At 57.0% G+C, this 51,190-nt stretch carries 47 protein-coding genes and 1 tRNA gene; 13 read left to right on the forward strand and 35 right to left on the reverse strand.

Going from position 1 to position 51,190, the window contains the following annotated elements; genetic code table 11:
- A partial coding sequence (locus IV109_RS17580; RefSeq protein WP_296699817.1) for a PAS domain-containing protein occupies positions 1 to 2,543 on the reverse strand: 2,543 nt, incomplete at its 3' end.
- A gap of 100 nt (positions 2,544 to 2,643) precedes the next feature.
- On the reverse strand, positions 2,644 to 3,324 hold the full coding sequence (locus IV109_RS17585) for a ProQ/FINO family protein (RefSeq protein WP_296699820.1): 681 nt from the start codon (positions 3,322 to 3,324) through the stop codon (positions 2,644 to 2,646).
- Between the two features lie 112 nt (positions 3,325 to 3,436).
- Between IV109_RS17585 and IV109_RS17590 the strand changes: the two genes are divergently transcribed.
- On the forward strand, positions 3,437 to 4,594 hold the full coding sequence (locus IV109_RS17590; protein WP_296699822.1) for a carotenoid 1,2-hydratase: 1,158 nt from the start codon (positions 3,437 to 3,439) through the stop codon (positions 4,592 to 4,594).
- Positions 4,595 to 5,880: 1,286 nt separating this feature from the next.
- Here IV109_RS17590 and IV109_RS17595 read toward each other — a convergent pair.
- Together IV109_RS17595 and IV109_RS17600 are read right to left on the reverse strand one after the other, a co-directional pair.
- The gene (locus IV109_RS17595; RefSeq protein WP_296699825.1) at positions 5,881 to 6,900 is read right to left on the reverse strand and encodes a hypothetical protein; all 1,020 of its coding nucleotides are present in this window, start codon (positions 6,898 to 6,900) and stop codon (positions 5,881 to 5,883) included.
- Positions 6,901 to 7,481: 581 nt separating this feature from the next.
- On the reverse strand, positions 7,482 to 9,698 hold the full coding sequence (locus tag IV109_RS17600; protein ID WP_296699827.1) for an OsmC domain/YcaO domain-containing protein: 2,217 nt from the start codon (positions 9,696 to 9,698) through the stop codon (positions 7,482 to 7,484).
- A gap of 106 nt (positions 9,699 to 9,804) precedes the next feature.
- On the opposite strand from IV109_RS17600, the gene IV109_RS17605 reads away from it, so the two are divergent.
- The gene (locus IV109_RS17605; protein WP_296699830.1) at positions 9,805 to 10,014 is read left to right on the forward strand and encodes a hypothetical protein; all 210 of its coding nucleotides are present in this window, start codon (positions 9,805 to 9,807) and stop codon (positions 10,012 to 10,014) included.
- A 257-nt stretch (positions 10,015 to 10,271) separates the two neighbouring features.
- On the opposite strand, the gene IV109_RS17610 is transcribed toward IV109_RS17605, so the two are convergent.
- Entirely contained in the window at positions 10,272 to 11,180 is a 909-nt protein-coding gene (locus IV109_RS17610; protein ID WP_296699833.1) for a LysR family transcriptional regulator, read from the reverse strand.
- A gap of 157 nt (positions 11,181 to 11,337) precedes the next feature.
- On the opposite strand from IV109_RS17610, the gene IV109_RS17615 reads away from it, so the two are divergent.
- Genes IV109_RS17615 through IV109_RS17625 form a run of 3 tightly spaced genes read left to right on the forward strand, consistent with a single transcriptional unit; the run spans position 11,338 to position 14,114 of the window.
- Complete coding sequence (locus IV109_RS17615; RefSeq protein ID WP_296699836.1) at positions 11,338 to 12,570, forward strand: acyl-CoA dehydrogenase family protein; 1,233 nt, start codon at positions 11,338 to 11,340, stop codon at positions 12,568 to 12,570.
- A gap of 8 nt (positions 12,571 to 12,578) precedes the next feature.
- A complete protein-coding gene (locus tag IV109_RS17620; protein ID WP_296699840.1) occupies positions 12,579 to 13,340 on the forward strand; it encodes an SDR family oxidoreductase in 762 nt (253 codons plus the stop codon).
- 12 nt (positions 13,341 to 13,352) lie between these two features.
- Positions 13,353 to 14,114 carry a glucose 1-dehydrogenase gene (locus tag IV109_RS17625; protein ID WP_296699843.1) on the forward strand — a complete coding sequence of 254 codons (762 nt, stop codon included), beginning with the start codon at positions 13,353 to 13,355 and terminating at the stop codon, positions 14,112 to 14,114.
- Positions 14,115 to 14,133: 19 nt separating this feature from the next.
- Here the strand turns inward: IV109_RS17625 and IV109_RS17630 are convergent, their stop codons facing one another.
- From IV109_RS17630 to IV109_RS17645, 4 genes are read right to left on the reverse strand one after another with little or no spacing between them, the layout of a single operon-like run.
- Entirely contained in the window at positions 14,134 to 15,696 is a 1,563-nt protein-coding gene (locus IV109_RS17630; protein ID WP_296699948.1) for a DHA2 family efflux MFS transporter permease subunit, read from the reverse strand.
- A 28-nt stretch (positions 15,697 to 15,724) separates the two neighbouring features.
- Positions 15,725 to 16,945 carry an HlyD family efflux transporter periplasmic adaptor subunit gene (locus IV109_RS17635; protein WP_296699846.1) on the reverse strand — a complete coding sequence of 407 codons (1,221 nt, stop codon included), beginning with the start codon at positions 16,943 to 16,945 and terminating at the stop codon, positions 15,725 to 15,727.
- A gap of 28 nt (positions 16,946 to 16,973) precedes the next feature.
- Positions 16,974 to 18,443: an efflux transporter outer membrane subunit gene (locus IV109_RS17640; protein ID WP_296699848.1), complete on the reverse strand. Its 1,470-nt coding sequence runs from the start codon at positions 18,441 to 18,443 to the stop codon at positions 16,974 to 16,976.
- Positions 18,433 to 18,969, reverse strand: a complete 537-nt coding sequence (locus IV109_RS17645; RefSeq protein ID WP_296699851.1) for a MarR family transcriptional regulator — start codon at positions 18,967 to 18,969, stop codon at positions 18,433 to 18,435. The genes IV109_RS17640 and IV109_RS17645 overlap by 11 nt, the downstream gene beginning before the upstream one ends.
- A gap of 92 nt (positions 18,970 to 19,061) precedes the next feature.
- Between IV109_RS17645 and IV109_RS17650 the strand changes: the two genes are divergently transcribed.
- The 4 genes from IV109_RS17650 (at position 19,062) to IV109_RS17665 (ending at position 22,977) form a co-directional block, all read left to right on the forward strand.
- The gene (locus IV109_RS17650; protein ID WP_296699854.1) at positions 19,062 to 20,837 is read left to right on the forward strand and encodes an ABC transporter transmembrane domain-containing protein; all 1,776 of its coding nucleotides are present in this window, start codon (positions 19,062 to 19,064) and stop codon (positions 20,835 to 20,837) included.
- A 70-nt stretch (positions 20,838 to 20,907) separates the two neighbouring features.
- A complete protein-coding gene (locus tag IV109_RS17655) occupies positions 20,908 to 21,105 on the forward strand; it encodes a hypothetical protein (protein ID WP_296699856.1) in 198 nt (65 codons plus the stop codon).
- A gap of 28 nt (positions 21,106 to 21,133) precedes the next feature.
- Positions 21,134 to 21,538: a hypothetical protein gene (locus IV109_RS17660; RefSeq protein WP_296699857.1), complete on the forward strand. Its 405-nt coding sequence runs from the start codon at positions 21,134 to 21,136 to the stop codon at positions 21,536 to 21,538.
- Between the two features lie 113 nt (positions 21,539 to 21,651).
- On the forward strand, positions 21,652 to 22,977 hold the full coding sequence (locus tag IV109_RS17665; protein ID WP_296699859.1) for a Glu/Leu/Phe/Val dehydrogenase: 1,326 nt from the start codon (positions 21,652 to 21,654) through the stop codon (positions 22,975 to 22,977).
- A gap of 16 nt (positions 22,978 to 22,993) precedes the next feature.
- Here the strand turns inward: IV109_RS17665 and IV109_RS17670 are convergent, their stop codons facing one another.
- From IV109_RS17670 to IV109_RS17790, 25 genes are all read right to left on the reverse strand, one after another.
- On the reverse strand, positions 22,994 to 23,443 hold the full coding sequence (locus IV109_RS17670; RefSeq protein ID WP_296699862.1) for a DUF1178 family protein: 450 nt from the start codon (positions 23,441 to 23,443) through the stop codon (positions 22,994 to 22,996).
- Positions 23,444 to 23,447: 4 nt separating this feature from the next.
- Positions 23,448 to 24,056, reverse strand: coding sequence for an NUDIX hydrolase (locus tag IV109_RS17675; protein WP_296699863.1), 609 nt, complete (start codon positions 24,054 to 24,056; stop codon positions 23,448 to 23,450).
- Between the two features lie 15 nt (positions 24,057 to 24,071).
- Positions 24,072 to 24,374, reverse strand: a complete 303-nt coding sequence (locus IV109_RS17680; RefSeq protein WP_296699866.1) for a DUF2818 family protein — start codon at positions 24,372 to 24,374, stop codon at positions 24,072 to 24,074.
- Positions 24,375 to 24,399: 25 nt separating this feature from the next.
- Entirely contained in the window at positions 24,400 to 25,887 is a 1,488-nt protein-coding gene (gene nuoN, locus IV109_RS17685) for an NADH-quinone oxidoreductase subunit NuoN (protein WP_296699868.1), read from the reverse strand.
- A gap of 38 nt (positions 25,888 to 25,925) precedes the next feature.
- A complete protein-coding gene (locus tag IV109_RS17690) occupies positions 25,926 to 27,401 on the reverse strand; it encodes an NADH-quinone oxidoreductase subunit M (protein WP_296699872.1) in 1,476 nt (491 codons plus the stop codon).
- A gap of 13 nt (positions 27,402 to 27,414) precedes the next feature.
- Entirely contained in the window at positions 27,415 to 29,463 is a 2,049-nt protein-coding gene (nuoL, locus tag IV109_RS17695; protein ID WP_296699873.1) for an NADH-quinone oxidoreductase subunit L, read from the reverse strand.
- Between the two features lie 6 nt (positions 29,464 to 29,469).
- Positions 29,470 to 29,778, reverse strand: coding sequence for an NADH-quinone oxidoreductase subunit NuoK (gene nuoK, locus IV109_RS17700; RefSeq protein WP_296699876.1), 309 nt, complete (start codon positions 29,776 to 29,778; stop codon positions 29,470 to 29,472).
- Positions 29,775 to 30,434 carry an NADH-quinone oxidoreductase subunit J gene (locus IV109_RS17705; protein WP_296699883.1) on the reverse strand — a complete coding sequence of 220 codons (660 nt, stop codon included), beginning with the start codon at positions 30,432 to 30,434 and terminating at the stop codon, positions 29,775 to 29,777. Before IV109_RS17705 ends, nuoK begins: the two co-directional genes overlap by 4 nt.
- Before the next feature lie 26 nt (positions 30,435 to 30,460).
- Entirely contained in the window at positions 30,461 to 30,982 is a 522-nt protein-coding gene (nuoI, locus tag IV109_RS17710; RefSeq protein WP_296699885.1) for an NADH-quinone oxidoreductase subunit NuoI, read from the reverse strand.
- A gap of 12 nt (positions 30,983 to 30,994) precedes the next feature.
- Positions 30,995 to 32,077 (reverse strand): NADH-quinone oxidoreductase subunit NuoH, encoded by a 1,083-nt coding sequence (nuoH, locus tag IV109_RS17715; RefSeq protein WP_296699888.1) that lies wholly within the window; start codon positions 32,075 to 32,077, stop codon positions 30,995 to 30,997.
- Positions 32,074 to 34,221, reverse strand: a complete 2,148-nt coding sequence (nuoG, locus tag IV109_RS17720; RefSeq protein ID WP_296699890.1) for an NADH-quinone oxidoreductase subunit NuoG — start codon at positions 34,219 to 34,221, stop codon at positions 32,074 to 32,076. Before nuoG ends, nuoH begins: the two co-directional genes overlap by 4 nt.
- A gap of 26 nt (positions 34,222 to 34,247) precedes the next feature.
- A complete protein-coding gene (gene nuoF, locus IV109_RS17725; protein ID WP_296699891.1) occupies positions 34,248 to 35,603 on the reverse strand; it encodes an NADH-quinone oxidoreductase subunit NuoF in 1,356 nt (451 codons plus the stop codon).
- Positions 35,600 to 36,112, reverse strand: coding sequence for an NADH-quinone oxidoreductase subunit NuoE (gene nuoE, locus IV109_RS17730; RefSeq protein WP_296699894.1), 513 nt, complete (start codon positions 36,110 to 36,112; stop codon positions 35,600 to 35,602). The genes nuoF and nuoE overlap by 4 nt, the downstream gene beginning before the upstream one ends.
- A complete protein-coding gene (locus IV109_RS17735; protein WP_296699897.1) occupies positions 36,109 to 37,362 on the reverse strand; it encodes an NADH-quinone oxidoreductase subunit D in 1,254 nt (417 codons plus the stop codon). The genes nuoE and IV109_RS17735 overlap by 4 nt, the downstream gene beginning before the upstream one ends.
- A gap of 12 nt (positions 37,363 to 37,374) precedes the next feature.
- Positions 37,375 to 37,983, reverse strand: a complete 609-nt coding sequence (locus tag IV109_RS17740) for an NADH-quinone oxidoreductase subunit C (protein ID WP_296699899.1) — start codon at positions 37,981 to 37,983, stop codon at positions 37,375 to 37,377.
- A gap of 9 nt (positions 37,984 to 37,992) precedes the next feature.
- Positions 37,993 to 38,472 (reverse strand): NADH-quinone oxidoreductase subunit B family protein, encoded by a 480-nt coding sequence (locus IV109_RS17745; RefSeq protein ID WP_296699902.1) that lies wholly within the window; start codon positions 38,470 to 38,472, stop codon positions 37,993 to 37,995.
- A 4-nt stretch (positions 38,473 to 38,476) separates the two neighbouring features.
- Positions 38,477 to 38,836 carry an NADH-quinone oxidoreductase subunit A gene (locus IV109_RS17750; protein ID WP_296699904.1) on the reverse strand — a complete coding sequence of 120 codons (360 nt, stop codon included), beginning with the start codon at positions 38,834 to 38,836 and terminating at the stop codon, positions 38,477 to 38,479.
- Between the two features lie 59 nt (positions 38,837 to 38,895).
- Positions 38,896 to 38,980: transfer RNA gene (locus IV109_RS17755), tRNA-Leu, on the reverse strand.
- A 117-nt stretch (positions 38,981 to 39,097) separates the two neighbouring features.
- Positions 39,098 to 39,451: a preprotein translocase subunit SecG gene (gene secG / locus IV109_RS17760; RefSeq protein WP_296699907.1), complete on the reverse strand. Its 354-nt coding sequence runs from the start codon at positions 39,449 to 39,451 to the stop codon at positions 39,098 to 39,100.
- Positions 39,452 to 39,488: 37 nt separating this feature from the next.
- Entirely contained in the window at positions 39,489 to 40,244 is a 756-nt protein-coding gene (gene tpiA / locus IV109_RS17765) for a triose-phosphate isomerase (RefSeq protein WP_296699912.1), read from the reverse strand.
- Positions 40,229 to 41,224, reverse strand: coding sequence for an NAD(P)H-quinone oxidoreductase (locus IV109_RS17770; RefSeq protein ID WP_296699915.1), 996 nt, complete (start codon positions 41,222 to 41,224; stop codon positions 40,229 to 40,231). The genes tpiA and IV109_RS17770 overlap by 16 nt, the downstream gene beginning before the upstream one ends.
- A gap of 71 nt (positions 41,225 to 41,295) precedes the next feature.
- Complete coding sequence (pnp, locus tag IV109_RS17775; RefSeq protein WP_296699919.1) at positions 41,296 to 43,419, reverse strand: polyribonucleotide nucleotidyltransferase; 2,124 nt, start codon at positions 43,417 to 43,419, stop codon at positions 41,296 to 41,298.
- Positions 43,420 to 43,621: 202 nt separating this feature from the next.
- Positions 43,622 to 43,888 (reverse strand): 30S ribosomal protein S15, encoded by a 267-nt coding sequence (gene rpsO / locus IV109_RS17780; RefSeq protein WP_296699924.1) that lies wholly within the window; start codon positions 43,886 to 43,888, stop codon positions 43,622 to 43,624.
- Between the two features lie 102 nt (positions 43,889 to 43,990).
- On the reverse strand, positions 43,991 to 45,145 hold the full coding sequence (locus tag IV109_RS17785; protein ID WP_296699927.1) for a pyridoxal phosphate-dependent aminotransferase: 1,155 nt from the start codon (positions 45,143 to 45,145) through the stop codon (positions 43,991 to 43,993).
- A 23-nt stretch (positions 45,146 to 45,168) separates the two neighbouring features.
- On the reverse strand, positions 45,169 to 46,422 hold the full coding sequence (locus IV109_RS17790) for a branched-chain amino acid ABC transporter substrate-binding protein (RefSeq protein WP_296699951.1): 1,254 nt from the start codon (positions 46,420 to 46,422) through the stop codon (positions 45,169 to 45,171).
- Positions 46,423 to 46,555: 133 nt separating this feature from the next.
- Here IV109_RS17790 and IV109_RS17795 point away from each other — a divergent pair, with 133 nt between their 5' ends.
- Positions 46,556 to 46,936, forward strand: a complete 381-nt coding sequence (locus IV109_RS17795) for an Hsp20/alpha crystallin family protein (protein ID WP_296699932.1) — start codon at positions 46,556 to 46,558, stop codon at positions 46,934 to 46,936.
- Here IV109_RS17795 and tsaD read toward each other — a convergent pair whose 3' ends face one another.
- On the reverse strand, positions 46,937 to 47,989 hold the full coding sequence (gene tsaD / locus IV109_RS17800; RefSeq protein ID WP_296699936.1) for a tRNA (adenosine(37)-N6)-threonylcarbamoyltransferase complex transferase subunit TsaD: 1,053 nt from the start codon (positions 47,987 to 47,989) through the stop codon (positions 46,937 to 46,939).
- 126 nt (positions 47,990 to 48,115) lie between these two features.
- Here tsaD and IV109_RS17805 point away from each other — a divergent pair, with 126 nt between their 5' ends.
- From IV109_RS17805 to ntrB, 3 genes are all read left to right on the forward strand, one after another.
- Positions 48,116 to 48,763: an ANTAR domain-containing protein gene (locus tag IV109_RS17805; RefSeq protein ID WP_296699940.1), complete on the forward strand. Its 648-nt coding sequence runs from the start codon at positions 48,116 to 48,118 to the stop codon at positions 48,761 to 48,763.
- A gap of 355 nt (positions 48,764 to 49,118) precedes the next feature.
- Positions 49,119 to 50,363 carry a CmpA/NrtA family ABC transporter substrate-binding protein gene (locus IV109_RS17810; RefSeq protein WP_296699943.1) on the forward strand — a complete coding sequence of 415 codons (1,245 nt, stop codon included), beginning with the start codon at positions 49,119 to 49,121 and terminating at the stop codon, positions 50,361 to 50,363.
- A 10-nt stretch (positions 50,364 to 50,373) separates the two neighbouring features.
- The coding region (gene ntrB, locus IV109_RS17815) for a nitrate ABC transporter permease (protein ID WP_296699945.1) at positions 50,374 to 51,190 on the forward strand (817 nt) is incomplete at its 3' end.

Here is a 51,190-nt window from a genome sequence, read left to right on the forward strand (position 1 = left end):
AGGATGGCGTTCATGGGCGTGCGGATCTCGTGGCTCATGTTGGCAAGGAACTGGCCTTTGGAGCGGGAGGCCTCTTCGGCAGCCTCTCGCGCACTGACCAGTTCAGTTACATCGGCGTACGTCGTTACAAAGCCACCATCGGGCATGGGTGCGCCGCGAATTTCAAGCGTCCGGCCATCGTTGCGTCGCCGCTGAAAATGGTGCGCCTGCGCCTGCCGGGCCCGCTCCACGATGGCCTTGACGAGGCTCTCCGGGTCACCCTCTCCATACTCTCCGCGCTCGGCATTGAAGCGAATGATCGATTCAAACTTGGTTATCGGGCCAGCAAACAATGAATCCGGAAAATCAAGCAGGGTCCTGAAAAGCCGGTTCTCCGCAACCAGATTGAGCTTGCCATCCATCACACTCAAGCCAACGGGAACGTTGGCAAGAATGTTTTTCATCATCTCGTTCTTTTGCAGTACTTCCTCTTCCAGTTGATGCCGCTGCGTGACGTCCTGAAAAATACCCACCAGCCTGATCCGCTTGCCGTCCAGGTACTCGGCCTCACCCGCACTGCGCACCCATACCCTGCGCCCCATGGCCGTAATCAGCGGCAACTCAAGATCCCATGGTTTCCCGGTCTGGATGACTGCGTCAATGGCGGCTCGAATCGCGGGCATGGCCTCCGGCGCATAGAAGGCAATGGCCTCATCGCGTGTGGGCTTGTAGCCCGGCGCCACATCATGGATATGGCATGTTTGATCTGACCAATCCACTTCGCCAGTAAGCAAGTCGAGCTGCCAGCGCCCAAACCCGGCGATACGACCTGCGCGATCCAGAAAGGACGCGTTATTGCGCAGGCTCACCTCGGACTGCTTGAGCTGCGCCTCTGACGCCTTGCTCTTGGTGATGTCCAGATCGGTCCCGTACATCCACTCCGGCGTGCCGTCGGGTGTGCGCGTGAACAGCTTGCCACGGGATTGGCGCCAGACCCAGTGTCCGTCCTTATGGCGAAATCGAATTTCACATTCGTGATAATCATTCTGCCCCGAGAAATGCTCGGCCAGCTTACGGCGAATCATGATCACATCCTCAGGATGCATCAGCGACTGCAAGCGCTTCTGAGTCATGGGCCTCAGCTCTTGCGGGGTATATCCGATTAACGCAGCCCAACGCTCATTGAAAATCAGTTCATCAGCGACCAGGTTCCATTCCCAAGTGCCCGCACGCGTACCCTCAATGATGTTGTTCAGGCGGGAGCGTTCAGCCGCCAAGGCAAGTTGAGTATTCCTGGCCGCAGTGATATCCGTTCGAATGGAAATGTATTTTTCAATGCTGCCCGCATGATCGAAAAATGGCGCAATAACCGTGTCAACCCAATAAGATGAACCATCTTTGGCACGGTTGCAAACCAAACCACGCCAGGGATAACCACTGGAGATGGTCTTCCACATCGCGGTCCAGAATTCATCCGACTGGACGTCTGATTTGACGATACGGTGGTTTTGCCCCGACAACTCTTCCCGGCTATAACCGCTGATGCGGCTGAACATGTCATTGGTGTAGGTGATACGGCCCGCCGGATCCGTGATGGATACGATGGAATGGTGCTCAATGGCCTCCATCAGGGTCTTCGATTCACGCAACGATTCTTCAAGGGCCGCCTGCACCCGCTGGCGATCATGGTCGATCCTGCTCAGATTGGCCTGTGTTTGGGCCAAACGCCCCAGCACACTGTTCTGCATGCTATCTGCCCGCGCAATCGGCATCGAGAAATTCCCGTTGCCAATTCTGGTGATGTGTTCATAAACCTCGTCAACCGAGCCGCCCATGGTGGCGCGCAGAATCTTGTTGATACGCCACAACATGAAAACCAGTCCGAGACCCAGGAGCACAAAAAGCAACTTCAAGACACGAGCCTTGGCCTGCGCGGTCTCAACGGCCGCCAGTGTGCGCTGATCCACCAGCGAATAGACCTCATCAATGGGCGTCATGATCGCCGCCTTGGCCTGGTGATATTTCGGGTCATGCATCATCTGGCGCGCCGTCGCATGCAGAGTTTCAGCCTGCGGACCCTGGTCCTCGATCAGCTTCATGGCTTCGACTTCCAACGCGCTCAACGCATCTGAATTCGCTTTGGCCCTGGCCAAACGACCGAACTCCTGTTCGGTAAAGCCCGCGCGACGCATCAACTCCAGGAGTGCAATGGCCTGCTGGCTGTCGGTTCTGGGCGTCTGGCCCTCGGCCAGGACCAGATCCCAATAGATCCGTTCATAGCTCTCGGGGCGAGCCTTCTTGCCATTACGGATGTCCAGGATGTCCTGGTAGTGCTTTTTGTAGATCGGGTCGCCCGTGACCACATAGGTACGAGCCATCTTCGTCAAGTCATCGGAAGACTGACGCAACTCAGCAGCAAGCAAACCTGACTGATGGCGCACGGCATTGGCGCGATCAACCTGTTTTTCCAACAACGTGTACAGGCCAAAAATACCAGCCAGAACAACAAGCAAGCCGGTGGTCAACCAGACGCTTCGGGAGAATGGCGACATTCTGTTGTTCATTGCACCTCAAGTTTGGAATTGGTCCGATCGCTCAGCTTGCCCGGTCAAAGTACAAGCATAGTGCATCTTTCCATGCCAATGTGCAGATATTCAGACCCGCTTATTGATCAGTCTCGGCAAGCCCCTGCTTTTTCGCCAGTGCCCGGGCCACGTCCCGCGGATCCAGACCGTACATGTCGGCGAATTCCTCCACCGTCTTGCCACTGTTGCCAAATGCGCTCAGCAGTGCTTCCTGTTTGGCGAGCTGCTGATCATGCTCAGCAAGCGCTTCTTCGAGCAAGGCATTGGCATGTAGATCGTGGGTCTGGGCCATGGTCAGGTAATCCTGGCGGGACAGTCCGGAGGCCTCAAATGCGGCCACCAGCTGAGCACGGAATTTCGGCCGCAAGTCTTCCCTGGAGCGACCCTGCCGACGCCGAAACAGCTCCAGCATGGCCAGATAAATGTGCTGCGCCGATACGTCTTCCACCGCAGCGCCCTGAAGATCGTGCCGCTTATGGCCTGCAGCAACGCTTTGCAGGTAACGGGTGGAGCGGGTGTGCACGCCCAGGGCCGCTTTGAGGCTATCACGCGTGAAATACTCGGGGTGTGTCGCCAGCAATTCCTGAAAAATCCCGAGCTTGAGCGGCAGAAACTGCGCGCCAAAAAGATGGGGATAGAGTTCAAACAATTTTTCGAGCACCGGCTGAACCGATTGCGAACGTGCCGGCTTGGCACTTGCATCCACAGGCGACGTGGGCTCAGGGGCTGGAACGGATGCTTCTGATGAGGTACTGGTCATAGGATTAAATGGGGGTCAACCCGCGATTGTCGACGAAGTGGCCGAAACATGGATACTGCAGGCTAGACAGCCCGAATGCCAACACCCACCCCGACCGTTGCCGCGCCCCCTCATGCCAATTTTCATCAAGCCCAGCCAGATACGGCGACTGGTTCTGGCCGCCGGATTGACCGCACCGCTGTGGTCTCTTCAAGCAGATGCCAAATCGAAAAACCCCGACGTGGCACTGACACCCGGCGCACTGAAATTCCCCCGCGACCTGGGCAGCCACCCGGACTTCTCCATTGAATGGTGGTACCTGACCGGCCACCTGGTTGCGAGCACTGGTGCAGGACCTTCCCGCGACAAGCGGGAATTTGGTTTCCAGCTGACTTTCTTCCGCTCGCGCATTTCCGCCACGCAGGACATGCGTTCGGCATTTGCCGCCAAACAACTGATCTTTGCCCATGCTGCGGTAACGGATGTACCGGGCAAAAAGCTTTGGCATGACCAGCGCATTGCGCGAGAAAGCTTTGAATTGGCACAGGCCAGCCAGAAGGACACAGCCATCACCCTGCGTGATTGGTCACTGCAACGCGACGCCACGGGGTACAAGGCCGTTGCAGCAGGCGCAGGCTTTCGCTTTCAACTTGCTTTGCAGGAAACGCAACCACTGCTACTGCAAGGCGATCGGGGCGTATCGCGCAAAGGGCCCCAAGCGCAACAGGCCAGCTACTACTACAGCCTGCCTCAGCTTCAAGTCACAGGCACACTGGGCCTGCACGATCAAACCACGCAGGTACAAGGCACTGCCTGGCTGGATCACGAATGGAGTCGGGAGTTGCTGCACCCACAGGCAGTCGGCTGGGACTGGATCGGCATGAACCTGCTGGACGGCAGCGCCCTCACCGCCTTTCGTCTTCGTGATCAGGCCGGCCATACACACTGGGACGGCGGCTCGTTTCGCCACCCCGGCATGGGGCCAACACCCTACGTGTTTGCTCCGGGCACCGTCAAGTTCCAGACACTTCGCAACTGGACCAGCCCCCTGACTCAGGCAAGTTACCCGGTGGAATGGATGGTGCGCATCAACAGCCCGGGCGCGCCCACTGCGCTGGCAAGCGTCTACATCGTCAAAGCCATCGTCGACAACCAGGAGCTGGACAGCCGCAACTCCACCGGGGCAGTTTACTGGGAAGGCTTGAGCGAAATTTTTGATGCAGACGGCAGGCTCCTGGGTCGCGGCTACCTGGAGATGACGGGCTATGCCAGCCCGCTCAAGTTATCCTGACTTTTCCCGACGCCTGGATCACGACCTTGCTGCGACGTAGCCCTGGCCGCACCTCGGCCGTGTGCGAAATGGTGACGCCGCATTCTGGATAAAAGCACATTTTCAGCCAGCGGCCACTCTCATCAGAGTGGTACTCCTTCTCAGATAGTTTGCCCTGCAAAATTTCGACCGCCTCGCTGCTGTCGATTCCAGGAGCTGCATTTTGGGTGCTGAACCTGACCCAGTTCAGAACCTGTTTGCATTTTGCTTTTCGGCCGACTGATCAAGATTTGGGGATTATGAATTTCTGTGACTGTCAACTTATATGACCGGGACTGGTGTTCACTTTAGATGGACCAGTATCAGTTTTAGCCCCTCAAGAGTCATTGGGCTTTCGGTGGCTACCGGCAGGTCCCGACCCAAAGCGGTCTTCTGTGGCGTCAAAATCATTGCTGGATAGCAGGTATTCAGGACTAGCCCGTCAGGTGGGTACGATCAATAGCCGAATGCGGCAGATTTATACATAACACACAGATTGATTTGAGACTTTCAAGTGCCTCACCAAGATTCACCGTTTTGAGCTAGGAAACAGCAACTCGCCTTATCAACACTCACTAGCCCCTTGAGTGGCAGCAAAGGGCAGCACCTATCAAGAGTGTGCTGACGAAGGACTGGTGGCCTTCGCTTTAGCTTCGTCCTCAAGATCCCATCGGACACTTGTCACCACGACTTGGTATACGTTGTAGATGAAAGATTTAAGCAACATAACTAGGTACCACGTCCAGCATGCGAAAGCGACGGCACATGCTGAAACCATAGTGCTGTAGGCGACGCTTGCGTTGCACGTAACCAAGGAAGCTAGCCACTGTGTAATTTGAGTAAGCGGCCCATTCGGTTGACCGAAGTAGATCAGAAGTACGCATGCTCCCAGATATGCAACGTAATGCGCAAATGCGAGCATGAATGCCGAAAGGTTGTATTTAAGATAGCTCTGCCCACTTTTCGCGAACTCTTTTTTTGCCATCGCAGAAAATACTCCGGGCTTTGTAACCGTAACGAAGACGGTGAAACCAGCAATTAGAAAACCCAATATAGATGGCACCAAAGAGATACCAAGCTTTAAGGTTTCTTTAAGCAGTACCCCCGCTTCGCTTCCCCCAGGCCGGACCCAGGACAAATACGCCGCACAACAAATGCCAACCAAAACCGTCGATATGACATTAAAACGACTAATAGGAAAACGGTACGTTAGCCTGTACAACTGCAGAAGACTTTTCTCCTCCGTGAGTTGGGCAGGAGTAATTTGATCAACTGTCATTTTTAAGGCTTTCGAGCTTGGCTAGATTTCTCTCTGAGTTGACGACTTTTCCTACCTGAAGGACCTTCTGAAAGATAAGTCCTTTAAATGCACTGAACATAGCCACTGAGCCCTTCGATACAGAAGGGGGCACGTCCATGGGCTCTCTCACGGACATCTCTTCGTTAGTTCCAACGAGCTTTGCATCAGTTGGTCCTGTCCCTCGTAGGGTAACCAAAGCATTGCCTTGCATGGCTGGGGCAATTTGCTTGATTGACTGAGCTTTGTTAAGGCCCTCAGAATTTCGATGAATTAGGCTGGTGGCGTCTGCATTCACCTGCGATCGAGCTGCCTCAACGGTAGTAAATAATCCATCGTTATTTATCTCCGCATTTGGACGCACCACTTTGATGGTAATTTCTTTCAGCACTTTGAACTGATTGACGAAGTTGGTGAGGTTTCGACTTCCTGCAAGGGGCACGATTTCAAGGCGGGGAGCTTGTATCGACTCGACTAGAGCGCGCTTGGTAATCTTTGGTATTTTGCCGTCCGCTTCCCTGGCAGCCTTATTCTTTTCCACGAGTTCATTTATGTATTCCCTCCAGCGCCATTTGAGTATCAGTTCCGCCGTAGTTCGAAATGCGGATAGCCCTGGCGCGCCGGAAACCTGTTTGGAGTAAATCAGCTTGTGATTGTCTAGCAGCAGCACAAATAGCGAAGACGGTGCGCTTTTGAGTTTCTGTGTGTCAGGAACGATCTTGTTGTCTACCAAAATTTGGTCACGCTGCAACTCAGTATCCATAACGAACCTACCAACAAGAGCGGGTGTTAGAGCACCTGGCTCCGAATCCGATTTCAAGTTCACCAGTTTCACGTCAAGGAACAAGTACTTCGAGTTTCCGTACATGCGTACGCGTTGGCCACTCAGGAATGCGGGAAGTACGATCTCACTCAAATAGTCAAGCAACACATCGTTGCCGAAATGGCAAATAAAATTGGCGAACTCGACCACCTGACGGTATTTGCGCATATTTTCTCCCTATTTTGTTAAAACGAAATGTACGCTAAGTGTGGCGCATTTGGAGCCTGTAGTTCGAGCTAGGCCGTTTGCCAGCATCTGATTAGCAGGTCGGCAGACGCTGCAGTGCAGTAGTCCAAATCTTCCCCCGACAACAGTCATTGCCTAATGACTGCTGCTGGCCCGATCCGGTGGTCGCTTCAGACGCTTTGCCGTCCTTGGCGCTTCGGACATAGTCGGCGGGTGCCACCCATAGCAGCCATCCGACATGATCTCAATTGGTGTGTAACGCGATAACTCAGGAAAACGAAGTCCTATCTGCCGCAGCTCGCTGGCAGTGGAATCTTACGTGTAGACGGAACCATCTCCTTCAGTGCGAAAGCCCCCGACACGCAGGAAAAACCGTCCCAAAATGTTAGGAATCCACTCGGCGCGTGCACTCATATTGAGAGCCCTCCATCTGTTCTTCGTATCTGACTATCAACGCTGGCGACATTAGAACTGATACACGCTGGCATAGATGGTCCTTCTGGTATCAAACATACGTTTGTACCTTGGGATGAACGGCTTCATCGCCGCGAAGACTCGTAACGCTAGCTGGCTTTAGCCGCTACATGGGCCCGCGCCATATGCATTTTTTTATAGCTGTCGATCAGACGGCGGTGCCTGTCGAGCCCCTCCAGTTCCATGCTGGTTGGCGTCAAGCCAAAGAAGCGCACGCTGCCGTCCACTGAGCCCAGCACCGCGTCCATCCGCGGATTGCCATACATCCGGCGGAAATTGACCACGTAATCGTCCAGTTCCAGGTCGTCATCGAGCCGCACCTCCAGCACCACGTTCAAGGCTTGATAAAACAATCCGCGCTCGGCCGTGTTGTCGTTGTACTGCAAGAAGGCGCCCACCAGCTCTTGCGCCGCCTCAAATTGCTGCAAGGCGAGATGGATGAGCAGCTTCAACTCCAGAACGGTCAGCTGACCCCAGGTCGTGTTCTCGTCAAATTCGATGCCGATCAATGTAGCGATGTCGCCGTAATCATCCAGCTCGTTGTTCTCTAAACGCTCCAGCAGTGCTTGCAGGCTGGCGTCGTCTAGGGCGTGCAGGTTCAAGATATCGGCGCGGAACAACAAGGCCTTGTTGGTGTTGTCCCAGATCAAATCGTCTACCGGATAGATTTCCGAATAGCCGGGCACCAAAATCCGGCAAGCCATGGCGCCTAGCTGGTCATGGACCGCCATGTACACCTCTTTGCCCATGTCTTCAAGAATGCCGAGCAAGGTTGCGGCTTCCTGCGCATTGGAACTCATCTTGTCATTCTGGCCCTGACCAGAAAAATCCCACTCGACAAAATCGAAATCTGCTTTGGCGCTGAAAAAGCGCCACGACACAATGCCGCTGGAATCAATGAAGTGTTCAACAAAGTTGTTGGGCTCGGTCACGGCTTCACTGGCAAAGGTGGGCCGAGGCAAATCGTTCAGACCTTCAAAACTGCGGCCCTGCAGCAACTCGGTCAGACTGCGTTCCAGCGCCACCTCGAAGCTTGGGTGCGCGCCAAACGAGGCAAAGACGCCGCCGGTGCGCGGGTTCATCAGGGTGACGCACATCACCGGGTAGGTCCCGCCCAGCGATGCATCCTTCACCAGCACCGGAAAGCCCTGCTCTTCCAGGCCCTGAATGCCAGCCAGAATGCCCGGGTATTTCGCCAGCACGTCGGGCGGCACATCTGGCAAGGCGATTTCACCTTCCAGAATTTCGCGCTTCACCGCCCGCTCGAAAATCTCCGACAGGCATTGCACTTGCGCCTCGGCCCGCGTATTACCGGCACTCATGCCATTGCTCACAAAGAGGTTCTCGACCAGGTTGGACGGGAAATACACCTCTTCGCCGTCGGATTGGCGCACAAAGGGGAGCGCACAGATACCACGCTGCACATTGCCGGAGTTGGTGTCGATCAGATGCGAGCCACGCAACTCGCCATCGGGGTTGTAAATTTGCAGGCAGTACGCATCCAGAATGCCCGACGGCAATGCATCTTTCTTGCCCGGCTTGAACCAGCGCTCGTTCGGGTAATGGACAAAGGCCGCGTTGGCGATGTCTTCACCCCAGAACGAGCCGGCGTAGAAGTGGTTGTTATTGAGGCGCTCGATATATTCGCCCAACGCCGACGCCAACGCGCTTTCCTTGGTTGCGCCCTTGCCGTTGGTGAAACACATCGGCGAGTGCGCATCGCGGATATGCAGCGACCACACATTGGGAATGATGTTGCGCCACGAAGCGATTTCAATCTTGATGCCCAAGGCCGCCAGAACGCCCGACATATTGGCGATGGTCTGCTCCAGTGGCAGATCCTTGCCCGCAATATAGGTGCTGGCGTCAGAAGCCGGCTTCAAGCTCAGCAAGGCCTGCGCATCGGCATCCAGGTTCTCCACCGCTTCAATCACAAACTCAGGCCCGGCTTGCACTACTTTTTTGACCGTGCAACGCTCAATGGAGCGCAAAATGCCCTGCCGGTCTTTATCGGAGAGTTCCGCCGGCAACTCAACCTGAATCTTGAATATTTGCTGGTAGCGGTTTTCCGGATCAACAATATTGTTCTGCGACAGGCGGATGTTGTCGGTCGGAATATGGCGCGTGTCGCAGTACAACTTCACAAAGTAAGCCGCACACAAGGCCGATGAAGCCAGAAAGTAATCGAACGGCCCCGGCGCCGAGCCATCGCCCTTGTAGCGAATAGGCTGATCGGCCACCACCGTGAAATCATCAAACTTGGCTTCAAGACGAAGCTTATCGAGAAAATTAACTTTGATTTCCATGGGAGAGTTTCAAAAATGGTGCTCAAAGTAAGGTGGCCGCTATTATCCGTCGCCACGCCGGCGCCTTGTGATGCATCATCAATGCTTTCTGGATAGTGAGGCCCTTGTGAATCAATCCCTTGCCCATGCCGAACTCATTGCCGCTTTCAAGCGGGCGGAGGCAGATGCTGCTCACAAGTTCGGATTGATCAAAACTGCTGAAAAAAAGGGGCCCAAGGCCATCCAGGCGGCTGTCGAAACAGCTGCAAAGGCAGCAAAACGCAGGGATTCGTATGCAAAGAAGCTGGACGTCCTGGGGGTGGGCCTCAAGGATTGAGCGGGCTCAGCCCAAGTAGCTTGTTTGCCCAAATGACCACTTCCGCTCGCGCGTTGCTTTTGGAAGGTGGATCTGAATTTAACTCAGCCTACTTCCCGATACCGGTCATTCCCGAGTGACCGTAACTGGTCCAGACCTGTCCGCCGAGCATCAACCGCAACTGACTGTTCCCGCCACATTGGAGTCGGTCGCAAATCATTCTTGACCCTGTGTTTGCGACTCCGATTGCACAAAGCGACAGGCGACGATTGTCGACGTCAAGCCACCTGGAACGAGGCCATGATTTTTTCGCGCAACCATCGGTTGGCCTGATCATTCTCAGCGCTGGCGTGCCAATACAGGAATATGTCGTTGGCGCTGACCGGAATCGGAAACGCAATCAACTGGTTGGCCAGTGGCTCGTTGATGGAACGGGCGTAGCGCTCTGGCATGGTCAGCAGCAAGTCTGATGTACTGACAAGCTTGCAGGCGGTCCAATAGTTCTGGCACCGCAGCTTGATGCGCCGCTGAAAACCCAGGCGGGACAGTTCCATGTCTTCAATGCCTGGCCCGGTCTTTCTTGAACTGGCAAGAACATGTTCTTGCGCCAGATACGTCGCCACGCTGATGCGCCCCTGAACGACCGGATGGTCCTTGCGGGCGACAACGACCATGGGGCCGCCCGCCAAACGCTGGTTGTGAACGTTGTGGCCCAGTGGCAGCAGAATGTCGATGACAGCGGCCAGCGCGCCCGATGTCAGATCGGACTGCACATCAGAACGGATGTGATGCACGGACGAGACTTGAATACCGGGTGCCGCATCGCTGATCCGGCGCATCAGTTCGGGAATTGCGGTGGCTTCCACAATGGAGCGCATGCCGATTTTGAATTCCCGCTGGGATGTCGCGGGATCAAAAGCCGTCAACTGGCGCAGAGAACCATCAATTTCGCCAATAGCCCGTCGGATCGGATCAATCAACTCCCGCGCAATCGGGGTGGGCGCCATGGTGTGGCCCTTGCGCACAAACAGGGGGTCCTTCACCAGATCACGCAAGCGGCCCAGCGCGTGGCTGACCGCTGGTTGGCTCAGTGTGAGCGCTTCACTGGCACGCGTGATACTGCCTTCTGTGTAGATGGCATCAAAGACCACGAACAGGTTCAAATCGATGCGGCTGATATTTTTCATGAACGGGATTGCGATGCAAGGACACACAAAAAAGGAGGGGAAACCAGCCCCTACTATGCACCAAATGAATAGATGTACTGAAAACAAAGCATTGGTCAGACCGCGACTGCCCCGATAAGCTTCCCCTCATCTACCAAGCACATCAAAAGGAAGCACCATGCAAATCGATTTTTCACCCAAAGTGCAGGAGCTTCACGGCCGCGTCAAAACCTTCCTGGAAGAAAACGTCTTCCCGAACTACGAACGTCGCGAGAAGGAAATCGCCGCCAATGCCAAAGAGGGAAATGCCTACCGCACCTACCCGGTTCTTGAAGAACTCAAGGCCAAAGCAAAAGCCGAAGGCTTGTGGAACCTGTTTCTGCCCGAGTCCGGGCACGGTTACGGCCTGAGCAATCTGGAATATTCACCGATTGCAGAAATGATGGGGCGCCAGTACTGGTCGGCTGAAGTCTTCAACTGCTCGGCACCGGACACCGGCAACATGGAAGTGCTGGAGCGCTATGGCACGGAAGAACAAAAGGAAAAATGGCTCAAGCCCCTGCTGGCGGGTGAAATCCGTTCATCGTTTGCGATGACCGAGCCGGCCGTGGCCTCTTCGGATGCCACCAATATTGAGTGCCGCATTGTGCGCGACGGGGACGACTACGTCATCAATGGCCGCAAGTGGTACATCACCGGTGCGGCCGCAGAGAACTGCAAGGTCTTCATCCTGATGGGCAAGACCGACCCCGACAACGCCAACCGGCATCGCCAGCAATCCATGATTCTGGTGCCCAAGAACACCCCTGGCGTGACCATCGTGCGCGATATGGCGCTGTATGGCTTCATGGACCCCCCGGCGGGGCACCCCGAAGTGCTGTTTGAAAACGTGCGCGTACCGGTGAGCAACATCCTGCTGGGTGAAGGTCGCGGTTTCGAGATTGCACAAGGACGCCTTGGGCCTGGACGCATTCACCACTGCATGCGGGTCGTCGGCATGGCCGAAGCCGCCCTGGAGCTGATGTGCCGCCGCGTGGTGTCTCGGGTCGCGTTTCACAAACCACTGTCTGACCAGAGCTTGTGGCGCGAGCGCATTGCCAAATCCCGCACACTGATTGACCAGACCCGTTTGCTGGTGTTGCACGCGGCACAGCGCATGGATCTGGTTGGCAACAAGGTTGCAGCCAAAGAAATTGCGATGATCAAAGTGGCCGCGCCCAACAACTGCTGCAAGGTGATTGACTGGGCGATCCAGGCGCACGGCGCCGCCGGTTACAGCCAGGATTTCCTGCTCACGTCCTACTACGCCTATGCGCGCCATCTGCGAACAGCCGACGGCCCGGACGAAGTGCACAACAATGCCATCGCCAAGCTGGAGCTGGCGCCCTACCAATTGAAACATCCGAAATGAACATACGAATGAAAAAAACACACTCCGGGCAAGTTGCCCTGGTCACCGGTGCCGGCAATGGTATTGGCCGTGCCACAGCCCTGGCATTCGCCGCCAACGGATTGAAGGTCATCGTCTCCGACATTGACATACCCGGCGGTGAAGATACCGTGGCCCAGATCAAGGCGGCAGGCGGCGAGGCAAGCTTTGTGCAATGCAATGTTGCCCGCGAGGAGGAAGTCAAAGCACTGATCGCCAGGACCGTCGCCACCTATGGCCGCCTCGACTATGCCTTCAACAACGCTGGCATCGACATCGAGAAAGGCCGATTGGCCGATAGCAGCGAGGCCGAGTTCGACGCCATCATGGACGTGAACGTCAAGGGGGTCTGGCTGTGCATGAAACACCAGATTCCCCTCATGCTGGCGCAGGGTGGCGGCTCGATCGTCAACACAGCCTCCGTGGCCGGCCTCATTGCGGCGCCGAAGATGGGCATCTACTCCGCATCCAAGCATGCCGTGATCGGCATGACCAAATCGGCGGCCGTCGAGTACGGAAAAAAGAATATCCGGATCAACGCAGTATGTCCGGCCGTTATCGACACCGAGATGTTCCGCCGCGCCAAGGAAGGAGACCCCAAGAAAGCAGAGTTGGCAGTTCTCATGCATCCTGTCGGGCGCATCGGTAAAGCGGAGGAAATTGCCGCCGCTGTGCTTTACCTGAGCAGCGATTTGGCTGGCTTCACCACCGGTGTCGCTCTGCCGGTCGATGGTGGCCTTACCGCAATCTGAAAGGAAAAAATCATGCGTTTATTTGATCTGACTGGCAAAGTTGCCATCATCACGGGTTCGAGCCGCGGTATCGGCCGTGCCATTGCAGAAAACATGGCCGCCTGCGGCGCCAAGGTGGTCATTTCCAGCCGCAAGGCCGAACCCTGCGAAGCAGTGGCCGCCAGCATCCGCGCCAGTGGTGGGCAGGCGATTGCAATCCCGGCGAATATTTCGGACAAGGCCCAGATGGAGCAACTGGTGGCGCAAACCCGCAGTCAGCTTGGCCCCATCGACATCCTGGTCTGCAACGCCGCGAGCAACCCCTACTATGGCCCCAGCACCGGCATGGGCGACGAAGTGTTTGAGAAGATCATGCGCAACAACGTGCTGTCCAATCACTGGCTGTGTCAGATGGTGCGCCCCGACATGGCGGCAAAGAAAAACGGCGCGATCATCATCATCTCGTCAATCGGTGGACTGCAGGGCTCCTCCACCATTGGCATGTACTGCGTCTCCAAGGCCGCCGACATGCAGGTTGCCCGCAACCTCGCCGTGGAATGGGGTCCGGACAATATCCGGGTCAATTGCATCGCGCCCGGTGTGATCCAGACCGACTTTGCCAAGGCGATCCACGAAGACCAGCGTGTTCTGGATGTGGTCGAAAGCCAGTTGCCACTGCGCCGCATCGGTCAGCCTGATGACATCGCCGGTATCGCCGTGATGCTGGCAGGCGCTGCCGGCAACTACATCACTGGCCAGACCATCGTCGCCGATGGCGGCATGGTGATTCGCTAATTGGGTTCAGCGGGCCGGACTAATGGGCACCCGCATCCACGGTGCCCGCACCCGGTCCGCCATTCAATGGCCGCGACATCCAGACAAATGGAATCAGCAGCAGAAACATCAGGGCCGAGGCATAAAACACGTCGTTGGCAGCCAGCATGTAAGCCTGCTGATCCACCAAGCGGTTAATCTGTGCCAGGGATTGTTCGGGGCTTAGCCCGGCGCTCCCCAATCCCGCCAGAACCTGCGTTGCGGCAAAGTTACCTTTTTCAACCGACTCTGCCAGTTGCGCATGGTGCATGGCAGCGCGATCCTGCCACACCGTGGTGGCAATCGACGTGCCGAATGAGCCCGCCACAATGCGCGCAAAGCTGGACAAGCCAGAAGCCGCGGGGATCTTGTCTGGCGTGATGCCGGACAAAGTGATGAAAGACAGGGGGATAAAGAAGAACGCCATGGCAATGCCCTGCACGATGGTGGGCAGCATGATGGTGCCAAAGTCAGCCTGCGTGTTGAAATGCGAGCGCATCAGCAGCACCGCAGCAAAAATCACAAAAGCAAAACTGGCCAGATAACGCGGATCGACCCGGGTGATGTTCTTCCCCACGATCGGGGACAGGATAATGGCAAAAATGCCCACCGGTGCCAGCAGCATGCCGGCATCGGTTGACGGATAACCCATGAATTGCTGAAGCCACAAAGGCAACAGAACGACATTGCCAAAGAACAATCCGTAACCGACCGCCACGGCCACCGTGCCCGACCAGAAATTACGCCGCTTGAACAGGCGCAAATCGACCACCGGGTGTTCTTCGGTGAGTTCCCAGGCCAGGAAGAATGCAAAACCCACCAGCGCCACCACGCCCAGGGTGACCACCTCGGAGGAGTGGAACCAGTCCAGCTCCTTGCCTTTGTCCAGCATGATCTGCAAGGCCCCCACCCACAGCACCAGCAGGCCCAAGCCAACCGAATCGATGGGCAATTTTTGCGTCACACTTTCCCGCTTGTGGTAGATCGTCCATACCATGAAGGCCGACAACAGCCCCAGGGGAATATTGATATAAAAAATCCAGGACCAGTAGATGTTGTCAGTGATCCAGCCCCCAAGCAGCGGCCCCATGACAGGCGCCACCAGTGTCGTCATGGCCCACAAGGCCATCGCCAGTCCCGCCAGTGCAGGCGGGTAACTCGACAAAAGCAAACCCTGCGACAAGGGAATCATCGGACCTGCTACAAAGCCTTGCAGGGCACGAAATGCAATCAGCGAATTCATGTTGGGTGCAAGACCGCATAACCAGGAGGTCAGCACAAACAAGAGCACGCTGGTGACAAACAGACGCACCTGCCCGAAACGCTGGGACAGCCATCCGGTGAGTGGCAAGGCAATAGCGTTGGCCACCCCAAAGCTGGTGATCACCCAGGTGCCCTGGTTGGCACTGACGCCCAGATCGCCCGCGATAGCCGGTAACGACACGTTGGCAATGGACGAGTCCAGCACGTTCATGAAGGTGGCCAGCGACAGCGCGATGGTGCCCCACATGCGGGCCGCCCCCTGCAGCGGCGGCAGCGGATTGAATTGAGGTGCGCTGGCCATGTCGGGCTTGCCTGGGCTAAGGTTCAAATCAGCGATGCGCGAGGTTGGCGGCAACGATTTTGCGAACCTCCTCAGCCGCACCACTGTCCAGCGACTCGTAAACGGCCGTTTGCACCATCGCAGAGGCGCGCGGCGCATCGGCCAGCATCTTGCCGTCCTTGTTGCTCACATCAACCGTCGCTTCCATCGACAAACCCACACGCAAAGGGCTTTGTGCCAATTGGGCCGCATCCAGCGCTACGCGCACCGGTACGCGCTGCACCACCTTGATCCAGTTGCCAGTCGCGTTTTGTGCTGGCAGCAGCGCAAAGGCTGCGCCCGTGCCCATGCCCAGGCCGGCCACCGTGCCCTTGTACTCAACCTTTTTGCCATACAGATCAGCCGTCAATTTAACGGACTGGCCAATGCGGATATTGCGCAACTGCACTTCCTTGAAATTGGCATCCACCCACAACTGGTTCAAGGGAATGATGGACATCAGGGGTGTGCCGGCTGCCACGCGCTGCCCAAGTTGCACGGTACGCTTGGCGACGAAGCCATCCACCGGTGCGGGCAAGGCGGCACGCTGGCTGGCCAGCCAGGCCTCACGAACCTTGGTTGCAGCCACCAGCACCGTGGGATGTTTTTCGATACTGGTGCCATCCGTCATCGCCTGATTGCTGAGCAACTGTTCCTTCGCTGCTGCCACGCCGGCCTGAGCGGAGGCCAGGGCGCTCTTGCCGTTGGCAAGCTGGGTTTGCGCGTGGCTCAACTCCTCCTTGGAGACAGCACCGTTTTGAATCAGCGACTGACGGCGATTCAGGTCTTCGGTGGCACGGGCAATTTCGGTTTGCGCCTTGGCCACATCCGACTCGCGCAGCACAACCTGCGCGCTCAAACTACCGTTGTTGGCATACAGGGTACGCGCCTGGCGCACCGCTTGGGCCAGGTTAGCCCGGGCTTGATCCAAGGCCACGTTGGCGTCGGCCGGGTCGAGCTTGACGAGGGGTTGGCCCGCTTTGACGTAATCGGTGTCATCTGCCAGGATGGCCATGACAGTGCCACCAATCTGCGGAGTGATCTGGATCACATTGCCCTGCACATAGGCGTTGTCGGTGGACTCGTAATGGCTGGCCACCAAATATTCGTAAGCGGCCCAGCCGGCACCGATCACCGCCACGATGCCGATCAGCGCCAACAGCGCCCTCTTGCGTGCTGGGTTGCCTGCGGCATGCGGCGCTTTGACGATGGGGGCTTGCGTTGCTGTCATGTTGTTGGCTCAAAAAAATAATATTGACCTATTTCTGGGCCATGGGCACGGAGAAATCGGTGCGATAGCCACCACCCAGAGCGCGTATCAGTGCCACTTGCGTATCGAGTGCGCGAGCCGTCAGATCGACGCCTTGGCGACGCTGGTTCAGCACAGCGGTTTCGGCAATGAGCACACTCAGGTAGTTGCCCAGTCCTGCGTCATAGCGTTGCACCGCAATCTCGTAGGCGTTTTCTGCAAACGCCAATGCCGAACGCTGCTCAAGCAGTTGGCGCTGAATGGCCTGAGTGGATGCAAGTTGGTCAGCGACTTCGCGCACCGCTTCAATCACAGCGGCGTTGTAGCTTTCAATTGCGGCGTCGAGGTCGGCCGTCTTGCCGCGTAAATTGGCGCGCAGGCGCCCCCCGTCAAACAGGGGTAAACGCAAGGCCGGACCCAGACCCCATTGCTCGCTGCCGGCACTCAGCAGCCGGTCAAGGCCAATGCTGGAGAAACCGGCAAAGGCCATCAAATTGATGTTGGGATAAAACTGGGACTTGGCGTTGCCGACTTCCTGAGTGGCGGCCTCGACGCGCCAGCGTGCGGCGGTGATGTCAGCCCGACGACCCAGCAAGTCAGATGGAATTGCGGAGGTAAATGCTATGTTTTTAATAGCATTAGAAGAGGGTATGACAAGGGCCTGATCCAGTTTCTTGCTCCCTACCAACGCATGAAGCGCATGCTGGTTCAGGGTCAGCTGCTCCTGCAGGAATTCAATTTGCAGGCGGGCATCGGGCAAGGTGCCTTCGCTTTGACGCAGTTCCAGGCGCGTATCCAAACCGGCGTTGACCCGGTCTTGCACCAGGCGCAGTGCCTGTTCTCTCTGGGCCAGAACACGACGCGCCACATCGAGGTGCTCATTCAGCCGCACCAACTGAAAGTAAGTTCGCGCCACATTGCTGGCAAGCAGCATGCGAGCCGCCTGGGCATCGGCCTGGGCGGCACGGGCATTGCCCAGCGCCGCATCCAGCGCAGCGCGATTTTTGCCAAAGAAATCCAGTTCCCAACCGGCCGTCAGTTGTGCTGTGCCACTTTCGCGAATGGTCCCCGCCAGAGGGGGAGGAACCGCACCATTGTTGGTGTACTTTTGTCGTGTTGCATCAAGCGCCGCATTGACTTGCGGCCGGGTCGCGGCCTCAGCCAGTTCGCCGCCCGCCTGGGCGCGTGCAACCCGGGCCTGCACCAACTTGAGACTGGGGCTGCCAATCAGTGCGTCGTCCATCAGACGGTTGAGCTGCTCATCACCAAACTCGCGCCACCACTGGGCCTCCACCATCACCGGTGCACCGGCTGGCGGCGTTGCCCCCGCCGAGGGAGCTTCACGCAGCAAGGCTTGGGGCAGGATGCCTTTCATGCTGGCGCAGCCCGTCAAGCCCACGATGACAGCGCCGAGCAGCGCCAATTGAAGCCAGCGGGGATTGCCCACAGCCTGGAGCGGGCGCAGAAATTCAAGCCTCATTCGGGCCTCCGGAAACTGAGTTATTCAGGGCTTGCGCGTTGTCAAGAATGCGGCGCAAAAACCCCATCAAGGCCTGGTATTCATCCACTGAAAATCCCGCAAGATGCGCGTTTTGAATCTGGCACAGAACCACCGGAATGCCTCGGGCAGCCTCGCGGCCTGCGTCGGTCAACTCGATGTTGACAACACGCCGGTCTTCAAGGGAGCGGACCCGGCGACAGAGACCCTTGGCCTCCAGCCGATCCAGCAGACGGGTCATAGCACCGGCGTCCAGATGGCATTCACGTGCCAACTCGGCCACCGTCGACGCCTGGCCGGTAAACAGCTTGAGCAAGGGTACCCACTGGGCATTGGTCAGGTCACTGGCGCCCAGTTGTCGTTCGACCTCGTGCGATCCCAATGCCAGTACACGCCGGATCAGATACCCCAGACTTTCCTCGGGCACATAGCTGGCCGCCCGATAAAACTCGATGGCAGAGCACTCTGCCTTAACCGGCTTGGAACTGGGACAAGAAGACTTGCGCATAGGGGATTGTCATATTAATTGCCTAGGCAATAGATGTCAAGGCTTTGTTTGGTGCGGCAACGTTTTCTGCAGTTTTTGACTACACTCAGTCCATGTCTACACCTGCCCCATCCAAAGCATCGCCGCGCTCCCTTTCCGGCCTGCTGCCGTTTTTGCGTCCTTACCGTGGTCGAATCGGATTGGCCATTGTTTTCCTGGTCATGGCGGCAGTAGCCACACTGGCTTTTCCGCTGGCCCTGCGCAGCCTGATTGACGGCGGTCTGGTTCAGCCGGACAAAGGCGCACAGGTCATGGCGCTGCGAGAACACTTTGCGGCCCTCTTCGGTGTCGCTGTCGCCTTGGGACTTTTCTCCGCGGGTCGCTTCTATATGGTGAGCTGGCTGGGTGAGCGCGTCACCGCCGATTTGCGCAATGCGGTGTATGGGCACGTTCTGCAACAAAGCCCCGAGTTCTTTGAAACCACGCAAACCGGCGAGGTGCTGTCGCGCCTCACGGCCGACACCACGCTGGTGCAGACTGTCGTGGGCTCTTCGCTCTCCATGGGACTGAGGAACATGGTGATGGGCATTGGCGCCCTGGGCATGCTGATCTGGACCAACCCCTATGTGATGTTTCAGGTGCTGCTTGTGCTGGTGTTGATCGTGGTACCCAGCCTGTGGTTTGGCCGCCGGGTTCGAAAGCTGTCCCGCGCCAGCCAGGACCGGGTGGCAGATTCAAGCGCCATTGCAGCAGAAGTACTGAACGCCATTCCCGTGGTGCAGAGCTACACCGCCGAGGGCCGCGAGTCAGCACGTTTTACGGCCTCGACAGACAGCGCTTTCCACACGGCTGTGCGCCGTACCAGGGCGCGCTCGGTGCTGGTGGCCTTCATCATCATCGCCACCTCTGCTGCGCTGTTGTGGGGCTTGTACCAGGGAACACAGGCGGTGATGGCCGGGCGCATCAGTGCCGGCCATCTGGGGCAGACCGTGGTCTATGTGATCATTCTGGCCAGCGCCTTTGCCATTTTGGGCGAGGTCTATGGCGACCTGCTGCGCGCCGCAGGCGCAACCGAACGGCTGATGGAGTTGCTAAGCAGCCGCTCACCCATCACTTCGCCGCAAAATCCGACGCCAGCCCCCGTGCAACTTGCCGGAAGCGCTATCAAATTTGAAGCCATCAATTTTCATTATCCTTCGCGCCCGAATCAGGCCGCCCTGAGCAATTTCTCCCTCACCGTACAACCAGGCCAGACGGTGGCCATCGTAGGACCCAGCGGAGCGGGAAAAAGCACCGTCTTTCAATTGCTGCTGCGCTACTACGACCCCGCCTCGGGTCAGATTGTTCTGGACGGCGTGGCCACCCGCGATATGGCCTTGCATGACTTGCGCCAACGCATCGGCATCGTGCCGCAGGACGCAGTCATCTTCTCCAGCAGTGCACTGGAAAACATTCGCTACGGCAAGCCCGATGCCACCGACGTCGAGGTCAAGGCTGCCGCCCAGGCTGCCTTCGCCCATGAATTCATCAGCACCTTGCCAGAAGGCTATGACACATTTCTTGGCGAGCGCGGCGTACGCCTCTCCGGCGGACAACGCCAACGCATTGCGATTGCCCGCGCCATGTTGAAAAATCCGCCCCTGCTGTTGCTGGACGAGGCCACCAGCGCACTGGATGCCGAGAGCGAACGCATGGTGCAGGCGGCACTGGAGTCCGCCATGCGCGACCGCACCACCCTGGTGATTGCGCACCGGCTGGCCACTGTGCAAAAAGCGGATCACATTGTGGTGCTGGACCACGGCCACTTGGTAGAACAGGGAACCCACGCAGAGCTGGTTGCCCGGGGCGGCGTTTATGCCGGCCTGGCGGCGCTGCAATTCAACGCCTGAGCATGCAATCTGACATTGCAAGTGCAGCACTTCACTTGTAAGATTGACATCTCAACGATTGGAGCCACTCATGGATATCTCCTCAGTGAAGTCCCCGCCCGTCCAGCCACCTCAACAGCCCAAGCGCTCGGAAGAGGCCCAGCAGGCTCAAAACCGCGACAACAAACCCCAAGAGACTGAGGTCAAGAAAACGGCCGAAGCCAAACCACCACCGGTCATCAATACCCAGGGCCAAACGACCGGACGCATTCTCAACACCACAGCCTGAGGTCAGGCTGCGTCAAAAGTCTGAAGCCATGGTTGCGATCTCGGCAACGAACAGCACAACGCCCTCGCTGCAGGCCGTATTGGCAAGAACACGCTTGGAACAGGCCCGGCGTGAAGCGGATCAGGCCGAGGCCAATGCTCAAAACCTGCGTGCGCAGGCGGATCAGGCAGAACGCTTGGCCGACAATAAAAACAACAAGGTTCAGCAGCTTGCCTCACGCGATCCCCAGCCCGATCCCACCTACCCGGCACCCGCGCGGGTCAGCAGCGCTGAGGACTCAAAAAATACCCGGAACATCTATGTCGAGCGGTACAAAGTGGCCACTCAGACGCTTGCCGAAAACCGCGACACACTTCATACCATCCTGAATGCCACACCGGTGCGCTACACCGAGAGTCAGGCCAAGGGGCAAATCGTCAATCTAACGGCTTGACCCAAACACGGTTGGTTATTACTTTTTTGCATAGTTCAAGAATAACTTGGCCTTGGACGTGCTCACCCGACCCACCTACAGTCGGTCACTTGACCATGACCACAAGGTAACGCATGTCCCACCCCATCGCCCACACGCCCGGTCGAATTGCCGAATCTCCCACGGAACACGCCCTGCCCTCCTATTTGCAGTCGGACAACCTGGGTCCCTGGGGCATTTACCTGCAGCAAGTTGACCGCGTCATCCCCTATCTTGGCCATCTCTCGCGATGGGCGGAAACGCTCAAGCGCCCCAAGCGGGCGCTCATTGTGGATGTTCCCATCCAGCTGGACAACGGCACGGTAGCGCACTTTGAAGGCTACCGGGTACAGCACAACACATCACGCGGCCCCGGCAAGGGCGGCGTGCGCTTTCATCAGGACGTAACGCTGTCTGAAGTCATGGCCTTGTCAGCCTGGATGTCAATCAAGAATGCTGCCGTGAATGTGCCCTATGGCGGCGCCAAAGGGGGCATCCGCGTGGACCCCAAGAAGCTGTCGCTCGGCGAGTTGGAACGCATGACGCGTCGCTACACCAGTGAAATCGGCATCATCATCGGTCCGACCAAGGACATCCCCGCACCCGATGTGAACACCAATGAGCAGATCATGGCCTGGATGATGGACACCTATTCCATGAACGAAGGGGCTACCGCAACCGGTGTCGTCACAGGCAAGCCTGTGGACCTTGGCGGCTCCCTGGGACGGCGCGATGCCACTGGCAGGGGCGTTTTCACAGTGGGGGTGGAGGCGGCCCAACACATCGGTCTGGACATTGCCAGTTCACGTGTGGCCGTACAAGGCTTTGGCAACGTGGGCAGTGTCGCGGCCCGTCTGTTTGCGCAGGCAGGCGCGCGCATCGTGGCGGTTCAGGACCATGGCGGCACGATCTTCAGGGAAGCCGGCCTGGATATCCCGGCACTGCTGGCGCATGTGGCCGCCTCCGGTAGTGTTGCCGGCTTTGCCCAGGCCGAAAGCCTCGCCAATGACCAGTTTTGGGATGTCGACTGTGACATCCTCATTCCTGCCGCACTGGAGCAGCAGATCACCGCCCTCAACGCGGGGCGTATCAAGGCGCGCATGGTGATCGAGGGGGCCAATGGGCCGACAACGCCTGCCGCAGACGACATCCTGCAGGATCGCAACGTACTGGTACTGCCGGATGTGATTGCCAATGCCGGCGGCGTCACCGTGAGCTATTTCGAGTGGGTTCAGGACTTTTCCAGCTATTTCTGGAGCGAAGACGAAATCAACGCCCGCCTGGTGCGCATCATGAAAGAAGCTTTTGCCAGCGTCTGGGAAGTGGCTCGGGACAAGAAGGTCAGCTTGCGCACCGCCACCTTCATTGTCGGCTGCACCCGTATCCTGCACGCCCGCGAATTGCGTGGCCTGTACCCCTGAAAAGCCAGGAAACCGGTTATTGCAAAGGCCCTTTGAGGGCTTCGGGCAAAAGCAAGGGCATCACCGCAATACCCTCCTCAAGCAGGGACTCGGTTTCTGACCGGGACGCCTGACCACGAATACCACGCTCCTCGGTCTCGCCGTAGTGAATCTTGCGCGCTTCTTCGGCGAAACGGTCACCGACATCATCGGTATTGGCGACGATGCGGCGGGTCAGCGCCATCCAGGCGGCCTGCAACGACTGTTCAGTGTCGGGGACCGTGGCAAGTTCCTGGCTCGGCACGGCCTCATCACGAGGTCCACCCAAATTGAGGCGGGGGGCACTCAACATCTTGGAAACCGAGGCATCACCGCACACGGGACAGCTCACCAATCCGCGATCGCGCTGGCTCAGATAATCCTCCTCGGAAGCAAACCAGCCTTCAAAAACATGCTGCTGGGTGCACCTGAGATCCAGAACTTTCATGGCCTCATTGTCCTTTGACATCCGCCACAAGAGGCGCCTGCCACTGCAATTGCCAAGCGCCCGACAAGACATTTTGCAACCACAGGGCTGCCGTCAAGGTCTTGGCATCGGTCACGCGCCCATCGCGGCACCACTGCAACAACTCGGCTGGCGTGGCAGTGATGACGTCCAAAAACTCTCCTGCATCCAATTGACGCTCACCCAGGCTCAAGCCGCGGGCAAACCAGATCTCAATAAACTCGGTGGAGTAGGAAATGACCGGATGCAACAGCCCTGCACGCGCCCATTCAGATGCGGCAAAGCCCGTTTCTTCGAGCAACTCGCGCTGTGCACAACGCTGAAGAGCCTCCCCGGGATCGAGCTTGCCCGCAGGAAACTCAATCATGACCTGACCCACGGGATAGCGAAATTGACGCTCCAGGACCACCCGGGTTTCCCCATTTGCGTCCACGATCAAGGGAACAATCATCACAGCCCCGGGGTGCACCACGTACTCACGCGAGGTGGTGGCACCATCAGGGAGACTGACCATGTCGCGAAAGACATGCAGCAACCGGCCTTTGAGCAACTCTTCGCTCGAGAGCCTTGTTTCGATCAAATGACGATCGTCCATATCGGTCAGGAATGGCTAGTCGCGATGTTTGAGCAGGTAGCGGTAAACAAAACCGGGAAATGCAAAGGTCACGAATAAAGTTGCCGTAATCGCATAAAACTCCCAGGTCTGAGGCGCAATTTGACCTACCCTTTTTTCCAGCAGCAGACCCACGCCTCCAGCCAGAAAATACAGCACCAGAAGTTCAAGCAGCCGAATGCCCAACGTCTTTGGCTGGGCCGGCCTCACCAGAGCCAGTATCCGATGACTGACAAAAGGTAAATTGGCCGCACAGAATGCGGCCAACACAACAAACCAGACTGAAACCGATTGAGACATGTATGCCCGCGCTACGCCAACGCGCTCAGGTTCCCAGCATCTGCAAGATGGCATTGGCACACAGTGCCATCAACCCGCCGGGTAGCAGACCCAGAAGCAGCACCAATGCGCCGTTGATCGACAAAACTGCGCGAACATCCAGTGGTGCCGAAACCGTGCTGGCAGTGATGGGCTCATCAAAGTACATGACCTTGACAACGCGAAGGTAGTAGAACGCACCGATCAGCGACATCAATACGGCAAACACAGCCAAACCGATATGGAAGGCCTGACCAGAGGCCACCAGCGCCTGCAGAACCGACAGCTTGGCGTAAAAGCCCACCATCGGCGGAATACCGGCCAAAGAGAAAAGACATATGGCCATCACCGCGGCATACAGCGGGCTGCGTTGATTCAGTCCGGCAAAATCCGAAATTTCTTCACTTTCAAAACCATCACGAGCAAGCAACAGGATCACGCCAAAGCTTGCCAGAGTGGTCAAGACATAAGTGATGACATAGAACATGGAAGAGCTGTAGGCATTGGCCGCCGAATGGACATTGCCATTCACGACGCCCGACATCAAGCCCAGCAAAACAAAGCCCATTTGGGAAATGGTCGAGAACGCCAGCATGCGCTTGAGATTGGTCTGAGCAATAGCCGCCAAGTTTCCGATCAGCAGTGAACCAACGGACAAAATCATCAACATCGATTGCCAATCCAGTGCCAAAGGCAACATCCCCTCAACCAGCAGGCGAATCACAATAGCGAATGCTGCAAGCTTGGGCGCACCGCCAATGAGCAAGGTCACGGCCGTCGGGGCGCCTTGGTACACATCGGGAATCCACATGTGAAACGGCACCACCCCCAGCTTGAAAGCCAGACCCGCCACCACAAACACCAGGCCAAACACGAGCACGGGGTGTTTGATGTGTCCTGAATTAATGGCCTTGAACACGGCATTGACATCCAATGAACCCGTAGCGCCATACATCATCGACAGGCCATACAAGAGGAAACCGGAAGCCAGGGCACCCAGCACGAAGTACTTCATCGCCGCTTCGGTAGCCGTTGCATTGTCACGGCGCAAGGCCACCAAGGCGTAACTCGACAGTGTCAGGAGTTCAAGCCCCATGTAGATCACGAGGAAATTGTTACCCGAGATCATGACAAACATGCCCAGGAGCGCAAAAATGCTCAACGTAAACAGTTCACCACCGCGCAACATGCCTCGATCCGCCGCGTAGGGACGGCCATACACCAGCGTGACCATCATGGCCACAGTCGCAAAGCATTTAAGCCAGTTGCCCATCTGATCGCTCACGACCATGTTGCCGAAGCCGTACAAAGTGACACCGCCACTGGCGTAAGCGGCCTGCAACACCGCTACGACAGCGAGAGTCAGCAAAGTCAGCCCATAAGTAGCGGTCCGGCGCGGGCTCTTGACACCAAGATCAGCCAGCGCAATCACGCAAGCCATAACGAGCAGGATGATTTCGGGGTAAACCGCAATCCAACTGAGTTTGTCGATCATTTTCTGTTTCTCAATTCAATGTGATCAATTCAATCTGATCAGTTCAGCTTGGACAGCGCAACGTGTTTGAGCAACTCTGCAACCGACGTGTCCATCACATCGGTAAATGGCTTCGGATAGAGGCCCATGTACAGCACCGCAATGGCCAGCAGGCTCATCACGAGGAACTCGCGGCTGTTGATATCGGTCAGGGCTTTGACATGCTGGTTGGCAACCGGGCCCAGATAGACCCGTTTGAACATCCACAGCGTATAAGCAGCCCCAAAAATCAGGGCACTGGCGGCGGCAAATCCAAGCCAGAAGTTCGCTTTGACCGCCCCCAGAATCACCATCCACTCACCCACAAAACCGGCAGTGCCTGGCAAGCCGCAATTGCCCATGGCAAACAGCAGTGCAAAGGCTGTGAATTTGGGCATGGTATTCACGACACCACCATAACTGGCAATTTCACGAGAGTGAACACGGTCGTACAACACACCAATGGACAGGAACATGGCAGCCGACACAAAACCGTGGGCGATCATCTGAACCAAACCACCGGACACGCCGAGGTCATTGAAAATAAAAAAGCCCAGCGTCACAAATCCCATGTGTGCAACGGATGAATAAGCCACCAGCTTCTTCATATCCTTTTGCACCATCGCCACAAGCCCCACATAGACAACTGCAATCAAGGACAAGGCGATCATCAGCCAAGCCCACTCCCGGGCGGCGTCTGGCGCAATGGGCATGGAAAAGCGAAGGAAGCCATATGCGCCCAGCTTCAACATGATCGCAGCCAGAACGGCAGAGCCACCGGTAGGCGCTTCAACGTGCACATCCGGCAACCAAGTGTGTACAGGCCACATAGGCACCTTCACCGAGAAGGCCGCAAAGAAGGCAAAGAACAACAATGTCTGTGTGGTGCTGCCAAGTGGCAACTTGTGCCACAGCATCAGATCAAAACTCCCACCGGATTTGGTGTACAGAAAAATCAATGCAATCAGCATCAACAGCGAACCCAGCAAGGTATAGAGGAAAAACTTGAAGGCTGCGTAAATCTTGTTCGGCCCACCCCAGATACCAATGATCAAGTACATCGGGATCAAGGTCGCCTCAAAGAACACGTAAAACAGCATGCCATCAAGCGCGCTGAAAACACCGATCATCAGGCCACTCAAAATAAGGAAAGCACCCATGTACTGGTTGACGCGACGGGTAATCACCTCCCAGCCCGCAATCACCACAACCACGTTAATGAAAGCGGTCAGCAACACAAACCACACGGAAATACCGTCCACACCCAGGTGATAGTTGACATTGAAGCGTTCGATCCAGACGAATTTTTCAACGAACTGCATGGCCGCAGTGCCAAGTTTGAACCCGCCATACAAAGGCAGGGTAATCAGGAAACTGGCGATGGCACCGATCAGCGCAACCCAGCGCACGGTGCGCGCTTGATCATCACGACCGAGCGCCAGCAGAACGACACCAAAAACAATCGGCGTCCAGATAGCCAGGCTCAACAATCCCATCTTGTTCTTCTCCTTATTTTCCGAGCCATTCGGCAATCATCGGCATGGTCACGAAATAAGTCATCAGCACAAATATGCCGAGAATCATGGCCAGCGCATAGTGGTACAGATAACCCGTCTGGAACCAGCGAACAAGTCCAGATACCCAGGCCACCAGTTTCCAGGATCCATTGACCAGGGTTCCGTCAATCAAGGTCTGATCACCACCCTTCCACAAGGCTGTACCCAGTGCGCGGGCTCCGCGAGCCAAGATGTTCTCGTTGATCCAGTCCAGGTAATACTTGTTCTCAAGCAAGGTATAGATCGGCTGAACGCGGGCCTTGATCGCAGTTGGCAAAGCCGGATTGATCATGTACATGTAATAGGAAGTCGCGACACCAGCCACCGCAAGCCAGAACGGCAGGGTTGTCAAGGCATGCCAGGCCATCTGAGCGGGACCATGAAATGCCTTGGCCAACTCCTCCATCACGGCATGTTTCTCTGCATTGACAAAGATGGCATCCTTGAAAAAGTCGCCGAACAGCATGGGCTGAATCGTCATGAAACCGATCACGACCGATGGAATCGCCAGCAAAATCAGTGGCACCGTCACCACCCATGGTGACTCGTGGGGCGCATGGTGTTCTGCGTGGTGATCGTCATGCCCGTGGTGTGCATCATGATGAGCGTCAGGATTCTGATCAAAACGCTCCTTGCCATGGAACACCAGGAAGTACATTCGGAACGAGTAAAAAGCTGTCACAAAAACACCCGCAAGCACCGCAAAGGAGGCAAAACCGGCGCCCGGCAAATGGCTCTCATGCACCGCTTCAATAATGCTGTCCTTGGAATAGAAGCCCGCAAACAAAGGAGTTCCGATCAAGGCCAGCGAACCCAGCAAGGAGGTGATCCAGGTAATGGGCATGTATTTGCGCAATCCACCCATCCAGCGAATGTCCTGATTGTGATGAACGCCCATGATCACCGAACCCGCGGCAAGGAACAACAAGGCCTTGAAGAAAGCGTGGGTCATCAGGTGAAACACCGCCACGGAGTAGGCCGAGGCACCCAGCGCCACCGTCATGTACCCCAACTGGGACAAGGTGGAATAGGCAACCACCCGCTTGATGTCATTCTGGATAATGCCCAGAAAGCCCATGAACAAAGCCGTGATGGCACCAATCACCAAGATGAAGTTCAAGGCCGTGTCGCTGAGCTCAAACAGCGGCGACATGCGGGCCACCATGAAGATTCCGGCTGTCACCATGGTCGCGGCATGAATCAAAGCCGATATGGGCGTAGGGCCCTCCATGGAATCCGGCAGCCAGACGTGCAGCGGAAACTGTGCTGACTTGCCCATGGCCCCAATGAACAGGCAGATACAGATAACTGTCACCAGCATCCAGTCAGTTCCAGGGAAAGCCAGTTTCGCCAGCTCAGGAGCCTTGGCAAACGCTTCCGTGTAATTCAGGGTACCGGCGAAGGCAACAATCAGACCAATCCCCAGGATGAAACCGAAGTCACCCACGCGGTTGACCAGAAAGGCTTTCATGTTGGCGAAGATGGCGCTTGGCTTGTTGAACCAGAAACCGATCAACAGGTACGACACCAGGCCCACGGCCTCCCAGCCAAAGAACAACTGAAGCATGTTGTTGCTCATGACCAGCATCAGCATGGAGAACGTGAACAGCGAGATATAGGCGAAGAACCGGTTGTAGCCCTCATCCTCTTCCATATAGCCGATGGTGTAGATGTGCACCATCAGGGACACGAAAGTCACCACACACATCATCATGGCGGTCAGGCCATCCACAAGAAAGCCGATCTCCATCTTGAGACCACCCACCACCATCCAGGTATAGAGGGTCTCATTCAAGCGGGCACCGTCGAGCGCGACACTCTTGAGCGTCATGGCCGACAGCACAAAAGACACCAGCACACCCAGAATGGTGAGCGAGTGCGACATGCGCCGACCCATCCAGTTGCCACCAAACTTGGTTCCAAGGATACCGGCCAGCACAGCTCCCACCAGCGGCGCCATCGGCACCACGAGAAGCGTTGAAGCGGAAAGGGTTTGACTCATCTTTTTTTAACCCTTGAGCGTATTGAGTTCATCCACGTTGATGCTGGACTTGTTACGGAACAGCAGCACCAGGATAGCCAAGCCGATGGCGGATTCGGCGGCAGCAACAGTCAGAATAAAAAACACAAAAATCTGCCCGTGCATGTCGTCAAGGTAATAGGAAAACGCAACAAAATTCGTATTCACGGCCAGCAGCATCAACTCGATGGCCATCAAGAGAACGATCAGGTTCTTGCGATTGAGGAAAATGCCGATCACAGACAAGGCAAACAGCATTGCGCCCAGTGAAAGAAAGTGCCCGAGAGTCAAAGTCATTTTTTGTTCTCCTCTGGCGTCGCCGCGCCAGCTTCATTGACGGCCGCCGCCTGAGTCGCCTCCATCTTGACCACGACCATCCGGTCTTTGGCCTTCACCCGAACCTGATCGGAAGGACTCACATATTTGCTGTCCTTGCGCTGACGCAGCGTCAGCGCGATAGCCGCAATCATGGCGACCAGCAGGATCGCTGCGGCAATTTCAAGCGGGTATATGTACTGGGTAAAGAGAACCTTGCCCAGTTCGCGGCTATTGGAAAACTCCCGCCCGGCCTGATCCAAGACCGCAGCAGCGCGCGGCTCCTCAGTAAGTCGGAAACCGCCCATCAGCACAGCAGCCATCTCCAGCGCAATCAGCACGCCAATCACCGCAGCCAGAGGGAAATGCTTCCAGAAACCCTGGCGAATGCTGTCGACGTTGATATCCATCATCATCACAACAAAGAGGAACAGCACCATGACGGCCCCTACATAGACCAACACCAATGTGATCGACAGGAACTCTGCCTTGAGCAACATCCAGATCATCGCCGCTTCGAAAAATGCCAGCACAAGGAACAAGACCGCATGAACCGGGTTGCGAGCCGTGATGACTCGAAACGCGGCAAACAGCAAGACCGCGGAAAACACATAAAACAGACCAGTTTTGACATCCATGACTTCGATTTCTTTCTTGCGACTGGTCAGCGGTATTTGGCGTCGGCCGCCCGGTTAGCGGCAATTTCGCGCTCATAGCGATCGCCCACCGCCAGCAGCATGTCCTTTGTGAAGTACAGATCACCCCGCTTTTCACCGTGATACTCAAGAATGTGAGTTTCAACGATCGAATCGACAGGACAACTTTCCTCACAAAAACCGCAAAAAATGCACTTCGTCAGATCAATGTCATAGCGACTGGTGCGGCGAGAACCGTCGGCCCGAACTTCGGACTCGATCGTGATGGCCATGGCGGGACATACCGCCTCACACAATTTGCAGGCGATGCAGCGCTCTTCTCCGTTTTCATAGCGGCGCAATGCATGCAACCCCCGAAATCGTGGCGAAAGCGGTGTTTTCTCTTCGGGAAACTGAATCGTGACCTTGCGGCGAAAGGCGTAGCGCCCCGTCAGCACAAGGCCTTTGATCAACTCCAGCAATAAAAAGCTGGTGAGAAAATCCTTGAGAGAAAAGGTCGACGATAGAGAGCTTGACGTAGCGGTAGACATGATTAACTCCGGTCACTTCCAGATATTGAAGGAAGTCTGCATCCAGGCACCCACGACCAGCAGCCACACCAGTGTTACCGGTATGAAAATCTTCCAGCCCAATCGCATGATCTGGTCATAGCGGAAACGAGGGAAAGTCGCACGAACCCAAATGAACAGGCTGACCACCACACAGGTCTTGAGTCCCAGCCAAATCCAGCCGGGAATCCAGTTGAACAAGGCACTGTCAACAGGCGACAGCCATCCGCCCAAGAACATGATGGCGGCCAGAATGGACACCAGCCACATGTTCGCGTATTCAGCCAGATAGAACATGGCATAAGACATGCCCGAATACTCCACCATGTGACCGGCCACGATTTCAGCTTCGCCTTCCACCACGTCAAATGGATGACGATTGGTTTCAGCGAGACCCGAAATGACATACACCACAAAAATCGGCAACAAAGGCAACCAGTTCCAGGACAGGAAATTCAGTCCCATGTGCGCAAAGTAACCCTTACCCTGCCCGGTGACGATGTCGGTCATGTTCATGCTGGCGGACACCATCAGGACCACAACCAGGCAGAAACCCATCGCAATTTCATAACTGACCATCTGGGCAGAGGCACGCATCGCACCAAGAAAGGAGTATTTTGAGTTGGACGCCCAACCGGCAATCACCACCCCATAGACTTCCATCGAGGTAATGGCCATCACGAACAAGAGACCTGCATTGATATTGGCCAATGCCACATCCGGACCAAACGGAATGACAACCCATGCGGCCATCGCGGGCATGATTGTCAAAATGGGGCCGATGAAAAACAGCCCTTTGCTGGCGGCGGTTGGAACCAACACCTCTTTGCCGAGCAATTTCAGCGCATCCGCAATGGGTTGCAGCAAGCCCATGGGACCTACACGGTTCGGACCAATCCGCACCTGCATCCAGCCCAGAAACTTGCGCTCCCACAAGGTCAGGTAAGCAACGGCCCCCATGAGCGGCAATACAACCACCACAATCTTGATCAGCGTCCAGATCACCGGCCACGCAATGGCGGACCACCAGGATGCGTCCAGCAAGCCCTGACCGAAGGCAAAGATGGCGTCAATCATGCTGCAATCTCCTTCGCCGCTTGCTGACCCACCTTCGCAGATCGCGCATCTGCGGTGAGCTGCAAACTGGTCGCACGGCGCACTGTCCCATCCAGCGCATAAATGCTGGCGACGACGGGTGCACTTGTCGCAGGCGTCAGATCGATGGCCGCCTTGGTGGCGTTGTTCAACATCTCAGCCGACAAATGCGTTTGCTCAGCTGTCGGCAATCCACACACCTTGTTCAGAACCTCCTGCGAAGATTCAAAATCAAAACCTGGAACTTCCATCAGATTGGCCAAAACCCGCAAGACTTTCCAAGCAGGACGGGTTTCGCCCAGCGGTTTGACCACGGCATGGAAGCTCTGCACACGACCTTCTGCGTTGACAAACGTGCCAGAGGTTTCCGTGAACGGCGCAATGGGCAGAAGCACATCGCTGAAAGTCATATTGGATTTGAACGGACTCAGCGTTACAACCATTTGCGCCTTCGACAAGCCAGCCTTCGAAGCCGCACCCGCAGCCGAATCAAATTCGGGTTCGTTGTTCAACAGCAAAACCGCTTTCAGCGCGCCGCCCAGCATCTGGGCAGCATTCAGGCCACCCTGCCCTGGCAGCGCACCTGCCAATTGCGCACCCACCGTATTGGCAGCTTCCGTGAGATAACCCACGCTTGCACCGGTTTGAGCACCGATCCAATTGGCAAGCGCCAGCAAGCTGGATGCCTTCGGGTGATGCGCCGCCGCGTTCCCCAGCAAAATCGCCTTGCGCTCGCCACCCAGCAAAGATTGGGCAATGGATTTGGCCAAGTCAGTGGCATTGCCTTTTGCTGGCGACGCAACGCCCTTCTCTGAAGCTACTGCAGCAGCAATATCAGCCAGCGCTTGCGGCCATGTCGACGAGTCACAGACCATGTCCCTGGACAAAGGCATCGCCCAGTCTTCTGCTATTGAATGAATAGCAGAAACCGCACACCCTTTGCGGGTGGCCTGGCGAATTCGCTGTGCAAAAAGAGGATGATCCTTGCGCAGACTGGAGCCCACCACCAACACACGCTGGAGATCGGTCAAGGACGCCACCGAGGTACCCAGGTAAAGCACGCCTTCAACGGCCGGAAATTCAGCGTTGCGCAAGCGGTAATCAATATTGGAACTGCCCAGTCCACGCATCAAAGCACTGGCCAGAGTCAGCTCTTCGAGCGTGCTATGCGGACTGACCAAGGCGCCCAGAGCCCCGGCGCCGTGGTCTGCCTTGATCTGTTTCAGACCATTGGCGACATATTCCAGCGCGGTCTGCCAATCAACACTTTTCCAGACACCGCCCTGTTTGAGCATGGGGGCAGTCAGCCTTTCGTCACCGTTCAACGCCTCATAGGAAAAACGGTCACGATCGGCAATCCAGCACTCGTTGACGTCTTCGTTTTCCAGCGGCACAACACGCATGACCTTGTTGTTTTTGACCTGCACAATCAAATTGGCACCGGTCGAGTCGTGAGGACTGACAGACTTGCGACGCGACAATTCCCAAGTGCGGGCGCTGTAACGGAAGGGTTTGCTGGTGAGAGCGCCAACCGGGCAGATGTCAATCATGTTGCCCGAGAGCTCAGAGTCAACCGAATTGCCGACAAAGGTTTCGATCTCTGCATGCTCGCCACGATGCGACATGCCCAGTTCCATCACGCCAGCCACCTCTTGGCCGAATCGAACACAGCGCGTGCAGTGGATGCAACGGCTCATTTCCTGCATGGAAATCAGGGGCCCAACGTCCTTGATCGCCACAACCCGCTTCTCTTCCTCGTAACGTGACGAGGATGCGCCGTAGCCCACGGCCAGATCCTGCAGCTGGCACTCGCCGCCCTGATCGCAAATCGGGCAATCCAGTGGATGGTTGATCAGCAGGAACTCCATGACCGACTTCTGCGCCTTGATCGCCTTGTCGCTCTTGGTGCGAACAATCATGCCTTGTGTCACGGGGGTGGCGCAGGCCGGCATCGGCTTGGGCATCTTTTCAACATCCACCAGGCACATGCGGCAGTTGGCCGCAATGCTGAGTTTCTTGTGATAGCAGAAATGCGGGATGTAGGTGCCAGCCTTGTCAGCGGCATGCATGATCATGCTGCCTTCAACAATGTCCACCTTCTTGCCGTCGAGTTCAATTTCAACCATGTTTTTGTGCTCGCTCAGACGCCTGTTCAGACGTAGGCCGGGACCATGCAGGTCTTGTGCTCTACGTGGTATTCAAATTCATGACGGAAATGCTTGATCATGGCCCGTACCGGCATGGCCGCTGCATCTCCCAATGCACAAATCGTGCGACCCATGATGTTCTCCGAGACCGAGTTCAGCAGATCCATGTCGCTCGGACGTCCCTGGCCATTTTCGATACGATCCACCACGCGCGACAGCCAGCCCGTGCCTTCGCGACACGGCGTGCACTGACCGCAGGATTCGTGCATGTAGAAGTAACTCAAACGCTGCAGGCTCTTGACCATGCATCGGCTGTCGTCCAGCACGATCACCGCGCCCGAACCCAGCATGGAACCTGCTTTGGCGATGGAGTCGTAGTCCATCGTGCAATCCATCATGATGCTGGCCGGCAGAATGGGTGACGACGAGCCACCAGGAATCACTGCTTTGAGCTGGCGACCGCTGCGCACACCACCCGCCAGTTCAAGCAGCTTCGAGAAGGGCGTGCCCATCGGAATTTCGTAGTTGCCAGGCAACTCGACATCACCACTGATTGAATAAATCTTGGTACCACCATTATTGGGTTTACCGCACTCCAGATAGGCTTGCCCACCATTGCGGATGATCCACGGCACAGCCGCAAACGTTTCCGTATTGTTGATGGTGGTCGGCTTGCCATAGAGGCCAAAGCTGGCAGGAAATGGTGGCTTGAATCGGGGCTGCCCCTTCTTGCCTTCCAGTGACTCCAGCAAGGCGGTTTCTTCACCGCAAATATAAGCACCAAAACCGTGCGCAGCATGCAACTGGAACGTAAAACTGCTACCCAGTATGTTGTTACCCAACAGACCGGCAGCACGAGCCTCTTCCAGAGCTTCTTCAAAACGGTCGTAGCTTTTGAAAATCTCGCCGTGGATATAGTTGTAGCCCACCGAGATGCCCATGGCATAGGCAGCGATGATCATGCCTTCAATCACAATGTGTGGATTGAACTGAAGAATGTCGCGGTCTTTGCAGGTACCGGGCTCACCCTCATCGGAGTTGCACACCAGGTACTTCTGGCCCGGGAACTGGCGTGGCATGAAACTCCACTTGAGTCCGGTCGGGAAACCGGCACCACCACGACCACGCAAAGAAGATTCTTTCACGGTCGCAATGACCTGGTCTTGCGTCAAGCCTTCTCCGCCGTCCTTGGCAAGAATCTTGCGCAGCGCCTGATAGCCGCCACGCGCCTCATAGTCTTTAAGACGCCAATTCGTGCCATTCAAGCCCGCATAGATCTGGGGATTGATGTGCCGGTCATGGAAACAGGTTTGCACACCCGTGGCCTGAAACTGAGCCAGAATTTTTTCAGCTGTCATCATTTGCCCTCCGCAGCGCGCAGGCCGTCGACCAGCTGGTCCAGTTTGTCATTGCTCATGAAGCTGCACATGGTGCGGTCATTGACGAGCAGCACGGGCGAATCCGCACAGGCACCCAGGCACTCACATTGCTGCAAGGTGAACAAGCCATCGGAAGTGGTCTCGCCCATGCTGACGCCAAGCTTGTGCTCAAGGTGGTTGAGAGCCCGACCACCATCACGCAACTGGCATGGCAAATTGGTGCAAACGTTCAGCTTGTACTTGCCAACCGGCTGCTGGTTGTACATGTTGTAGAACGTGGTGACCTCGTGCACGGCAATTGGCGCCATACCCAGGTAGTCGGCTATGACCTTTTCACTCTCGGTGCTTACGTAGCCAAGTTCTTGCTGAACAATGGCCAGACATGCCATGACAGCAGACTGCTTTTGATCCGCCGGATACTTCGCGACTTCCTTGGCAAAACGCGCCTTGGTTGCATCGGAAATCGTATGGGAAACAACTTCTGAGATCATCGGTCAATCTCTCCAAACACAATATCCATGGTTCCAATAACGGCCACAACGTCGGCAATCATGTGCCCGCCAGACATCTCATTGAGGGCGGCCAGGTGCACAAATCCCGGAGGTCGAATCTTCAGCCGATAGGGCTTGTTGGCGCCATCGCTGATGAGGTAGATGCCAAACTCGCCCTTGGGGTGCTCTACCGCCGCATAGGCTTCACCTTCGGGCACATGAAAGCCTTCGGTGAACAATTTGAAATGGTGAATCAACTCTTCCATGTTGGTCTTCATGGACTCGCGACTCGGCGCAGCCACCTTGTGGTTATCCGTGATGACCGGCCCCGGGTTGGCACGCAACCAGTCCACACATTGCTTGATGATGTGATTGGACTGCTTCATTTCTTCCATGCGAACGAGATAGCGGTCATAGCAATCGCCCGTCTTGCCCACAGGAATGTCAAAGTCGAGCCGATCGTAGGCATCGTAAGGCTGCTTCTTGCGCAAGTCCCACGCCACACCCGAACCACGCAGCATGGCGCCGGTGAATCCCATATTGAGGGCTCGCTCGGGGGTCACCACCCCAATGCCAACCGTACGCTGCTTCCAGATGCGATTCTCCGTGAGCAGCGTGTGGTATTCACCCAGGTAAGTTGGGAAGCGTTTCGTGAAATCTTCGATGAAGTCCAGCAATGACCCCTGCCGGTTGCTGTTGAGCTCTGCAATACCCTTGGCATTGCGAACCTTGTTCGCCTTGTACTGGGGCATCGTGTCCGGCAAATCCCGGTACACGCCGCCCGGACGAAAGTACGCCGCATGCATGCGGGCACCACTGACGGCTTCATACATGTCAAACAAATCCTCACGCTCACGAAACGTGTAGATCAGGATCGTCGAACTGCCGCAATCATTGCCATGAGAACCCAGCCACATCAAGTGATTGAGCAGACGCGTGATCTCGGCAAACATCACACGGATGTACTGGGCGCGCACAGGCACTTCGATACCCAGCAACTTTTCGATCGCCAGACAGTAAGCATGTTCGTTGCACATCATCGACACGTAATCGAGTCGATCCATGTAAGGCAGGCTTTGAATGAAGGTCTTGCTTTCGGCCAGCTTTTCGGTTGCCCGATGCAACAAGCCGATGTGCGGATCGGCGCGTTGAACTACCTCGCCGTCGAGTTCGAGCACCAGACGCAGTACGCCATGCGCAGCCGGATGCTGCGGCCCGAAGTTGAGTGTGTAATTTTTTATTTCAGCCATGACACGAACCGCCTAGTGCAGGCCTCCATAGTTGTCTTCACGGATGATGCGCGGCGTAATTTCGCGTGGCTCAATCGTGACAGGCTGGTAAACGACGCGCTTGCTCTCTTCGTCATAACGCATTTCGACATGCCCGGTCGTTGGAAAGTCTTTGCGAAACGGGTGACCTATAAAACCATAATCCGTCAAGATGCGGCGCAAATCGCTGTGACCATCGAACACGATGCCAAACAAGTCAAAGGCTTCACGCTCGAACCAGTTGGCAGAATTCCAGATGTCCGTCACCGAGGACAACACCGGAAAATCATCATCCGATGCAAACACCTTGAGTCGAACGCGCTGATTCAGGCTGATCGACAGCAGGTGCAAGACAACACAAAAACGCGAACCTTCGTAAGCACCTGCCTTGTAGTCGGAATAGTCAACACCACAGAGGTCCATCAGTTGCTCAAAACGGCAACCCGGCGCATCGCGCAAAGTGACGGCCACACCAAGATAGTCGGCAGCAGCAACCACCAGGGTCACCTCGCCCAAAGCTACCGAGATGTGCTTGACCTTGTCACCCAATGCTTCAGCAATGGTGTCCTTGAGAGCCTCGGGATTTACGGCAAAAACAGTCATTTCAGATCCTCAGGCACGGGCAATGGTTTGCGTGCGGCGAATTTTCTGCTGCAACTGCATGATGCCGTACAAGAGCGCTTCAGCGGTTGGCGGGCAGCCGGGCACATAGACATCAACCGGCACAATCCGGTCGCAACCCCGCACCACCGAATAACTATAGTGGTAATAGCCACCGCCATTGGCGCAGGAGCCCATGCTGATCACCCAACGCGGCTCGGACATCTGGTCGTAGACCTTGCGAAGCGCAGGCGCCATCTTGTTGCACAAGGTGCCGGCAACAATCATCAAATCCGACTGACGCGGACTGGCACGAAACACCTCGGCGCCGAAACGACTGATGTCATAACGTGCGGCGGCGGCATGCATCATTTCAACAGCGCAACAAGCCAGCCCAAAGGTCATAGGCCAGACAGAACCCGTCTTGGCCCAGTTCATCACCGAGTCATAACTGGTCGTGACAAAGCCCTCTTTTAAAACACCTTCAATCATGCCGTTACTCCCAGTCCAGCGCGCCTTTTTGCCACATGTAAACAAATCCAATGGCAAGGACAATCACAAACTCTGCGCCAATCAAAAACCCTACAAACCCGGTGTCCTTGAGCGACACCGCCCAAGGAAACAAAAAGGCGGTTTCCAGATCAAACAAAATAAACAGGATCGCCACGAGGTAGTAGCGGACATCAAATTTCATGCGTGCGTCTTCGAAGGCCTCGAAGCCGCATTCGTACGGGGAATTTTTGGCGGGATCGGGCCGATTCGGCCCCAGGATGTAGCCAAGAACCTGCGGGACAACACCCACAGCAAGGCCAACCAAGATGAACAAGAGGACTGGCAGGTACTGGTCTAGGTTCATCTGGAGATTCTGATCAAATTCTTTGCTTGCTGCATTGACCCACAGCAAACTTGTTTATTTGGTGCCGTCGGCGAGACTCGAACTCGCACAGCTTTCGCCACTACCCCCTCAAGATAGCGTGTCTACCAATTTCACCACGACGGCGGCTTTCAGGAGTCTGGATTGCATGAGGCACCTTGCGGTTTTGGCTTTCCAGACAGACCTAGAGTTTACCCTGAAATCACCCACTTTCTCGATTGAGGCGAGTGATTTCAGCAGCAATTATTTGGACGGTATTTGAGCGGCACCCGAAGCGGGCACTGCGGGCACAGCCACTGCCGGCACGGGCACATTCACCACCGCACTTTCAAGCACACTGCCCGAACTTGCCGCTGGACGCACATTGCCAAAATAGGCAAGCAGCAGCGTACAGACGAAAAACACGGTTGCCAGCACGGCGGTCGTGCGTGACAGGAAATTCGCACTGCCACTGGCACCAAACAGGCTGCCCGAGCCACCGCTGCCGAAGGCAGCACCCATATCAGCACCCTTGCCGTGTTGAACCAGGATCAGACCCATCATGGCCACTGCAGAAATCATCTGGACAGCCAGAAGAACGGTTAGAAAAATGCTCACAAAAAACTCCTAGGGATGTAGCAACTAACGCCCCGAATCAGGGGGCGGAAGCAATGATTGATAAAAAGTCAGGCGCTTTCAGTGAAGCCCCGCCGACCAGACCGCCATCAATGTCGGGCTGAGCCAGCAACTGCGCCGCATTGGCAGCATTCATGCTGCCGCCGTACAGAATGTGGATGCGATCCGCCTGGTTGGTGGCCGCTTTCAACTGAGCCCGCAACACGGCATGTACCTGCTGCGCCTGCTCGGTCGTGGCGGTTTTGCCGGTGCCAATGGCCCATACAGGCTCATATGCCACCACGATCTCGCTGATGCAATGACCGTTGGCATGAATCACCGCAGCGAGTTGACGCTTGACAACTTCTTCGGTCTTGCCCGCTTCACGCTCAGCCAAGGTCTCCCCCACACACACAATCGGTGTGATACCACTGGCAAGTGCCCGCTGGGTTTTGGCCGCGACCAGTGCATCCGTCTCACCATGGTACTGGCGACGTTCGGAATGCCCCACGATGCAATAGCGCACCCCAAACTCTTTCAGCATGGCGCCGGAAATTTCGCCAGTGAAAGCACCCGCCTCGTGCTGGGACAGATCCTGCGCACCCAGATCAATGGCAGTGCCGGCCATCAGCGCCTGGCATTGCGCCAGGTAAACCGACGGCACACACAATGCCACATGACACGTCGAAGCAGCCATTCCAGCGACAAGCGCCTTGACCAGCGCGTCATTGGCAGCCAGGCTGCCATTCATCTTCCAGTTGCCTGCGATCAGTTTCTTTTTCACGCGGCACCCCATGTCAACACAATCTTGCCAATATGCTGATTGGATTCCATGAGCGTGTGCGCCTTGACGGCATCTGCTGCCGCAAAGGTGCTGTGGATCACGGGCTTGACGGCTCCGCTTTCAATCAGGGGCCAGACATTTTTCAGACATGCCTGCGCAATCGCCGTCTTGAAGGCAATCGGACGTGGTCGCAGGGTTGATCCTGTGACCGTGAGCCGACGCACCAGCACCAAAGCGGCATTGATTTCGCTTTTGATGCCACCCTGCACGGCAATGATGACCAGACGACCATCTTCACTCAAGCACTCGACCTCTTTGGCCACATAGCTGCCCGCAACCATGTCCAGAATGACATTGACACCCTTGCCACCCGTCAGACGCTTGGCTTCCTCTGCGAAATCCTGCGTCTTGTAGTTGATGGCGTGGTCTGCACCAAGGGCCAGACAAGCGGCACATTTTTCATCACTGCCCGCTGTTGCGATCACGGTCGCGCCCATGGCTTTGGCCAGTTGAATGGCGGTGACGCCAATACCGCTGGTGCCACCCTGGATCAACAGGGTTTCACCCTTTTGCAGGCGACCCCGGTCAAACACATTGCTCCATACCGTGAAAAAGGTCTCGGGCAACGAGGCCGCCTCGATGTCGCTGAGTCCCTGGGGTACTGGCAGGCACTGTCCGATCGGCGCAACGCAATATTCCGCATAGCCACCGCCGGTAACCAGTGCGCACACACGATCCCCAAGCTTGAAACCCGCACTTGCGAGTGCTTGTGCATCGCCTTGCTCAACCACTCCAGCCACTTCCAGACCCGGAATATCCGAGGCGCCGGGCGGCAACGGGTAGTTGCCTGTGCGCTGCAGGACGTCCGGACGGTTCACGCCACTGGCCGTCACGCGGATGAGCAACTCACCGACACCCGGCACAGGCATCGGTCGTTCACCCATGCGCAGGACATCCGGGGCGCCAAAAGAGGTTATTTCAACAGCTTTCATAGTCAATTCAGGCAATTGCCCCCGTGTGATACGCACCAATCGCTATAAATTTCATAGCACTCGAAAAATCATCAAGCGTGATGATCAGAACCGTTCTGGGCCGGGCGATCCAGCAAAGCCTTCATGGACAGCTTGATACGGCCTTTTTCGTCTGTTTCCATGACCTTGACCTTGACGATCTGGCCTTCCGACAGGTAGTCGGTGACCTTCTCGACACGCTCGTGAGCGATCTGGCTGATGTGCAGCAGGCCGTCCTTGCCGGGCAACAGGTTGACCAGGGCGCCGAAGTCCAGGATCTTGGTGATCGGACCTTCGTAGACCTTGCCAATTTCGACCTCAGCCGTGATCTGCTCAATGCGGCGTTTGGCTTCTTCGGCCTTGGCGGGATCAGCCGATGCGATGGTGATGGTGCCGTCTTCGTCGATGTTGATCTGCGTACCAGTTTCTTCGGTCAGCGCACGAATAACGGCGCCACCCTTGCCGATCACATCACGGATCTTCTCCGGATTGATCTTCATGGTGAACAGGCGGGGTGCGAAGCTGGACACTTCGGTCTTGGCTTCAGCCATCGCCTCTTGCATCTTGCCCAGAATGTGCATACGGGCTTCCTTGGCCTGCGCCAGCGCCACTTGCATGATTTCCTTGGTGATGCCCTGGATCTTGATGTCCATCTGCAGCGCAGTGATACCGTTGGTGGTACCAGCCACTTTGAAGTCCATATCGCCCAGATGATCTTCGTCACCCAGGATGTCGGTCAGCACGGCAAAGCGGTTGTCTTCCTTGATCAGACCCATGGCAATACCGGCTACATGGGCTTTCATGGGCACGCCAGCGTCCATCAGGGACAGGCAACCGCCGCACACTGAAGCCATCGAAGAGGAACCATTGGACTCGGTGATTTCCGACACGACACGCATGGTGTAGGGGAAGTCTTCCTTGTTGGGCAACACGGCGATCAGAGCGCGCTTGGCAAGGCGGCCGTGGCCGATTTCGCGGCGTTTGGGCGTACCGACACGTCCGGTTTCGCCGGTGGCGAACGGAGGCATGTTGTAGTGCAGCATGAAGTTGTCCTGATAGTCACCGGACAAGGCGTCGATGCGCTGCGCGTCGCGCTCGGTGCCCAAGGTGGTGACCACCAGAGCCTGGGTTTCGCCGCGCGTGAACAGGGCCGAGCCGTGGGTGCGGGGCAATACGCCATTGCGGATTTCGATGGCACGCACAGTGCGCGTGTCACGGCCGTCAATGCGGGGCTCGCCGGCCAGAATCTGGCTGCGAACGATTTTGGCTTCGATGTCAAACAGCATGCCTTCGACTGCAACGCTGTCAAACGGGACACCGTCGAGCTTCAGGTCGGCCATCACCACGGCGTAGGCTTCACGGCAAGCACGGGTGCGAGCTTGCTTGTTACGGATTTGGTAAGCGGCAACCAGTTTGTCCTTGGCCAGTGCATTCACCTTGGCGATCAGGGCCTCATCCTTGGCGGGGGCTTTCCAGTCCCACGCAGGCTTGCCGGCTTCACGGACCAGCTCATGGATCGCGTTGATGGCGATGTTGCCCTGCTCATGGCCAAACACCACGGCGCCCAACATGATCTCTTCGGACAGTTGCTGCGCTTCGGACTCAACCATCAGCACAGCCGCTTCGGTACCGGCCACAACGAGGTCCATGATGGAGTCTTTGCGTGCGGTCTGTCCAGGGTTCAGCACATACTGACCATTGACGTAACCCACGCGGGCTGCACCGATGGGGCCGCTGAATGGAATGCCGCTGACAGACAACGCGGCGCTGGTCGCGATCAAAGCAGCGATATCGGCATCGACTTCGGGGTTCAGTGACAGCGTATGCACAACGACATGCACTTCGTTGAAAAAGCCTTCCGGGAACAGAGGGCGAATCGGACGATCGATCAGGCGACTGGTCAGGGTTTCGAACTCGCTGGGGCGGCCTTCGCGCTTGAAGAAACTGCCGGGGATCTTGCCAGCGGCGTAGCTCTTTTCGAGGTAATCAACGGTCAGGGGGAAGAAATCCTGACCGGCCTTGCCTTCAGTCTTGGCGACCACGGTAGCCAGTACCACGGTTCCATCCATATCCAGCAGCACAGCGCCGGTGGACTGACGTGCGATCTCACCGGTTTCCATGGTGACTGTGTTTTGTCCCCATTGGAACGTCTTTGTAACTTTTTTAAACATGCTCATATTTTTTTCTCCTGGTCAATTTGGGAAGTGCAGGCCACCTCGCCCGAGCCCGGATGTGACATCACAGAACACGATGCCATTCCAGAGAAACACGACTGAATTTCTCTGGAATGACACAGCTTCGCTCCGTTTTTGCCGTCTCCGAAGTAAAAAACGCCTGAGCTAGCAACCTAACTCAGGCGTTCGTCATTCGATGAATCGATTATTTGCGCAGACCAAGCTTGGCGATCAACGCAGCGTAACGATCATGGTCTTTGGAATTCAAATAGTCCAGCAGCTTGCGGCGGCGGCTTACCATACGCAACAGACCGCGGCGACCGTGGTGGTCTTTGGCGTGGGTCTTGAAGTGGGGTGTGAGCTCGTTGATACGGGCCGTCAACAGTGCAACTTGCACTTCGGGGCTACCGGTGTCACCGGCTTGGCGTGCGTTGTCTTTGACGACAGCGGCTTTGATGCTGGATGCGATCATTTTATTTTCCTGTGTGTTTGTGAACTTGCGTCAGGCGCTGGAACTGCCCCTGACGTGCGCTATTGCAATATGCAAAGCCTTCGGATTATAACCCGGCGTCGCTCACTTCGCCAGCCACTGCTTCAAGCGGTCGACACCCTGCACCAGGCGCTGCGGGTCTTTGGACGCAAAACACCAGCGCAGCCAACCGGCTGCCTCGGGGGCAAAGGCATCGCCCGGGGCCAGGCCCAAGCCGGCTTCCACCACCAAACGCTTGGCCGTGGCCAGCGCATCGTCAAAGCCCGCCAAACGGAAAAAGGCGTACATGCCGCCCTTTGCCGGGGCAACCTGCACCCCGGGAATCGACTGGAGAAGCGGGATCAGGGTGTCGCGGCACAACTTCAGATGTGCGACGACCTGGGGCGTCACCTCATCAGTTCGCTGCAAGGCGACCACGCCGGCACGCTGGGTGAACACGCTGGCGCAGGAGGTGTTGAACTCGATCAGTTTGCCCATGTGGTGCGTCATGCTGGAGGGCATTACCAGCCAGCCCAGACGCCAGCCCGTCATCAGGAAACTCTTGGAAAAGCTGTGCACCACCACCAGCCGGTCGTCAGGCGCGGCAACATCCAGAAAGCTGGGCGCGCAACCGTTGGGGGTAGGTTCGTAGTAAAGGCGTTCGTACACCTCATCGGCCAGCAGCCAGGTGCCGGTGCGTCGGCAATGTCTCAGGATGCGTTGCTGCTCGTCGCGGGTCAGGGTCCAGCCAGTCGGGTTGTTCGGGGCATTGATGATGAGCAATTTGGTGGAATCGGTCACTGCGGCCAGCAAGGCGTCCATGTCCAGCGTCCAGACGCCACTTACCGGGCTAAGTGCCACACATTTGACGCGCCCGCCCATGATGGCCGGCTGCGCGGTCAGGTTGGGCCACACCGGCGTGATCGCCACCACCTCGTCCCCCGCATCCACCAATTGCTGCATGGCCAGCATCAGGGCATTGACGCCTCCACTGGTCACTGCGACACGGTCCACCCCTATGGGGCCATGGCGTGTGCTCATGTAGGTCGCAATTTCCTCACGCAACTCGGGCAGGCCCAGGTTGTGGGAATAGAAGGTTTCACCACGCTGCAGGGAATCGATGGCAGCCTGGCGGATGAACTCCGGCGTGACTTCATCGCTTTCGCCAAACCAGAACGCAAGCACGTCGCTGCGTCCCATGCCCGCATTGGCGACTTCACGGATTCGGGACTCTTCGAGGTTCTGGATAACTTGGCGCATGGACTGCTCACGTAGTGAAATGCTTACTGCACGGGACGCTGCATTTTGCAGGTGTTGGGCTGCTCCGCACTGGCTGCAGCAATGGTCTTGATGACGCGAAAACCATAACCCGACCCTTCCACGTCAAACTTCACACCCGCTGCACCCTGCTTGTCCATGATACCCACCACCAGGGACTGCTGAAACTGGTGATCGACGGCACGCATGGCTCCGCTTTGCGAGGCCAATGTGACATGGACTTTCTCCAACTGGTTGGCAACGGCGACTGCGTTCGCGGTGCCGGCCTTCTCCAGCGCCTGCGCCAGGGACTCCACCATCAGCTGCATGCGCATGTGCACATAGTCGTCGGCCGGCTTGGGAAAGCGCTGGCGAAAGGACTGGTAAAAAGCCTCGCTTTGTGCGGTCTGTACATTGGGCAGCCAGTCGGCCACCGCCACCACCTTGCCAATGCCGGCCTCGCCTATGGCGGCCGGAGCCCCCAGTGCATTGCCGTAGAAGGTGTAAAACTTGCCTTCAAAGCCGACCTCTTTTGCAGCCTTGACCAGAAGGGTCAGGTCGTTGCCGAAATTGCCGGTGATGACAGCCTGTGCACCGCTGGCCTTGATCTTGACGGCATAGGGCAGAAAATCCTTGACCCGGCCCAGGGGATGCAGCTCTTCGCCCAGCAGCTTCACATCCGGGCGCAGCAGGCCGAGCTGTCTTTTGGCCTCGCGGGCAACGGCATGGCCAAAGCTGTAGTCCTGGCCGATGATGTAAACGCCATGCAGGGACTTGTCGTCTTTCAGAACATCCATCAGGGCCGACATGCGCATGTCAGCGTGGGCATCAAAGCGAAAGTGCCAGAAGCTGCATTTTTCATTGGTCAGGCTGGGATCCACCGCGGAGTAGTTCAAAAACAGTACGCGCTTGCCTGGCTCGCGTTCGTTGTGCTTGTTGATCGCATCGATCAAAGCGGCGGCGGTGGACGAGTTATTGCCCTGCATGATGACCTGGGCCCCATCGTCGATGGCGGACTTCAGTGCCGACAGGGCCTCTTCCGTCTGACCCTTGCTGTCGTAACGTTCCAGACTCAAAGCCCGTTGGCTGACCGGCGCGCCCGGTGTTGCGGCCAACTTCACACCGCCCCGCGCATTGACCCGCTCCACGGCCCACACAAGGTTGCGAAACACCGCCTCGCCGGTGTTGCCAAGTGGGCCACTCAGGCCTTCAATCATGGCGATCCTGACCGGCGGCTGCACGGCTTGGGACAGCGCCAGGGTGGGCACACATAGCGCCATGGCCAGCAATTTCAAGACCCTGGGGGCAAGAATAAACATGTGTAAATATCTCTTGAAAACAGCCGCTTCACTCGCAGATTGGATGCAGGCGGCAATCATGTTGAAAGCCGCGCAGTGTACTAGGAGTTAAACCATGTTTTTTGCCACTACCGCCCCTTCCAGCCTGCGTCGCCAGGCCTTTGCTCCCGCTGGGCGCTCTCTGGAGCGATTCCTGGCCGAGACACAACTGGCAAGCCGCCAAAAATCGTGCACGGTGGCGCAGGACGAGACGTCTTACACACTGACATTCGATGTACCCGGCATTGCCAAGGACCAGTTGAACATCGGCATTGAAGGCAGCATTGTGCGCATCGACACCAAGGAGAGCGCACCGCGCCAGTACAAGCAGGCTTATGAATTGCCGCAAGACATCGATGCCGCGACCAGTGAAGCCAAACTGGAAAATGGCGTCTTGACGCTGAAGCTTGGAAAAATGGTGCCCGCGAGCCGGGTGACTACATTGCCGATTTTCTGATCAGATAGCGTCCAGTGGCCAGCGTGGTTTGACGTCAAAAGCGTAGACCTCGCTGGCTGTTTCCCGTCCGGACTGCAGACGCATGGCTGCGGCCATGGCAATCATGGCGCCGTTGTCGGTACAGAGGTGCAACTCGGGGTAATGCACCCGCACACCGCGGCGTGCGCAGTCGGCACTGAGCTGTTCACGCAAGCGGCGATTGGCACCCACACCACCGGCCACCACAAGTCTCTTCAATCCGGTCTGGCCCAGCGCCGTGAGCGACTTTTTCACCAGCACTTCCACAATCGCCGCCTGAGCCGATGCGGCCACATCGGCCAGTACACCCGCAGGCAGGGCCTCGATGGCGCAGCCTTGCGCTGCGGCCAGCTTTTTGGCCTGCACCATCACAGCCGTCTTCAAACCGGCAAATGAAAAATCGAGATTGCCACTGTGCAGCAAGGGACGCGGCAGCTTGAATGCGGCCGGGTCGCCCTGCTCCGCCAACCTGGCCAGCGCCGGGCCACCGGGGTAGCCCAGACCCAGCAGCTTGGCCGATTTGTCAAAAGCCTCGCCGGCCGCGTCATCAATCGTTTCGCCCAGCAGTTCGTAGCGCCCAACGCCGTCCACCCGCATCAATTGCGTGTGGCCACCTGACACCAGCAGAGCGACAAACGGAAACTCAGGCGGATCGGCACTCAAAAATGGCGACAGCAAATGCCCTTCAAGATGATGCACACCCAGCACCGGCTTGCCCAGGGCGGCCCCCAGCGCGCAGGCCACGCCGGCACCCACCAGCAAGGCCCCGGCCAGGCCGGGCCCACGGGTGAAGGCCACCACATCCACATCGGCCAGACTGCGCCCGCACGCAGTCAGTACCTCCCGGGTAAGTGGCAACACACGGCGGATATGGTCACGGCTGGCCAGTTCAGGCACCACGCCGCCGTAGGCTTGATGCATCTCGATCTGGCTGTGCAGCGCATGCGCCAACAGCGTCGGCACGCCCTGACTTTGCGTTTGCACCATGGCCACACCTGTTTCGTCGCAGGACGACTCGAACCCCAGAACCAGCATTTTTTCCCCTAGAAGGTGGTGAGTTTAGGGGAACCGCTGAAGTGACCGTTGGAACGATATTGCCGGATGCTGGTGGCGCCATGGGCAGAGCCAGGGATTGGCTCGAATATTGCGTAGACTCACACCATGTCTGAAGCCCTGCGCATTGTTGTCATCTCGCCCGATCTGGATGTTCCCGACCCCGAGGACACGCACGCACTGGATCAGGCTGAGCGCTCACGCAGCCTGCGCATTGGTCTGCTGGAGAACGGGTGCAACCTGATTGCAGTGCTGCCCGCGGACGCGTTCCTGCAGGAAAGACTGGGTCAGCTGCAGCCCGACATGATCATTGTCGACGCCGAGAGTGAGGCGCGCGACGCGCTGGAGCACGTTGTCATGGCAACCCGGAACGCGCGTCGCCCCATCGTCATGTTCACCAACGACAACGACTCTGCGACGGCACGCGCTGCCGTGACCGCCGGGGTTTCAGCGTACATCGTTGCCGGTTTGTCGGCCGAACGTATCCGGCCCATTCTGGATGTGGCCCTCGCTCGCTTCCAGCATGAACAGGCACTGCGACAGGAATTGGCCGACACCCGCAGCGAACTCGATGAGCTCAATGCCGCCATGCAAGACCGCAAGGTGATCGATCGCGCCAAGACCCTGCTCATGCAGCGCCAGCAACTCAGCGAGGAAGCTGCTTACGCCAAACTGCGCAAGACAGCGATGGACAAGAACCTCAAGCTGGTCGATGTGGCCCAGCGCATGCTCGACGTGGCCGATCTGCTGACTTGAGCGCGCCCGGATTGGCGCACGAAACGCAGCACCCAAACACCGACTGCGCTCCATTTGGTGCAATGCACAAAAACAGTGCACACTGCGACATTTCCATAGAAATTAGCAACCTGGCCCTTGTCATATATAGATATATTGCTATTATTTATATAGCAAATTCAAGATCAATCAGGTTGGCACGGTCATTGCGTAGATAACTCCGAGACCCGCAAGGGTCATGCGTTCAACACAGTCCAACGGCGGGCTGCGAAGGGCGTAACCGGACAAAGGCGTCCCCACTGGTTCACACACGCACCGCGTTGTGAGCCCTGTGCGGGCGCCTTTTTTGTTTTCTTTTTTTATTAGGAGTGTTGCCATGACCGATCTTCTGAATTCCAAACTCAGCCGCCGCGCCGTGCTGCAGACCGCCACTGTCGGCGCCATCGGCATTACACCGGCCCTGCGCGCCGCCGTCTATGCTGCCGGCTCCGACGCCCCCGAAAAAACCGAAGTCAAGATCGGCTTCATTCCATTGACCGACTGCGCCAGCGTGGTCATGGCCTCGGTGCTGGGCATTGACAAGAAATACGGCGTCAAGATCATTCCCACCAAAGAGGCCAGTTGGGCCGGTGTACGTGACAAGCTGGTCACCGGCGAACTCGACTTTGCCCATGTGCTGTACGGCCTGATCTATGGCGTGCATCTGGGTGTGGGCGGCGCCAAGAAAGACATGGCGGTGCTGATGAACCTGAACCACAACGGCCAGGCCATCACCCTGTCCAAGAAACTCGCCGACAAGGGCGCCGTGGATGGCGCAGGCCTGGCCAAGCTGATGGCGGCCGAGAAGCGTGAATACACCTTTGCCCAGACCTTTCCCACCGGCACCCACGCCATGTGGCTGTATTACTGGCTGGCAGCCAACGGCGTCAACCCCATGACGGGGGCCAAGGTCATCACCGTGCCGCCGCCCCAGATGGTGGCGAACATGCGCGTGGGCAACATGGATGGCTATTGCGTGGGCGAACCCTGGGGCCACCGCGCCATCATCGACGGCATTGGCGTCACGGCGGCCACCACACAGGACATCTGGAAAGACCACCCTGAAAAAGTGCTGGGCACCACGGGCGACTTCGTCAAGAAGTACCCCAACACCGCCCGCGCCGTGACGGCCGCCATTCTGGAAGCCAGCAAGTGGATTGATGCGGGACTGGCCAACAAGAACAAGATGGCTGAAACGATTGCCGACAAGAGCTACGTCAACACCAGCGTGGACGCCATCAACCAGCGCATTCTGGGCCGCTACCAGAACGGCATGGGCAAGACCTGGGACGATCCCAACCACATGAAATTCTTCAACGACGGCACGGTGAATTTCCCCTACCTGTCCGACGGCATGTGGTTTCTGACTCAGCACAAGCGCTGGGGCTTGCTGAAAGACCACCCTGACTACCTGACGGTTGCCAAGCAGATCAACCAGATCGACATCTACAAACAGGCAGCCCTGGCCAGCAACACACCTGTGCCCAAGGACGTGATGCGGACGTCCAAGCTGATGGACGGCGTGGTGTGGGACGGCAAGGACCCGAAAAAGTATGCCGACAGTTTCAAAGTTCGCGCCTAAGGAGAACACCATGGTCAGCGCAGTTTTTCACACCCCCCTGGAAGCACTGGCGGCGCCCCCGGCGCCAGCCACACGGAGTGCTACAAATAATGCAGCACTCGATGCAAATACAACGAGGGCTGGCAGCTCAAAAGACCCCGAAGTACCGGCGGTCCCTGCAGCACCCCGATTTGACTGGCGCAGTCTCTGGCTGGCGATCCTGCCGCCGGTGTTCGGCCTGGGGCTGCTGGTCGGCGTCTGGGCGCTGATCTCCATCTCGACCGCCAGCAGCATCCCCTCGCCGCTGGAAACCTTCAAACAGGCGGTGCTCATATTTTCCGACCCCTTCTATCGCAAGGGTCCGAACGACCAGGGCGTGGGCTGGAACATCCTGATGTCGCTGGAGCGCGTGGCCCTGGGCTTCGGTCTGGCAGCCGCGGTGGGCATACCCGCTGGTTTCGTGATCGGCCGCTTTGAGTTCATGAGCCGCATGTTCAACCCGCTGATCAGCCTGCTGCGCCCTGTCTCACCCCTGGCCTGGCTGCCGATTGGCTTGCTGATCTTCAAGGGCGCCAACCCGGCCGCCATCTGGACCATCTTCATCTGCTCGATCTGGCCCATGATCATCAACACCGCGGTGGGTGTGCAACGAGTGCCGCAGGACTACATGAACGTGGCCCGGGTGCTGAACCTCTCCGAGTGGAAGATCGTCACCAAGATCCTGTTCCCCTCGGTGCTGCCCTATATGCTGACCGGGGTACGCCTGGCGGTGGGCACCGCCTGGCTGGTGATTGTGGCGGCCGAGATGCTGACCGGCGGCGTGGGCATCGGCTTCTGGGTCTGGGACG

The sequence above is a fragment of the Rhodoferax sp. genome (assembly GCF_018780565.1).
Classification (GTDB): Bacteria; Pseudomonadota; Gammaproteobacteria; order Burkholderiales; family Burkholderiaceae_C; genus Rhodoferax.

What these genes read in the sequence shown, in the direction of transcription:
- IV109_RS17585 (WP_296699820.1), bottom strand. Translation starts at nt 3,324, where the DNA reads ATGACCAGTACCTCATCAGAAGCATCCGTTCCAGCCCCTGAGCCCACG.
- IV109_RS17590 (WP_296699822.1), top strand. Translation starts at nt 3,437, where the DNA reads ATGCCAATTTTCATCAAGCCCAGCCAGATACGGCGACTGGTTCTGGCC.
- IV109_RS17595 (WP_296699825.1), bottom strand. Translation starts at nt 6,900, where the DNA reads ATGCGCAAATACCGTCAGGTGGTCGAGTTCGCCAATTTTATTTGCCAT.
- IV109_RS17600 (WP_296699827.1), bottom strand. Translation starts at nt 9,698, where the DNA reads ATGGAAATCAAAGTTAATTTTCTCGATAAGCTTCGTCTTGAAGCCAAG.
- IV109_RS17610 (WP_296699833.1), bottom strand. Translation starts at nt 11,180, where the DNA reads ATGAAAAATATCAGCCGCATCGATTTGAACCTGTTCGTGGTCTTTGAT.
- IV109_RS17615 (WP_296699836.1), top strand. Translation starts at nt 11,338, where the DNA reads ATGCAAATCGATTTTTCACCCAAAGTGCAGGAGCTTCACGGCCGCGTC.
- IV109_RS17620 (WP_296699840.1), top strand. Translation starts at nt 12,579, where the DNA reads ATGAAAAAAACACACTCCGGGCAAGTTGCCCTGGTCACCGGTGCCGGC.
- IV109_RS17625 (WP_296699843.1), top strand. Translation starts at nt 13,353, where the DNA reads ATGCGTTTATTTGATCTGACTGGCAAAGTTGCCATCATCACGGGTTCG.
- IV109_RS17630 (WP_296699948.1), bottom strand. Translation starts at nt 15,696, where the DNA reads ATGGCCAGCGCACCTCAATTCAATCCGCTGCCGCCGCTGCAGGGGGCG.
- IV109_RS17635 (WP_296699846.1), bottom strand. Translation starts at nt 16,945, where the DNA reads ATGACAGCAACGCAAGCCCCCATCGTCAAAGCGCCGCATGCCGCAGGC.
- IV109_RS17640 (WP_296699848.1), bottom strand. Translation starts at nt 18,443, where the DNA reads ATGAGGCTTGAATTTCTGCGCCCGCTCCAGGCTGTGGGCAATCCCCGC.
- IV109_RS17645 (WP_296699851.1), bottom strand. Translation starts at nt 18,969, where the DNA reads ATGCGCAAGTCTTCTTGTCCCAGTTCCAAGCCGGTTAAGGCAGAGTGC.
- IV109_RS17650 (WP_296699854.1), top strand. Translation starts at nt 19,062, where the DNA reads ATGTCTACACCTGCCCCATCCAAAGCATCGCCGCGCTCCCTTTCCGGC.
- IV109_RS17655 (WP_296699856.1), top strand. Translation starts at nt 20,908, where the DNA reads ATGGATATCTCCTCAGTGAAGTCCCCGCCCGTCCAGCCACCTCAACAG.
- IV109_RS17660 (WP_296699857.1), top strand. Translation starts at nt 21,134, where the DNA reads ATGGTTGCGATCTCGGCAACGAACAGCACAACGCCCTCGCTGCAGGCC.
- IV109_RS17665 (WP_296699859.1), top strand. Translation starts at nt 21,652, where the DNA reads ATGTCCCACCCCATCGCCCACACGCCCGGTCGAATTGCCGAATCTCCC.
- IV109_RS17670 (WP_296699862.1), bottom strand. Translation starts at nt 23,443, where the DNA reads ATGAAAGTTCTGGATCTCAGGTGCACCCAGCAGCATGTTTTTGAAGGC.
- IV109_RS17675 (WP_296699863.1), bottom strand. Translation starts at nt 24,056, where the DNA reads ATGGACGATCGTCATTTGATCGAAACAAGGCTCTCGAGCGAAGAGTTG.
- IV109_RS17680 (WP_296699866.1), bottom strand. Translation starts at nt 24,374, where the DNA reads ATGTCTCAATCGGTTTCAGTCTGGTTTGTTGTGTTGGCCGCATTCTGT.
- nuoN (WP_296699868.1), bottom strand. Translation starts at nt 25,887, where the DNA reads ATGATCGACAAACTCAGTTGGATTGCGGTTTACCCCGAAATCATCCTG.
- IV109_RS17690 (WP_296699872.1), bottom strand. Translation starts at nt 27,401, where the DNA reads ATGGGATTGTTGAGCCTGGCTATCTGGACGCCGATTGTTTTTGGTGTC.
- nuoL (WP_296699873.1), bottom strand. Translation starts at nt 29,463, where the DNA reads ATGAGTCAAACCCTTTCCGCTTCAACGCTTCTCGTGGTGCCGATGGCG.
- nuoK (WP_296699876.1), bottom strand. Translation starts at nt 29,778, where the DNA reads ATGACTTTGACTCTCGGGCACTTTCTTTCACTGGGCGCAATGCTGTTT.
- IV109_RS17705 (WP_296699883.1), bottom strand. Translation starts at nt 30,434, where the DNA reads ATGGATGTCAAAACTGGTCTGTTTTATGTGTTTTCCGCGGTCTTGCTG.
- nuoI (WP_296699885.1), bottom strand. Translation starts at nt 30,982, where the DNA reads ATGTCTACCGCTACGTCAAGCTCTCTATCGTCGACCTTTTCTCTCAAG.
- nuoH (WP_296699888.1), bottom strand. Translation starts at nt 32,077, where the DNA reads ATGATTGACGCCATCTTTGCCTTCGGTCAGGGCTTGCTGGACGCATCC.
- nuoG (WP_296699890.1), bottom strand. Translation starts at nt 34,221, where the DNA reads ATGGTTGAAATTGAACTCGACGGCAAGAAGGTGGACATTGTTGAAGGC.
- nuoF (WP_296699891.1), bottom strand. Translation starts at nt 35,603, where the DNA reads ATGATGACAGCTGAAAAAATTCTGGCTCAGTTTCAGGCCACGGGTGTG.
- nuoE (WP_296699894.1), bottom strand. Translation starts at nt 36,112, where the DNA reads ATGATCTCAGAAGTTGTTTCCCATACGATTTCCGATGCAACCAAGGCG.
- IV109_RS17735 (WP_296699897.1), bottom strand. Translation starts at nt 37,362, where the DNA reads ATGGCTGAAATAAAAAATTACACACTCAACTTCGGGCCGCAGCATCCG.
- IV109_RS17740 (WP_296699899.1), bottom strand. Translation starts at nt 37,983, where the DNA reads ATGACTGTTTTTGCCGTAAATCCCGAGGCTCTCAAGGACACCATTGCT.
- IV109_RS17745 (WP_296699902.1), bottom strand. Translation starts at nt 38,472, where the DNA reads ATGATTGAAGGTGTTTTAAAAGAGGGCTTTGTCACGACCAGTTATGAC.
- IV109_RS17750 (WP_296699904.1), bottom strand. Translation starts at nt 38,836, where the DNA reads ATGAACCTAGACCAGTACCTGCCAGTCCTCTTGTTCATCTTGGTTGGC.
- tpiA (WP_296699912.1), bottom strand. Translation starts at nt 40,244, where the DNA reads ATGGGGTGCCGCGTGAAAAAGAAACTGATCGCAGGCAACTGGAAGATG.
- IV109_RS17770 (WP_296699915.1), bottom strand. Translation starts at nt 41,224, where the DNA reads ATGAAAGCTGTTGAAATAACCTCTTTTGGCGCCCCGGATGTCCTGCGC.
- pnp (WP_296699919.1), bottom strand. Translation starts at nt 43,419, where the DNA reads ATGAGCATGTTTAAAAAAGTTACAAAGACGTTCCAATGGGGACAAAAC.
- rpsO (WP_296699924.1), bottom strand. Translation starts at nt 43,888, where the DNA reads ATGATCGCATCCAGCATCAAAGCCGCTGTCGTCAAAGACAACGCACGC.
- IV109_RS17785 (WP_296699927.1), bottom strand. Translation starts at nt 45,145, where the DNA reads ATGCGCCAAGTTATCCAGAACCTCGAAGAGTCCCGAATCCGTGAAGTC.
- IV109_RS17790 (WP_296699951.1), bottom strand. Translation starts at nt 46,422, where the DNA reads ATGGCGCTATGTGTGCCCACCCTGGCGCTGTCCCAAGCCGTGCAGCCG.
- IV109_RS17795 (WP_296699932.1), top strand. Translation starts at nt 46,556, where the DNA reads ATGTTTTTTGCCACTACCGCCCCTTCCAGCCTGCGTCGCCAGGCCTTT.
- tsaD (WP_296699936.1), bottom strand. Translation starts at nt 47,989, where the DNA reads ATGCTGGTTCTGGGGTTCGAGTCGTCCTGCGACGAAACAGGTGTGGCC.
- IV109_RS17805 (WP_296699940.1), top strand. Translation starts at nt 48,116, where the DNA reads ATGTCTGAAGCCCTGCGCATTGTTGTCATCTCGCCCGATCTGGATGTT.
- IV109_RS17810 (WP_296699943.1), top strand. Translation starts at nt 49,119, where the DNA reads ATGACCGATCTTCTGAATTCCAAACTCAGCCGCCGCGCCGTGCTGCAG.